This is a genomic window from Sphingobium subterraneum, from assembly GCF_014199435.1.
Classification (GTDB): Bacteria; Pseudomonadota; Alphaproteobacteria; order Sphingomonadales; family Sphingomonadaceae; genus Sphingobium; species Sphingobium subterraneum.
In genome coordinates this window covers 173,014-221,270 of the sequence record NZ_JACIJP010000006.1, presented here as the reverse complement: position 1 = coordinate 221,270, position 48,257 = coordinate 173,014, and the positions used below count along the sequence as shown (strand labels likewise).

General features: G+C 61.6%; 45 protein-coding genes and 1 tRNA gene (1 of these 46 running past the window's edge). 41 read left to right on the top strand and 5 right to left on the bottom strand.

What is annotated here, in order from left to right:
* The 6 genes from FHS92_RS15735 to FHS92_RS15710 all read left to right on the top strand — a co-directional run.
* Positions 1-312: zincin-like metallopeptidase domain-containing protein (locus FHS92_RS15735; protein WP_246352044.1), on the top strand; the 312-nt coding region annotated here is incomplete at its 5' end.
* A complete protein-coding gene (locus FHS92_RS15730) occupies positions 309-731 on the top strand; it encodes a DUF2958 domain-containing protein (protein WP_184081690.1) in 423 nt (140 codons plus the stop codon). The genes FHS92_RS15735 and FHS92_RS15730, both read left to right, overlap by 4 nt.
* Positions 732-851: 120 nt before the next feature.
* A complete protein-coding gene (locus FHS92_RS15725; RefSeq protein ID WP_184081689.1) occupies positions 852-2,612 on the top strand; it encodes a ParB/RepB/Spo0J family partition protein in 1,761 nt (586 codons plus the stop codon).
* A 62-nt stretch (positions 2,613-2,674) separates the two neighbouring features.
* On the top strand, positions 2,675-2,863 hold the full coding sequence (locus FHS92_RS15720; RefSeq protein ID WP_184081688.1) for a hypothetical protein: 189 nt from the start codon (positions 2,675-2,677) through the stop codon (positions 2,861-2,863).
* 37 nt (positions 2,864-2,900) lie between these two features.
* Complete coding sequence (locus tag FHS92_RS15715; RefSeq protein WP_184081687.1) at positions 2,901-3,368, top strand: hypothetical protein; 468 nt, start codon at positions 2,901-2,903, stop codon at positions 3,366-3,368.
* On the top strand, positions 3,361-3,861 hold the full coding sequence (locus FHS92_RS15710; RefSeq protein WP_184081686.1) for a hypothetical protein: 501 nt from the start codon (positions 3,361-3,363) through the stop codon (positions 3,859-3,861). Before FHS92_RS15715 ends, FHS92_RS15710 begins: the two co-directional genes overlap by 8 nt.
* A gap of 49 nt (positions 3,862-3,910) precedes the next feature.
* On the opposite strand, the gene FHS92_RS15705 is transcribed toward FHS92_RS15710, so the two are convergent.
* Complete coding sequence (locus FHS92_RS15705) at positions 3,911-4,123, bottom strand: hypothetical protein (RefSeq protein ID WP_184081685.1); 213 nt, start codon at positions 4,121-4,123, stop codon at positions 3,911-3,913.
* Between the two features lie 198 nt (positions 4,124-4,321).
* On the opposite strand from FHS92_RS15705, the gene FHS92_RS15700 reads away from it, so the two are divergent.
* The 25 genes from FHS92_RS15700 (at position 4,322) to FHS92_RS15580 (ending at position 29,708) form a co-directional block, all read left to right on the top strand.
* Positions 4,322-4,555, top strand: coding sequence for a helix-turn-helix domain-containing protein (locus tag FHS92_RS15700; RefSeq protein WP_184081684.1), 234 nt, complete (start codon positions 4,322-4,324; stop codon positions 4,553-4,555).
* Positions 4,552-5,133: a S26 family signal peptidase gene (locus FHS92_RS15695; RefSeq protein ID WP_184081683.1), complete on the top strand. Its 582-nt coding sequence runs from the start codon at positions 4,552-4,554 to the stop codon at positions 5,131-5,133. Before FHS92_RS15700 ends, FHS92_RS15695 begins: the two co-directional genes overlap by 4 nt.
* 8 nt (positions 5,134-5,141) lie before the next feature.
* Positions 5,142-5,741 (top strand): lytic transglycosylase domain-containing protein, encoded by a 600-nt coding sequence (locus FHS92_RS15690; protein ID WP_246352043.1) that lies wholly within the window; start codon positions 5,142-5,144, stop codon positions 5,739-5,741.
* On the top strand, positions 5,738-6,037 hold the full coding sequence (locus tag FHS92_RS15685) for a hypothetical protein (protein WP_184081681.1): 300 nt from the start codon (positions 5,738-5,740) through the stop codon (positions 6,035-6,037). The genes FHS92_RS15690 and FHS92_RS15685 overlap by 4 nt, the downstream gene beginning before the upstream one ends.
* On the top strand, positions 6,034-8,025 hold the full coding sequence (gene rlxS / locus FHS92_RS15680) for a relaxase/mobilization nuclease RlxS (RefSeq protein ID WP_184081680.1): 1,992 nt from the start codon (positions 6,034-6,036) through the stop codon (positions 8,023-8,025). The genes FHS92_RS15685 and rlxS overlap by 4 nt, the downstream gene beginning before the upstream one ends.
* Positions 8,026-8,367: 342 nt before the next feature.
* Positions 8,368-9,498 carry an AAA family ATPase gene (locus FHS92_RS15675; protein WP_184081679.1) on the top strand — a complete coding sequence of 377 codons (1,131 nt, stop codon included), beginning with the start codon at positions 8,368-8,370 and terminating at the stop codon, positions 9,496-9,498.
* A complete protein-coding gene (locus FHS92_RS15670) occupies positions 9,491-11,758 on the top strand; it encodes a S8 family peptidase (protein ID WP_184081678.1) in 2,268 nt (755 codons plus the stop codon). Before FHS92_RS15675 ends, FHS92_RS15670 begins: the two co-directional genes overlap by 8 nt.
* Positions 11,759-11,920: 162 nt before the next feature.
* Positions 11,921-12,046, top strand: coding sequence for a hypothetical protein (locus tag FHS92_RS18590; protein ID WP_281377832.1), 126 nt, complete (start codon positions 11,921-11,923; stop codon positions 12,044-12,046).
* A 236-nt stretch (positions 12,047-12,282) separates the two neighbouring features.
* The gene (locus FHS92_RS15660) at positions 12,283-14,322 is read left to right on the top strand and encodes a conjugal transfer protein TraG (protein WP_184081676.1); all 2,040 of its coding nucleotides are present in this window, start codon (positions 12,283-12,285) and stop codon (positions 14,320-14,322) included.
* Between the two features lie 2 nt (positions 14,323-14,324).
* On the top strand, positions 14,325-14,720 hold the full coding sequence (locus FHS92_RS15655) for a ribbon-helix-helix domain-containing protein (RefSeq protein ID WP_184081675.1): 396 nt from the start codon (positions 14,325-14,327) through the stop codon (positions 14,718-14,720).
* A gap of 59 nt (positions 14,721-14,779) precedes the next feature.
* The gene (trbB, locus tag FHS92_RS15650; protein ID WP_184081711.1) at positions 14,780-15,742 is read left to right on the top strand and encodes a P-type conjugative transfer ATPase TrbB; all 963 of its coding nucleotides are present in this window, start codon (positions 14,780-14,782) and stop codon (positions 15,740-15,742) included.
* A 12-nt stretch (positions 15,743-15,754) separates the two neighbouring features.
* On the top strand, positions 15,755-16,090 hold the full coding sequence (locus FHS92_RS15645; RefSeq protein ID WP_184081674.1) for a TrbC/VirB2 family type IV secretion system protein: 336 nt from the start codon (positions 15,755-15,757) through the stop codon (positions 16,088-16,090).
* Positions 16,087-16,371, top strand: coding sequence for a VirB3 family type IV secretion system protein (locus tag FHS92_RS15640; protein WP_184081673.1), 285 nt, complete (start codon positions 16,087-16,089; stop codon positions 16,369-16,371). The genes FHS92_RS15645 and FHS92_RS15640 overlap by 4 nt, the downstream gene beginning before the upstream one ends.
* Entirely contained in the window at positions 16,365-18,854 is a 2,490-nt protein-coding gene (trbE, locus tag FHS92_RS15635; RefSeq protein WP_184081672.1) for a conjugal transfer protein TrbE, read from the top strand. The genes FHS92_RS15640 and trbE overlap by 7 nt, the downstream gene beginning before the upstream one ends.
* Entirely contained in the window at positions 18,851-19,579 is a 729-nt protein-coding gene (gene trbJ, locus FHS92_RS15630) for a P-type conjugative transfer protein TrbJ (protein ID WP_184081671.1), read from the top strand. The genes trbE and trbJ overlap by 4 nt, the downstream gene beginning before the upstream one ends.
* A 141-nt stretch (positions 19,580-19,720) precedes the next feature.
* Positions 19,721-21,034 carry a P-type conjugative transfer protein TrbL gene (gene trbL, locus FHS92_RS15625; RefSeq protein ID WP_184081670.1) on the top strand — a complete coding sequence of 438 codons (1,314 nt, stop codon included), beginning with the start codon at positions 19,721-19,723 and terminating at the stop codon, positions 21,032-21,034.
* A gap of 1 nt (position 21,035) precedes the next feature.
* Positions 21,036-21,839, top strand: a complete 804-nt coding sequence (gene trbF / locus FHS92_RS15620; RefSeq protein WP_184081669.1) for a conjugal transfer protein TrbF — start codon at positions 21,036-21,038, stop codon at positions 21,837-21,839.
* The gene (gene trbG, locus FHS92_RS15615; protein WP_246352042.1) at positions 21,836-22,816 is read left to right on the top strand and encodes a P-type conjugative transfer protein TrbG; all 981 of its coding nucleotides are present in this window, start codon (positions 21,836-21,838) and stop codon (positions 22,814-22,816) included. Before trbF ends, trbG begins: the two co-directional genes overlap by 4 nt.
* Positions 22,813-24,030, top strand: coding sequence for a TraB/TrbI/VirB10 family type IV secretion system protein (locus FHS92_RS15610; protein WP_184081668.1), 1,218 nt, complete (start codon positions 22,813-22,815; stop codon positions 24,028-24,030). The genes trbG and FHS92_RS15610 overlap by 4 nt, the downstream gene beginning before the upstream one ends.
* A gap of 1 nt (position 24,031) precedes the next feature.
* Positions 24,032-24,265: a DUF2274 domain-containing protein gene (locus FHS92_RS15605; protein WP_184081667.1), complete on the top strand. Its 234-nt coding sequence runs from the start codon at positions 24,032-24,034 to the stop codon at positions 24,263-24,265.
* Entirely contained in the window at positions 24,262-24,483 is a 222-nt protein-coding gene (locus FHS92_RS15600) for an AlpA family phage regulatory protein (protein WP_184081666.1), read from the top strand. The genes FHS92_RS15605 and FHS92_RS15600 overlap by 4 nt, the downstream gene beginning before the upstream one ends.
* Before the next feature lie 496 nt (positions 24,484-24,979).
* The gene (locus FHS92_RS15595; protein ID WP_184081709.1) at positions 24,980-26,497 is read left to right on the top strand and encodes a recombinase family protein; all 1,518 of its coding nucleotides are present in this window, start codon (positions 24,980-24,982) and stop codon (positions 26,495-26,497) included.
* Positions 26,497-27,405, top strand: coding sequence for a plasmid partitioning protein RepB C-terminal domain-containing protein (locus FHS92_RS15590; protein WP_221231111.1), 909 nt, complete (start codon positions 26,497-26,499; stop codon positions 27,403-27,405). The genes FHS92_RS15595 and FHS92_RS15590 overlap by 1 nt, the downstream gene beginning before the upstream one ends.
* Positions 27,396-28,307 (top strand): plasmid partitioning protein RepB C-terminal domain-containing protein, encoded by a 912-nt coding sequence (locus tag FHS92_RS15585; protein ID WP_343056749.1) that lies wholly within the window; start codon positions 27,396-27,398, stop codon positions 28,305-28,307. Before FHS92_RS15590 ends, FHS92_RS15585 begins: the two co-directional genes overlap by 10 nt.
* Before the next feature lie 216 nt (positions 28,308-28,523).
* Positions 28,524-29,708: an ATP-binding protein gene (locus FHS92_RS15580; protein ID WP_184081664.1), complete on the top strand. Its 1,185-nt coding sequence runs from the start codon at positions 28,524-28,526 to the stop codon at positions 29,706-29,708.
* Between the two features lie 223 nt (positions 29,709-29,931).
* On the opposite strand, the gene FHS92_RS15575 is transcribed toward FHS92_RS15580, so the two are convergent.
* Positions 29,932-30,024, bottom strand: a tRNA-Ser gene (locus FHS92_RS15575).
* A gap of 144 nt (positions 30,025-30,168) precedes the next feature.
* Entirely contained in the window at positions 30,169-31,065 is an 897-nt protein-coding gene (locus FHS92_RS15570) for a prephenate dehydratase (protein WP_184081663.1), read from the bottom strand.
* Positions 31,066-31,237: 172 nt separating this feature from the next.
* Between FHS92_RS15570 and FHS92_RS15565 the strand changes: the two genes are divergently transcribed.
* A complete protein-coding gene (locus FHS92_RS15565) occupies positions 31,238-31,864 on the top strand; it encodes a c-type cytochrome (RefSeq protein WP_184081662.1) in 627 nt (208 codons plus the stop codon).
* Between the two features lie 78 nt (positions 31,865-31,942).
* On the opposite strand, the gene FHS92_RS15560 is transcribed toward FHS92_RS15565, so the two are convergent.
* Together FHS92_RS15560 and FHS92_RS15555 are read right to left on the bottom strand one after the other, a co-directional pair.
* Positions 31,943-32,821, bottom strand: a complete 879-nt coding sequence (locus FHS92_RS15560; protein ID WP_184081661.1) for an LOG family protein — start codon at positions 32,819-32,821, stop codon at positions 31,943-31,945.
* A 55-nt stretch (positions 32,822-32,876) separates the two neighbouring features.
* Positions 32,877-33,578 carry an extensin-like domain-containing protein gene (locus FHS92_RS15555; RefSeq protein WP_184081660.1) on the bottom strand — a complete coding sequence of 234 codons (702 nt, stop codon included), beginning with the start codon at positions 33,576-33,578 and terminating at the stop codon, positions 32,877-32,879.
* 228 nt (positions 33,579-33,806) lie between these two features.
* On the opposite strand from FHS92_RS15555, the gene FHS92_RS15550 reads away from it, so the two are divergent.
* The 9 genes from FHS92_RS15550 to FHS92_RS15510 form a co-directional block, all read left to right on the top strand.
* A complete protein-coding gene (locus FHS92_RS15550; RefSeq protein WP_184081659.1) occupies positions 33,807-34,937 on the top strand; it encodes a phosphoserine transaminase in 1,131 nt (376 codons plus the stop codon).
* A gap of 113 nt (positions 34,938-35,050) precedes the next feature.
* Positions 35,051-36,631 (top strand): phosphoglycerate dehydrogenase, encoded by a 1,581-nt coding sequence (gene serA / locus FHS92_RS15545; protein ID WP_184081658.1) that lies wholly within the window; start codon positions 35,051-35,053, stop codon positions 36,629-36,631.
* Between the two features lie 290 nt (positions 36,632-36,921).
* The gene (locus tag FHS92_RS15540; protein WP_246352041.1) at positions 36,922-39,216 is read left to right on the top strand and encodes a glycosyltransferase family 4 protein; all 2,295 of its coding nucleotides are present in this window, start codon (positions 36,922-36,924) and stop codon (positions 39,214-39,216) included.
* Between the two features lie 23 nt (positions 39,217-39,239).
* Positions 39,240-40,523 (top strand): glycoside hydrolase family 130 protein, encoded by a 1,284-nt coding sequence (locus FHS92_RS15535; protein WP_246352040.1) that lies wholly within the window; start codon positions 39,240-39,242, stop codon positions 40,521-40,523.
* A 146-nt stretch (positions 40,524-40,669) separates the two neighbouring features.
* The gene (locus FHS92_RS15530) at positions 40,670-41,167 is read left to right on the top strand and encodes a sterol desaturase family protein (RefSeq protein WP_184081705.1); all 498 of its coding nucleotides are present in this window, start codon (positions 40,670-40,672) and stop codon (positions 41,165-41,167) included.
* A 178-nt stretch (positions 41,168-41,345) separates the two neighbouring features.
* On the top strand, positions 41,346-43,265 hold the full coding sequence (locus FHS92_RS15525; protein WP_184081657.1) for a DEAD/DEAH box helicase: 1,920 nt from the start codon (positions 41,346-41,348) through the stop codon (positions 43,263-43,265).
* Positions 43,266-43,315: 50 nt separating this feature from the next.
* A complete protein-coding gene (gene recQ / locus FHS92_RS15520; protein WP_184081656.1) occupies positions 43,316-45,085 on the top strand; it encodes a DNA helicase RecQ in 1,770 nt (589 codons plus the stop codon).
* Positions 45,086-45,249: 164 nt separating this feature from the next.
* The gene (locus tag FHS92_RS15515; protein WP_246352039.1) at positions 45,250-47,415 is read left to right on the top strand and encodes a TonB-dependent receptor; all 2,166 of its coding nucleotides are present in this window, start codon (positions 45,250-45,252) and stop codon (positions 47,413-47,415) included.
* A protein-coding gene (locus tag FHS92_RS15510) for a PepSY domain-containing protein (RefSeq protein ID WP_246352038.1) crosses the window boundary here: on the top strand, positions 47,354-48,257 show its 5' portion. Its footprint extends 656 nt past the window's final position; 904 of the gene's 1,560 nt are visible here — the first part of the coding sequence; the start codon lies at positions 47,354-47,356; the stop codon falls past the right edge of the window. The genes FHS92_RS15515 and FHS92_RS15510 overlap by 62 nt, the downstream gene beginning before the upstream one ends.

Genomic DNA, 48,257 nt, shown 5'->3' with positions numbered 1-48,257 from the left:
GGGGAGGCCGATGCGGTTTTTGGGCAGTGCTGGAGGCAGCCGATGGTTTTCTTCCTCGAACCCCGGATTGGGGCTGGACTGTCAGGATATGTCGCTGAAATGGGTTCGGCCTTCCTCTGCGCTGCGCTGGGCATTGTGCCGACCGTGCGCCATGCGGATTATCTGGGCAGTTGGCTTGAAGTGCTGCGCGAGGATAATCGGGCGATATTCCGCGCGGCGAGCGCCGCCAGCAAAGCCGCCGACTGGCTGCTCACCCGCCATACCGAGGCGCGGGCCGCCGCGATGGACGAAGTTGGGAGGATCGCAGCATGATCCTGCTACCGGATGACCTTCGCGCAAAGTTGCTGGCGAATGGGCGGGATCGTGGTCCCGATCACGCGCCCGTCCTTAAACTGTTCAACCCTTGCGGCGCGGCAACATGGCTCTTCAGCGAACTGGATGAGGATGGCGATACATTGTTCGGCCTTGCCGATCTGGGCTTTGGCAGCCCGGAAATGGGGTATGCGAGCCTTTCAGAAATCGCCAGTGTGCGGCTTCCCTATGGCCTACGCATCGAGCGGGATTTGCATTTCAGCGCTTGCTTCGACCTGACCATCTATGCCGAGGCCGCGCGCATCGCTGGCCAGATCACCGAGAACCAACACGCGCTGATCGCGGCGGCGCGGGCCTGTGAGGCCCGCAGGGCCAAGCGGGAAAGCACCCAAAGCAACATGCCGCATCGGTACGAATGAACCAGTTCCGTGCCTCCATCGCGGGGCCGGGTAACGCGGGCGGGCGTTTCCCGCCGATAAAAAGCCGATCCGTATCGCGATCAAGAAACACGGACCGGCACCTCAAGAAAGGCTAAGCCCATGAAACTCGACTTTATCGACCTTGGCAAGCTCAGTGTCAGCAAAGCCAATATGCGTTATGCCAAAAAAGCCCCGGACGTGTCCGACATCCTGCCGACCGTGCGTAAGCGCGGCGTCATCGTGCCGGTGCTGGTGCGCCAGAATGGCAGCCCGGAAACTTTCGAGATTGTCGCCGGTGCGCGGCGTTTCACCGCCGCTTGTCAGGTCGCCGACGAACGGCGCGCGGAGGGCCAAGAGGTGAAACCGATGCCCTGCGCTATTCTCGACGAGAGCGACGATGCCGACGCCATAGAGGCATCGCTGATCGAAAATATCGCGCGGCTCGATGCCGACGAGGTGACCCGTTGGGAAACGTTCACCCGGCTGGTGAGGCAAGGGCGCGGCATGGAGGATATTTCCACGACCTTCGGCCTTCCCGAAATTGCCGTGAAACGCATCCTTGCGCTGGGCAATTTGATGCCGCGTATCCGCACCCTCTACCGCGATGAGGAAATCGATGCCGCCACCGTCCGCCATCTGACGATGGCGAGCAAGAGCCAGCAACGCGCGTGGCTGGCTCTTTATGACGACCCCGACGCCTATGTTCCGACCGGCCATCAGGTAAAGGCGTGGTTGCTCGGCGGACAGTCGATCCCGGTCAGATATGCGCTGTTCGATACGGCTGGTATAGCGGGTATCGTTGCCGATCTGTTCGGCGAGGATCGCTATTTTGCCGATAGCGATGCCTTTTGGACCGCGCAGAACGCCGCTATTGCAGCACGCCGTGAAGAGTATCTCGAAGCTGGCTGGCCCGATGTGGTGGTGGTTGGTCCCACTGAGCATTTCTCGACATGGGAATATCAAAAGGCGCCCAAGCGCAAGGGCGGGCGGGTCTATGTCGACGTGCGCGCCAATGGCGAAGTGACCTTCCATGAGGGCTATGTGACGGGGAAGGAGGCGCGCCGCCTCGACAAGGGCGAGGCGCTCGACACAGGACGCAAAGCGCCCCGGCCCGAAATTACCGGCACGTGCCAAACCTATCTTGACCTGCATCGTCATGCCGCCGTGCGCGCAGCGATGACCGGCCACCCCGGCATTGCGCTGCGTCTGATGGTGGCCCATGCCATCGTCGGTTCGCCTTTGTGGACCGTCCGGCCCGAACCGCAAACCACGCGCAATGACGCTATCCGCGAGAGCGTCGAAATCTGCCGGGGCGAAGCGGAATTCGATACCAAGCGGCGCGAGGTTTTGGCGCTGCTGGACTTTTCGGCCGAAGAACCGACCGTTACCGGCGGCAATGGCGATGCCTATGGGCTGGTAGGTCTGTTCCTCAAGCTGCTGGGACTTCCCGATGAAGCGGTGATGGCTATCATCGCCATTGTCATGGGCGAAAGTCTGGCGAGCGGCAGCGCCGCCGTGGAAGCGGTAGGGCAGGAGATTGGTATCGATATGGCCCGCTACTGGCAGGCCGATGATGCCTTCTTTGATCTGATCCGCGACCGCGAGGTTTTGACCACCATCGTTGCCGAAGTGGCAGGCCAGACCGTGGCAAGCGCCAATCAACAAGAAAAGTCAAAGACCTTGAAAGCGATCATCCGCAATCATCTGGCCGGGGCCGATGGCCGCATTAAGGTGGAGGGATGGGTGCCCAGATGGATGACCTTCCCGCCCGACGCCTACACCATGCGCGGCGGCGTCGGCACGGTGGACAAGGCGGCGCTGGTCGCGGCGGCGCTTGCCGCGACCGAATCCGACGCAGAACTGCAACCGCTGGCGGCATGAAGCAGCATGAAACCGGGGGGATGGCGGATACCGCCATCCCCATTTTTTGACAGAAGCGCGATATGATTCCCGATCGTCCGAGCTTCCTGCTGGAACAGCAATATCCACAACTCTCGCGGCGCGGCACATACTGGTCGCATTACGGCACCTATCGCAGCTTTGCCACGGCGCGCGCGAGGGCGGCCCTGCTCGATAAGCCCTCCCGGATCACCGAATGCCGCGTGGTCTGGCGATCCGTGCCGATCCGGTAGCGCCTGCATTATTCTCAAAATTGGAAAGGAATTTATCATGGCGGATCGCGTTTCCGCATCCATCACCATCGGCGGCACTCTGTCCGCCACCCTGCTCCCCGACCTGCTCGCAGCCATCGAAAATGAGGGGCTTTCCACACAATGGGACGGCGAACCCTTCGCCGCCGATCAGCTTGTCCCGAACGAACCGCTCGCGCTCATGGCGCACGAAGTGGCGTGGGGGCATTTCAGCGAACTCGAAGTCTTCTGCATTGAACAGGGTCTGCCTTTCGCGCGCTGGTCTGGGGCGTATCATGGGCAATGGGGCGCGCAGCGCGTGGTGTTCAGCGGTAACGGCGAGCCTTTATCCTTTGCCGCTGATGAGGACGATACGATCCTGATCGACCGCAGCACTGCCGAACGATTGGATAGCATCGAGGCGATTTTCGCGCATTTCGATGCGGCGGATTTTGCCATTCCCGCGCTGGTGATCGTCGCGCAAATGGAGGAGACGGCGCATGGCTGACACATGGATTCAAGGCAGCTTCGCTTTTCGGTGCAGCGCCGCCGAGGCGGCTCTGCTGGTGCAAGCCGTCGATGCCGCGCATGATATGTGCGCGGCGCTAGGGAATGAGCCGCCCGGCCCGGACTTGCTGGCGGTGTTCCCGCCGACCGATCCCGGCGATCTATGGAGCGGCTTTCGCGCTGCCTTTGCCGACCCGGAATTTCCCTGCGTCGGGGCAGACTTTTCCAGCGCTGGCTTGCCTGATGAGCCGGAAAATTGCGTCATATGTTTTTCCAGCATGGATGATTTCGATCCGGGCGCTATCGCCATGCTCATCCAGCGCTGTTGCCAGCAAACGCTACGCATCGCACCTGTCGGGTTCGAATGGGCGATGACCTGTTCCAAGCCCCGGATCGGGGAGATAGGCGGTGGATGGTGCGCGGTCTTTGCTGATCGTATCGCGTTCGAATCCACCGGGGAGGCGCTGTCCCGCGCACTTGACGGTATCCTCTGAAACCCATTTTTCTACGCCGCCGGGGTTCGATCCCCGGCGGCGCTTGATCCTATCTGATCTTTCGGATCGCCATGCCTTCCGTGTCGCACAGACTGCAACGGCTCCGTTCGCGCTGATAATCGCGCTCGCCAGCGAGTTCGCCGATCCCGGCACGGAGTGTGTCTGACACCCCGATTTCGAGGCGTTCGGCTACGCACGCATCGCAGATTGGCGCGGGTTTCAGCCGCTCGACCAATCGTCTGATATTTACCAGAATCACCATGCAAAAGCCCCCGCCCATGCCATCTTAACGGAGTGCGCGGTTCAGCGTAAGCGCGCTCGGTGCTGCCAAAAGCTGCAAAAATGTGGCGAGGGGGCACGAAAACGAGGGGGGCGATCTTCGAGCCTCTGCCAGAACCGGACGGCAGGGCATGTTCCGGCGTCAGATGCGGCCTTTCGCCGCCTGCCGGAGCACACATATATGGATGATGATACCGACCGCGCCAGCGCTGCGCGGCGTGGCAGCCCCTATCTTAACGCGCAACAGGCCGCCCATTTCCTGCACATGTCGCCGCGGACGCTTCAGCGTCTGCGCGTCAAGGGCGAAGGGCCAGAGGTGCGCCGCCACGCGCGCATGGTTCTCTATCATATTGACGATCTTCTCGCATGGTCACGTGCCCGTGCCGACCGCCCTGCAACGGGAGCCGACGCATGAGCCGCAGGGGCGCGGGCAGCGATCTGCCGCTGATCGCATGGGGCGAGGAGCTGCGCCGCCGCAAAATCGCACGCCACAGATTGCGTCGTAAAATCGTCGCGGTTGCGTTACTGATCGGGGCTGTCATCGGCTTGGCTTTCTTCCATCCTGCACCGCGTCTGGTGTTGAATGCCAGCGCCAGTGCGCCCATCGGATTATATGCTGTTAGCCCCGGAAATATCCCCCGGCGCGGCGAAATGGTGATCGCGCACTTGCCGATCAAATATCGCCGGATGGCGGCATCGCGGCGCTATATTCCTCTCAATGTGCCGCTGGTGAAACATGTCGGAGCGGTTCCGGGTGATCGCGTCTGTGCGCTTCACGGTGTCATCACCGTTGACGGAAAGCCCGTCGCGATTGTCCAAGCGTTCGACTCTATGCACCGCCCTTTGCCGTCATGGTCGGGTTGCCATGTGTTACAGCAGAATGAGCTGTTCCTGTTGTCGCTCGCTGTCCCCAATTCGTTCGACGGACGCTATTTCGGGATCAGCCGGAGCGCCGACATCATCGGCACCGCGAGGTTGATATGGGCGCGCTAAGAGGAAGGATGGCGCTTGCCCTTATCGCCATCGCTGTCCCCGCAACAGCCCATGCAAGGACCGATCCGAGTGCGCAATGGATGCCCCTTATTGCAGAAGCATCGGCAAGGTTCGGTGTTCCGGCAGACTGGATTGTGCGGGTCATGCGCGCTGAAAGCGGCGGGCGCACATGGCTCAATGGGCAACCGATCCGCTCGCGCGCAGGAGCGATAGGTCTGATGCAATTGATGCCCGCAACATGGGCGGCGATGCGGGACAAATACTTTCTTGGGAGCAATCCCGACGACCCGCACGACAATATCATCGCGGGCGCCGCCTATCTCCGGCTGATGGCAGATCGCTTCGGCTATCCTGGTTTGTTGGCCGCCTATAATGCTGGCCCCGCGCGATATGCCGACTATCTCGCCGGTAAATCGCGCCTTCCCGGCGAGACGATTGCCTATATTTCAGGCATCACAGGCAAGACCCAAACGGCGGCGCTAGCCATAGCCAGCACCCCGCGCGAATTGCTCTTTGCGCTGCGCCGCGACCTTGGCGAATTGCCACAATCTCCCTCGTTCCCAGTTTCGCGGGATACCTTGTTCGCGATCCGCAGGCCGGGTTTATGACGACGAATGCGAGCATTTTCCTGCCGCCAAAATCGCTATGGCAAGGCTTTCAGAAGACCATCTGGCAGCGGAATTATGGCGCGGAATGGCAGCATGAAATTGCTGAAATCTTGCGGGTTTTCGAGCGGAAACCTGGGAAACATCGTCGGAAGGAGCGTTTGCAAGATAAAGGCAGTGCCTCCGGGGCACTGCTAATCGCCTGTCTGCACATCCTTTTTTCAGGAGGCACTTGCGCCATGACCGGAGGCAAATGCTGTGGGCATAGTTATGCCGTCCAGTCAGGCCGCAAGCCATGAGCGATGAGGACGAGTTCACACCCCGGCTTGGTAAACCGCGCGCGCGGGGGCAGGCCAGAAGCCGCACATATTTGGGTGCGGTGGTCGGTGGCGCAGCGCGCGCGGGCATCACGACGGCCAAGCGCGCCGTGCGGTTCGACGGCAGCCGGATCGGACGTGGCGCGAGTATTGGGCGGGTGTTGTCCGGGCGCGACCGCCTGACCGGATTGCGCGGACGGCGCGCGGTGGTGAAGGCGAAGCTGGTTCGTCTGGGTGCCGCAAGGCTTTCCGCCGCGCGAACCCATTTGCGCTATATCCAGCGCGATGGCGTCACTCGCGAAGGCGGCTCCGGCCAGCTCTATTCCGCGACATCGGATGATGCTGATGGCCGAGCCTTTATCGAACGCGCTGGCGAGGACCGTCACCAGTTCCGTTTCATCGTTTCAGCCGAGGATGGCGATCACTATGCCGACCTCAAACCATTCACGCGCCGGTTGATGACGCAGATGGAGCAGGATCTGGGCACGAAACTCGATTGGGTGGCGGTCGATCATTTCAACACCGGCTTTCCCCATACCCATATCATCCTGCGCGGCCGCGATGATCGCGGTGACAATCTCGTCATCGCGCGTGAATATTTGAGCCATGGACTGCGCGAGCGTGCGGCCGAGCTGGTGACGCTCGATCTGGGACCGCGTACCACCCTCGAGATTGAGGAGCGGCTTCGACACGACATGGACGCCGAGCGGCTGACGCCGATTGATCGGCGCATGGTCCGCGACATGGATGAAATCCGCGAGATCGGCCAGTCGATGCGCGATCCTTTCCAACAATCGCTCCGCATGGGGCGCCTGCGCAAGCTTGAAGCAATGGGATTGGCAGAGCCGGTCGGCGGTGGCCGCTGGCAGCTTGCCGAAGGGATCGAGGAAACACTGCGCCACATGGGCGAACGTGGCGATATTATCCGTACTATGCAGCGGGCCATGGCCGCCCGCAATCGCGCTGGTGTCGAACAGCATATTTTCGATGCGGCAGATACCGACGCCGCACCCATCATCGGACGCGTGATCGGGCGTGGACTCGCCGATGAACTCAAGGACCGTCATTATCTGCTGGTCGATGGTGTCGATGGGCGCAGCCATTATGTCGATATCGGTACGCCGGTCCTGAGTGGGGTCGAAGGGGGAGAGGAAATCGGGCCGACACCTGAGGGCGCGATCGTCCGGATTGCACCTGCGCGCGGCGGTGTGCGCGCAGTCGATCGCACCGTCGCCGATATCGCTGTCGCAAATGGCGGGCGCTATTCGGTCGATATCCATCTGCGCCATGATCCGTCAGCGAGCGAGGCCTTTGCCGAAACACATGTGCGCCGATTGGAAGCAATCCGGCGTCTGACCAGCGGCGTCGAACGCTTGCCCGACGGAAGCTGGGACATCGCACCCGATCATTTGACGCGGGTAGACGCCTATGAGGCAAGGCTGTTACGTACCCGGCCGGTGACGATCGAGACCCTCTCGCCGGTGCCGATCGAGAAGCTCGGCATGGCCGATGCGGCGACCTGGCTTGACCAGCGGATTGCCGGCGAGGAAACGGCGTCGGTCCGCGATGCAGGATTTGGGCGCGAGGTACGGCAGGCCGAAACCCTGCGCCGTCAATGGCTGGTCGAACAGGGGCTGGCTGAGGAGCAGAATGCGGGTATCCGGCTTCGCGCTGATGCCCTTGCAGTGTTGCGACGGCGAGAGTTGCTGCGCGTCGCCGACCATCTGTCCAACGAGCTGGGGCTGGCGTTTGTCGAGACCAAGGCGGGGGAACGAATCGAAGGGGCGTTGCGGCGACAGGTGGAAACGCTCGGCGGGGGGTATGCGCTGGTCGAAAAATCCCGCGAGTTCACGCTGGTGCCTTGGCGGCCAGCACTCGAACGTCATATCGGACGGCCCCTATCCGGCATCATGCGGAGTGACGGCATAAGCTGGACGTTTGGACGTGGACGGGGTGGTCCGAGTCTTTGAGCGGGCACTGCACTGATAAGCTGGCTCGGACATATCAAATGACCGCGATTGCGGGCGATCCGGTTATGGGAGCGTGATCGGGGTAAGCCGCTGTAGGTTCGGAAGCAGGTTTTCGCCGGCTTAGCGCCTGAAATAAGGTGTTCAGATGGGTGTATCAGCGTCTTGTCGGCTGCACTTCTTCCAATCGGTGGATCGCTTACAAAGTGAGCGGTGCGCCACGCTCAACCTGGAAAACGCGACGAGCCGAGCGCTGCTATGAAGAAATATGTGGACTAGATATCTCATATATGTCAAATTGTAGTCCACATAAAATGAACGCTTTTATATAGAGAATGGGCAAAAATGGACTTGTCGAGTAAATTGTCTGAAAATATGGTCCAACTCGCAAGACTTGGCCTTCAAGGCCGCCCGCAAGATATTCAGGCATATCTTCGCCAGTCCATCCGTAGATTCCGTCAGCAAAATCCCAAGCTTGCTCACGATCTTTCCGAGCTTCTGGCGCTAGCGCCGACATCGCTCTCACCGTTGCGCGACATGGGCGGGGCTATCGTCCCCGTCGATGCGGATTCTCGTCTTGCTTTGGCGAAGACCGAATATCCGGTTGTACTCGTCAGTGAGCCCATCCTAAACGCCCAACTGGCATTGCGCCTTGAGCAAGTCGTCCAAGAAAGGGGGCATCTTTCGGCACTCGAACGCCAAGGCTTGGGTCCCACACGTTCGCTTATGTTCATAGGCCCTCCAGGTGTAGGTAAAACAATGAGCGCGCGATGGCTGGCGGAGCGGCTCGACCGTCCACTGATCACGCTTGATCTTGCGACGGTAATGAGCAGTTATCTCGGGAAAACTGGCTCGAACATTCGCTCAGTCTTGGAATATGCCAAAGCAGTGCCGTCCGTCTTGCTACTCGATGAGTTTGACTCAATAGCGAAGAGGCGGGATGACGAGGGCGATGTCGGTGAATTGAAACGCCTTGTGACAGTCCTTCTTCAGGAGGTCGATGATTGGCCATCGACCAGCCTCTTAATAGCTGCCACCAATCATGGTGAGCTGCTCGACTCGGCTGTGTGGCGGCGGTTCGACGACGTCCTTGAATTTGATCCACCTTCCAATGGTGAGCGAGCCGCTGTGCTTCAGCGTCTTTTTGCCGAAGATGTCGCGCAACTTGAGCCTTGGATGCCCCTGCTCGTGAATTTGTGGGATGGACAGTCCTTCAGCGATCTTACGAGGATGGTCCAATGGATTCGGCGTCGGGCTACGATCACAAACGTAAGCGTGTTGGACGTCCTACTCGAACGTATCGGTCATGACCTTCGATCTGGTTCAGCGCAGGATCGAAAGCGAGCGGCCGACCTGCTTGCCAAGGGCGGTTACAGTGACCGTGCGATCAGCGAGCTTGTGGGAATTTCGCGCGACACGATCCGCAAGAGCAGAACGAAGAATTCCGACGTCGAAATGGCGGTGACCAATGGCTAATCCCCGATATCTTATCGGTCAGGGTGAAAAGCTTTCCGAAGAGATCGCCCGTGCGCCTCGCGGGATGGGTGATAAGGCTCATCCGTATTCATTTACCGAAGCACGCCGCCGGCTTGCGCCGATGTGGAAAGGTGCCGCCGAAGCTATAGAAGACCTACCAGATTTGGCACTGCCCTGTGGCCAAGCTGCACTCGAAGTTACACTCCATCCGAGCTACCTCGCCAAGTCCTATTATCCGGGAAATTTGATTCGAGAACTTGGGCTGTCGCACCTTGGTAGCCGGGCGGTTCATATCGTACCAAACAAGGTAGTGGCCGCTAAGGCGGAAGAAAGTGGCAAGGCGCAGCCTGCTCCAGTATTATTTCTGGCAGGATCCGCGGATGCCCTTATCGAATTTGGCGAAGCGGCGGCATCATGGTCACCCGGAGACGAACGGATTGAGGACGATTTTCGGCGGATAGAAAGCATAAAGACACCCGGGAAAAACCGCCTGAAACGACTGACTGACCGGTTTGCGAGTCGTGATACGTTTCCGCTGGAAGTGGTGCTTCACAATCCTGATCAAAACACCAATAACGACATTGTAGGTGCCTTTGCGGATTTTATGCGATCTCTTGATGTCTGGTGTGACATCGATCGGCGACGTCAAGTCGGTGGTCTTGCTTTTTTGCCAATCATCGCGGGGCGCGAGCAGCTGAACGATGTACTCGATTTTGCTTTCCTTCGCGTCTTGCGGGAGGCGCCGAGGATCGTCCCTTTCGATCCAGTCACCCGCTCTATTGGTAGCGCGTTCCCTGTCACGCTCAGCGACGAAGACGCAGTTGCCCCTGATCTGTCGGTCGCCATCTTCGACGGCGGGCTCCCCGACGACCATGGGCTCGAAAAGTGGGTGACATTGCACGACGCGCCTGGTGTCGGTGCTCCCGACGCTGCAGGACAACGTCATGGACTTGCGGTAACGTCTGCCTTCCTATTTGGGCCACTCAAACAAGGTGAGGCTCTGGCTCGACCCTATGCCAATGTCGATCACTGGCGGGTATTCGGAAGAGGCGATGACGACTTTGAGGCGTTTGATTTGCTTGATCGTATCGAAGACGTCCTCTCCTCGCGTCGCTACGATTTCATCAATATCAGTCTGGGTCCCAGTTACGCCATCGACGATGACGACGTAAGTCCTTGGACCGCACGACTCGATCAGTTGCTCGCTGCCGGGGAAACCGTAGCCACCATTGCATGCGGTAATAACGGAGAGAATGATCGCATAGGTGGCTTGCACAGAATTCAGCCGCCGTCCGACGGGGTCAATATGCTCGGTGTCGGCGCTGCTGGCAGCTTTGGGGCGGGTTGGAAGCGCGCAGACTACAGCGCATGCGGACCCGGTCGCAGCCCAGGCTATGTAAAGCCAGACTTTGTTGCATTTGGTGGTTCCCACGGCGCTCCGTTCCTTGCGTTGAGCACGGTTAGTCCCCTCAAGGCGAACGGCACCATGGGTACGAGCTTTGCTGCACCGGTCGCCATGCGGTCGGGCGCTGGGATGCGCGCACAATTCACCGAACCACTCTGGGCACCGGCAGTCAAAGCGCTGTTGGTGCACCAAGCTGCAGGGGATGAGATGCTCAGGACCGAAATAGGTTGGGGCCTCGTTTCCCATGGCTTGGGCGACCTAATCCTGTGCGACGACTATGAAGCGCACATCGTATACCAAAGGCAGATGCCGACGACTGGGGCGGTGCGGCTCTATTTGCCAGTCCCGGACGGGTTGACGGGCAATGTTGAAATCAAGGCTACTTTCAGTTTCTATTGCGAAGTCGATCCCGAGGATGCGATAAACTATACGCGAGGGGGTCTCGATATCCAGTTCAGGCCAGATACGACGCGAATTCCGCCACCGTATTACAGCGGTAGTAAGCTGATTACGCCGACTGTTCCGGCATCCGATTCCTTCTTTTCAGCCAAGAACTTCTACGCGACTGAACATATGCAGCGCGACGATGCGCAAAAGTGGGAAACTACCCTGACTCGCACAAAGACTAAACGCGCGACATCGCTTGCGCAGCCAGCTTTTGATGTCAGCTACATCAACCGCGAGCATGGGCATAGCGGCCGACGGCCGGCGACTATGAAATTTGCGCTCGCGCTTACGATCAGGAACCGGTCCGCCAAAGATCTCTATGATCGCGTTATTGTTAGTTCAGGAAATCGTCTCCAACCTATGCGGCCACGCGCTGGCGTTCAGGTGCCGATCCGATTGCCCAAATAAGCCTTTCCCCATTCAGCTCACGCGAGATTCTGTGGCGACTACCGGCACCTAAATTACGCTATGTCCTTCTCGGGTGTAAGCGGTGTCATGACAGGCTTTCCAGATAGGGATGCATGACATATTCTACACCCGACAGATCGCAGCATAGTGCCATAGATCGGCATGGATCGCCTTGCGCTGGCGCAGACCGTCGCGCACCGCTTCAACGGCAACGTCGAGGCCAACCCGGCTGCGATATTTGAAGCAATCGACGATAGTTTTTTGCAGGATCGTAGATCGGTACCCTGATGCCTTCGATATGAGCGGTCATTCGTCCACTTCAAAAGCTTCGCCCGATGCATGCAATGCTTCGATGCCGAAAGGAAGCGTCTTTGGAATCCGCGCCTTTTGATGGAGCCACCAATCCATCTTGGCCATCTGTGTCTGTTTCTGGCGTCGTAACGACACTGCCGCGCAGAACAAAATAGCGGGAGTTTGTGGATCAAGGCCCACGGCGATTCTCATGCCGCGGGTGGAGAACCCGCATGACCCCTACCAAATTGCTGATCGGCCAGATCATCATCGTTTTTTCTATCGTGATTGCGGGCATTTGGTTCGCGACGGAGTGGGCGGCGTGGAAGCTCGCCTGGCAACCGGAACTGGGCAGCCCATGGTTCATCATCGGCAACTGGCCGGTCTATCGGCCCTGGTCGATCTTTCCGTGGTGGTATCATTTCAATGCCTATGCGCCGCATATTTTCGCGCGCGCCGGAGAGATCGCGGGCGCGAGCGGCTTTGTCGGCTGTGGTGCCGCCATTTTCGGTTCATTGTGGCGCGCGCGGCAGGCGCGCAACGTCACCACCTATGGCTCGGCGCGCTGGGCCACGCACAAGGATATCGCGCGCGCCGGTCTTCACCGCGATGCAGGTGTGTTCCTGGGGCGCTCAGAGGGCGCCTATCTTCGCCATGACGGCCCCGAACATGTCATGGCGTTCGCGCCCACGCGGAGCGGCAAGGGGGTGGGCCTCGTCGTGCCGACGCTGCTCGGCTGGACCGGATCGGCGGTCATCCACGACATCAAGGGCGAGAACTGGCAGTTGACTGCTGGCTGGCGGCAGCGCTTCTCCCATTGCCTGCTGTTCAACCCGACCGATCCTCATTCGGCACAATATAACCCGCTGCTCGAAGTCCGGCGCGGCGAACATGAAGTGCGCGACGTTCAGAACATCGCCGATATTCTCGTGGATCCCGAAGGCGCGCTCGAACGCCGCAACCACTGGGAGAAAACCTCCCACTCGCTGCTGGTCGGCGCGATCCTGCATGTCCTTTATGCCGAGGAAGAGAAAACCCTGGCGCGTGTCGCCACGTTCCTTTCCGATCCGCAGCGCCCGTTCACAGCGACATTGAGGCGGATGATGACCACCAACCATCTGGGGACGCAGCAAGCGCCGAAGGTCCATCCGGTGGTTGCGAGCGCGGCACGCGAGGTCTTGAACAAGAGCGAGAACGAACGTTCAGGCGTGCTCTCGACCGCGATGTCGTTCCTCGGCCTTTACCGCGATCCCACAGTTGCACATGTGACATCGCGCTGCGACTGGCGCATCGCCGATCTGATCGAGTCCAAACAGCCGGTCTCGCTCTATCTGGTGGTGCCGCCGTCCGACATCAGCCGCACCAAGCCGCTCATTCGCCTGATCCTCAACCAGATCGGACGCCGTCTGACCGAGCACCTGCATGCCGAAGGGAACATCGGTCGCCACAAGCTGCTGTTGATGCTCGACGAGTTTCCGGCACTGGGTCGCCTCGACTTTTTCGAAAACGCCCTCGCTTTCATGGCAGGCTATGGCATTCGCGCGTTCCTGATTGCGCAGTCGCTCAATCAGATCGAGAAAGCCTATGGCGAGCATAACGCCATTCTCGACAACTGCCATGTGCGCGTGGCGTTCGCGACCAATGACGAACGGACGGCGAAACGCATATCGGATGCGCTGGGCACCGCTACCGAACAGCGCGCGATGCGCAACTATGCCGGGCACAGGCTTGCGCCCTGGCTCGCCCATGTGATGGTGAGCCGCCAGGAGACGGCGCGCGCGCTCCTGACGCCTGGCGAAGTGATGCAGTTGCCGCCATCAGATGAGCTGGTGATGGTATCGGGGCAGGCGCCAGTCCGCGCGAAGAAACTGCGCTATTATGAGGATCGCACCTTCATGGCGCGCATCCTGCCGCCGCCTGCGCCCAGCGATGGTCTGTATGCTGATCGGCCACCGCAGCGGCCAAACGACTGGGGCGGCTTTGCCCGCCTGCCCGACGCGCGTCTCGCTGGCAGGCAAGCCGACACCGATGAAGCGGAACTGGTTGATGAAGGCGGCCTGCAACAGCAACGCCACCCCGGCCTGCCGCAGGAACAGCATCTCGCCGTCACCGAACCCGGAGCCCCCGATCCGCTCGGACTGGACGAGGGCGAGGGTGACAGCGCTGCCGATGCGCGGATAATGGAGCAGGCCCGTTCGGCAAGTGTCGCGCGCACCACTTATGGCCTTGACGTCAGCGCATCGCCCGCGTCCGACCTGCTGCCGGGCTTTTGATCATGGCACGGATCCGGCATCAGTTCATGCTCGATGGCGCCTTGAGCCGCCGACTGGACGAGCTGGCCGCGCGTCCCGGCGCGACCAAGTCGGCGATCGTCGCCGACGCGGTTGCAGCCTGGCTCAACCGGCGCGGAGGAAACGAGCTCGACGACCGCTTCGGTCACCGGCTCGACCGGCTGACGACGATGCTGGGCAGGATCGAACGCAACACACATATCCTCATCGAAACTCTGGCGCTGTTCGTCCGCTACGAACTCGCGATCCATGCGCCGCTGGCCGACAACGATCATGCGGGCCGCGCGATTGCGCGCGAACGCTTCAGCGCCTTCGTCGCGCAAGTCAGCCGCCAGATGGCGAGCGGTCGCCGCACGCTGGGACAGGAGGACGAGCAGTGAACGGCTCAACTGCTGCGGGCGAACACCCAACGGATACGTCGGCTGAACGCGGGCATGCCATGCTGCGCACCGCGATGGGTCCCGACATCGCGGCGGCACTGGCCGATAGTCTCGTTATCGAGATCATGGTCAATCCGGATGGCGTCCTTTGGCTCGATCGCCTCGGCGAAGGGCGGCGTAATACTGGCGTCAGGCTCGATGCGCCTCAAGTCGAGCGCATCATTCGTCTGGTCGCCAGCCATGTTCGCAGTGAAGCCACAGCTGAGCAGCCTATCGTCTCGGCCGAGCTGCCGCGACAGGGCAGCAGCGCCGGTGAGCGCTTTGAGGGCATCTTGCCCCCGGTTGCGCAAGGTCCCTGCTTCTCAATCCGCAAGGCCGCCGCGCGCATCTATACGCTCGCCGATTATGTGGAGAGCGGCATTCTCTCGATCTGGTCGGCGGAGTTGCTGTCGTGCGGTGTGGCCGATCGTAGCAACATCTTGATCGCCGGCGGCACCAGTTCGGGCAAAACCACGCTCGCCAATGCGCTTCTGGCTGAGATGGCGCAACGCGACGAACGCGTGATCCTGATCGAGGATACCCGCGAGCTGCAATGTGCCGCGCCCGATGTGGTGGCATTGAGAACACGTGCTGGTACTGCGGGTGGGACCGGTTCCGTCACCATGGCCGATCTCGTGCGTTCGACGCTCCGGCTGCGACCCGACCGGATCATCGTCGGCGAGGTGCGGGGCGCAGAAGCGCTCGATATGCTGAAAGCATGGAACACCGGCCATCCCGGCGGGATCGCGACCGTCCATGCCAATTCGGCGCTGTCCGCGCTCTATCGGATCGAGCAGCTTTGCCAGGAGGCTGTGACGAACGTACCGCGACCGCTCATCGCCGACGCGATTGACCTCATTGTTTTTATTGCCGGGCGCGGCCTTGCCCGCCGGGTTGAGACGATCGCGCGCGTTGCCGGGCTCGACGCGCACGGCGGCTATCAGCTCATCGACATTACCCCACCAGACCCAACCCCAAGCTGAAGGAGACTGAATATGCGTCTGCGCGCCCTCATATTATCCAACCTGCGTACCTTAACTGTTACCAGTGCCATCATCAGTGTTGGCATAGCCGGCCCCGCTCACGCCACCGGCACCGGCATGCCGTGGGAAGCGCCGCTCCAGTCGATCCTCTCATCGGTGGAAGGGCCGGTCGCCAAGATCATCGCGGTGATCATCATCATCACGACCGGGCTGACGCTGGCATTCGGCGAGACGGCAGGCGGGTTCCGGCGGTTGATCCAGATTGTCTTCGGCCTCTCGATCGCATTTGCCGCCTCGTCCTTCTTCCTGAGCTTCTTCAGCTTTGGCGGCGGAGCGCTGATTGGATGAGCGAGAAATCCCCCATAGACAATGGCCATATTGCCGGCTTCGAGGTTCCCATTCATGGGAGCCTCGGTAGCCCGATCCTGATGGGCGGCGCACCGCGCGGGCTCGCCATCGTCAACGGCACGTGCGCGGCCGCGATCGGTCTTGGGCTCCAGCAATGGATCCCCGGCATCATCGTCTGGGCGGTCGGACATAGTATCGCCGTTTTTGCCGCGCGGCGCGATCCCGCCTTCGCCTCCGTGCTCATCCGTCATCTCAGACAGCGGAGCTATCTTACATGCTGAACTTGCGCGAATATCGCCACAAGGCCGATCGCCTGGCCGACCATCTGCCCTGGGCGGCGCTGGTCGCGGACGGCGTCATTCTCAACAAGGATGGCAGCTTCCAGCGCAGCTTCGCCTTTCGTGGTCCCGATCTCGAAAGCGCGACCGAGGCCGAACTGGTCTCGGCCAGTGCGCGCGCCAATAATGTGCTCAAACGCTTAGGGACGGGCTGGGCCTTGTTCTTCGAGGCCGAACGGCGCGAAGCACTGGGCTATCCTGACAGCAGTTTTCCCGATGCAGCGAGCTGGCTCGTCGATCGCGAACGCGCTGCACGGTTCGAAGCCGAAGGGGCGCATTATGAAAGCCGCTATTATCTGACCCTGGTCTGGCTTCCTGCCGCCGACAGCATGGACGCGGCCGGACGTTCGCTCGTTGATCGACCGGACGCGAATGCCGGTTCCGTTCGCGGTCGTGACTGGCGCGGGGCCCTTGCCAATTTTGTCGCCGAAACGGACAGGACGTTGGATCTCTTCGCCACCTTCATGCCCGAGATACGCGCGCTCTCCTCGGCCGAAATGCTTGCCTATCTGCATGGCACGATTTCCAACCGGCATCACCCGGTGGCCGTCCCCGATACACCGATCTATCTGGACGGCCTGCTTGGCGATACTCCGCTCACCGGCGGGCTCGAACCGATGCTGGGTACACGGCATCTGCGCACGCTTACGGTCTGCGGTTTCCCCAATATGAGCCGACCAGCAATATTGGATGCCTTGAACGAGGCTGATTTCCCCTATCGCTGGGTTACGCGCTTCATCGCGCTCGACAAGGCGGATGCGACCAGGCTGCTCACCAAATTGCGCCGCCAATGGTTCAACAAGCGAAAATCGGTGACTGCACTCTTGCGCGAGGTCATGTATAATAGCCCCGCGCAATTGCTCGATTCAGATGCCGACAACAAGGTCGCTGATGCCGATCTCGCGCTGCAGGCGCTGGGCGGTGATCATGTAACCTTCGGATATTTGACGACCACGATAACGGTGGCGGATGAGGATCGGGCCAGGCTCGAGGACAGGATCCGGGCCATTGAGCGGATCACCGGCGGGCTGGGTTTTGTCACGATCCGCGAGGGCGTCAACGCGGTCGAGGCGTGGTTGTCGTCGCTCCCCGGTCAGACTTACGCCAATGTCCGCCAGCCCATCGTTCATACGCTCAACCTTGCGCATCTGATGCCATTGTCGAGCGTGTGGGCGGGACAGGATGGCAATGCGCATCTCGCCAAAATCACCAAGACGAAATGCCCGCCGCTGCTCGTAGTACAAACCGCCGGATCAACGCCGTTTAGGCTCTCCACCCATGTCGGCGATGTTGGCCATATGATGGTGGTCGGTCCAACGGGCGCCGGTAAATCGGTGCTGCTGAGCCTGATCGCACTCCAGTTCCGGCGCTACGCACGTGCGCAGGTCATTATCTTCGATATGGGGTTTTCTGCGCGCGCGGCGGTGCTGGCAATGGGCGGCAGCCATCATTCGCTGGGGCCGCAGCCCGAACATGGCGAGAATGGGGGGCTGAGCTTCCAGCCCTTGCGCAACATCGATGACGATGCCGAGCGTGGGTGGGCCGCCGATTGGGTCACTGCCCTGCTGGCGCATGAAAAAATCACGGTGACACCTGAGCTCAAGGACAAGATCTGGCTGGCGCTGTGCAGCCTTGCCACGGCGCCGGTCGAACAACGGACATTGACCGGGCTCCAGTTGCTGCTCCAGTCCAATACCCTGAGAACCGCGCTCGCGCCCTACACGCTCGACGGCGCCTATGGCGGTTTGCTCGATGCGGCGGACGAACATCTCGCCGAGGCGCAGGTGCAGTGCTTCGAAACCGAGGCGCTGATGCTGCGAAAGGGCATCGTCGCACCGGTTCTCACCTATCTGTTCCACCGGATCGAACGGCGCTTCGATGGGCGTCCGACGCTGCTCATTCTTGATGAAGCCTGGAGCCTGCTCGACGATCCGCTGTTTGCGGCACGCATCCGCGAGTGGCTGAAAACGCTCCGCAAGAAGAACGTCGCCGTGCTGTTCGCCACCCAGTCTCTGGCCGACATCACGACCAGCACGATTGCGCCTGCGATTGTCGAAAGCTGCCCGCAGCGCATCCTGCTGCCCAATGATCGCGCCATCGAACCGCTGAGCCGCGAAGCCTATGCGCGCTTCGGCCTTAATGACCGGCAGATAGAATTGATCAGCCGGGCCAGCCCCAAGCGCCATTATTATCTGCAATCGGCACGCGGCAACCGGTTGTTCGAGCTCGGCCTGGGGCCGATCGCGTTGGCGCTATGCGGGGCGTCCGATCCCGCCAGCCAGCAACAGATCGACGCAATCCTCTTCGAGCAGGGCGGCGATGATTTCGCGGCGAACTGGCTGCGATCCATCGATCTCGGCTGGGCCGCCGACCTGCTTGGCGATTTCCCTGCCCCGCAATCCCAGAAGAAGGAGCTTCACCCATGAAACGCACAATCCTGCCCGCCATGTTCGCGCTTGCAACATCTGTCTCACTGATCGCCGCCGTCATACTGCCCGTGGCACCGGCGCAGGCGATCATCGTGTTCGATCCCTCGAACTACAGCCAGAATATCCTCACCGCAGCCCGCACGCTCGCGCAGATCAACAACCAGATCCGCATGCTTCAGAATCAGGCGCAGAGCCTCATCAATGAGGCGAAGAATCTCACCACCATCAGCTTCCCCGAATTGCAGGCGCTGCGGCAGACCATCAGCCAAATCGATGCGCTGATGGCCCAGGCCAAGGGCATCCAGTTCCAGGTCGCGACCCTCGACCAGCAGTTTCGCGCGCAATTTCCTGCCGTTTTCAATCAGGCGCTTAATCTCAACGGTCAGGTGACGGCGGCGAAAGGCCGGTTCGATCTGTCGATGGAGGCCTATAAGCAGACCATGACGGTGCAGGCACAGGTGGTAGAGAACATTACCGCTGATGCCGTCAATCTGAATGGCATCGTTACACGCAGCCAAGGCGCGCAAGGGGCACTGCAGGTTGCCCAAGCCAGCAATCAGCTGCTCGCTCTCGTCGCCAAGCAACAGTTCCAGATCCAGCAGTTGATGGCGGCACAATATCGTGCCGATGCGATCGAACGCGCCAACCGCATCCAGCAGCACAGCGATGCGCAAGGCGCGACCGCCAAATTTCTCGGCTCCGGCAATGCTTACACCCCCTGATAGGCATGAGGATAGAGGGGGCCGGAACAGACGGCGCGCGGTTTTTGGGTATCCCCGCCGCGCTCGCAGCAGGGTTCGTTCGCCTTGCAGCGCCCCCGACAACCCCCGCAGCACCACGCGCTCAAGTTCAGGAAAACCGCTTTGAACAACCTCAACATCATCGATCAGTTCCTGGCTGCCTTCATTGCCTATATCGACAGCGGGTTCGGGCTATTGGGCGGTGATGTCAGCTTCCTCTCGCGCACCCTGATCGCGCTCGACATCACATTGGCGGGCCTGTTCTGGACGCTGGGCGGCGATGATCATGTGCTCGGGCGTTTTGTGCGCAAAATTCTCTATATCGGTGCCTTCGCGTTCATATTGAACAATTTCAATGTTCTTGCCGACATCATCTTCCGCTCCTTCGCACAGGCGGGTCTTACTGCAGGCGGCGGCACGATCACGGCTGCCGATCTCCTGAAACCCGGACGGTTGGCTGGCACCGGGTTTTCCGCCGCCTGGCCATTGCTGAATCAGGTAAACCAGTATCTCGGCTTCACCACTTTCTTCGATAATTTCCTGACCATCATCGTGCTGCTGATAGCGTGGCTGATCGTCATCCTCGCCTTCTTCATCCTTGCCGTGCAAATGTTCGTTTGCCTAATCGAGTTCAAGCTGACGAGCCTTGCAGGCTTTATTCTTGTGCCCTTCGCGCTCTGGAACCGGACCAGCTTCCTTGCCGAACGGGTGCTCGGCAATGTGGTGTCGTCCGGCATCAAGGTGATGGTTCTCGCCGTCATCGTCGGCATCGGTTCCAATTATTTCACGCAGTTCACTACGGCCCTGCAGGGGCAGCAGCCCGATATCGGTCAGGCGATGAGCCTGGTGCTCGCCAGCCTCGCGCTGTTCGGGCTCGGTATTTTCGGTCCCGGCATTGCATCGGGCCTCGTCGCGGGCGCGCCGCAGCTTGGCGCGGGTGCAGCGTTCGGCACAGCCCTGGGTGCGGGCGGCATCATATATCTCGGCGGCGCCAGCGCCATCGGCGCGGGGCGCGGCCTTGCCGCCGCCGGTCTCGGCGCGATCCGTGCCGGAACGGCGATGGGATCAGCGGCATCGACCGCCTACACGCTGGGCCAGGAAGCCGCCGGCTCGTCAAGCGTCAGTGCAGGCGTTGGCGGCCTCGCGAGCGCAGCCTCCGGGGCGGCAAACGCGGCGGGATCGCGCATGTCGGCGGCGTTGGGGCTGAGCGAAGCCGCTGCATCGGGCCGTAAGTTAGCGTTCGATGCGATGACCGGTCGTACCGCCACTGGAGCAGGTGAAGCTGAGGCCGGATCATCCGCCATGCCCGGCTGGGCGCGCGCGATGAAAGCGCAGGCGAGCAATCGTCATCACAGCCAGGCCGCCCTGCATGTGCTCGGCCAAGGGACAAGCGGCGGCCATGGCGCCAACCCCGATTTGCAGCAAAAGGAGGACTGATATGATCTTCAAACGCGCGGTCCAGCGCTATGGCATAACCCCGGAGCCTGAAACCCCTTACCAGCGCGCGGGCCAGCTCTGGGACGAGCGCATCGGCGCGGCCCGTGTACAGGCGAAGAATTGGCGTCTGATGGCATTCGGCTGTTTAGGATTGACCGCTGCCTTGTCGGGCGGACTGCTTTGGCAGTCGCTCCAGAGTCGGGTCGTCCCCTATGTGGTCGCGGTCGATCGCCTGGGCGAAGCGCGTGCGGTCGACCCTGCCGTCAAGGACTATCAGCCGACAGATCCCCAGATAGCCTGGTTTTTGAGCCACTTCATTCAACAGGTGCGATCGATCTCGCTCGACCCGGTGATAATGCGTGACGCCTGGCTTTCAGCCTATGACTTCACGACCAAGCGCGGCGCGCTCACTTTGAACGAGTATGCCCGCGCCACCGATCCGTTCGGCCAGCTGGGGACAAGGACCGTGTCGGTGCAGGTCACCAGCGTTGTGCGCGCATCCGCCACATCCTTTCAGGTCAAATGGGTCGAGACCGCCTATGAACGCGGCAATCAGGCGGGAACGTCGCACTGGACCGCGATCCTGACCGTGACGATGGCGCCCCCGTCTAACGCCGATACGCTCCGCAAAAATCCGCTTGGACTCTATGTCGATGCGATCGACTGGAGCCGCGAACTCGACCCCGCGAGCGCGGCGCCAGCGACAGCAACTGCAGCAGCGACCCTTCGCGCATCCGTTCCCGCTCCGTTGGTGGCCGCGGCCCCAGCGAGCAATTCAATCCCCACGATGGAGACCAATCCATGAGAACCTTACTTCTCGCAGCGACGACGCTCGTTTTCGCCCTGCCAGCATTGGCCCAAGGCGTTCCTGGCCCAAAAGCCCAACCACAAACCGCCGCCGTTGCCGCACCAGTGGCGCCCAACAGACCGCCAGTGACTCAAGATGTTGCGGCATCAGTCACTGATGTGCAACCGCATCCGATAAAGCTCAAGCGCCATCGCGCTCACCCGCCGTCGCTTGCCGAGCTGCGTGTGCGCGCCGCCAATCGCGCTGCAACGCTGGAGCCTGCGAGTGGCGGCTATCTCAACGCGGTTCAGGTCTACCCCTGGAGTGACGGCACCATCTATCATGTGTTTACGGCGCCGGGTCAGGTGACCGATATTGCATTGCAGCCGGGCGAAACATTGGGCGCGGTCGCCGCCGGTGACACCGTCCGATGGGTCGTCGGTGACACGTCCAGCGGTAGCGGTGAGGGGAAGCAGACCCATGTATTGGTGAAGCCGTTCACAGCCGGGCTCGCCACTAATATCATCATCACCACCGACCGGCGCACCTATCATCTCGCGCTCACCAGCACCGGGCATAGCGCCATGGCGGGGCTGTCATGGACCTATCCCCAGGATCAGCTTCTGGCATTGAAAGCGGCGGCCGAGCAAGCGCGCGCCGCAGCGCCGGTCGCCTCAGGTCTGGCGGTCGAGCAGCTTCATTTCGACTATGTGATCTCGGGCGACCGGCCGGCATGGCGACCCTTGCGCGCGTTCGATGATGGCCGACAGACATTCATCGAGTGCCCCGAGAGCTTAAGCGTCGTGGAAGCGCCGCCGTTGTTCCTGGTCGACGCGAAGGGCATAGCGAGTCTCGTCAATTACCGCGTGCAGGGTCGCTATTATGTAGTCGACCGATTGTTCGACACTGCAGAATTGCGCCTCGGCCTCAAGCATCAGGATATCGTGCGGATAACGCGCGGAAGCGAAAATCTCAAGCGGCGGAGGGGCGCATGAGCTACGTTGACATAAAAGCTGATGCCGCATCGGGGTCCGTCAAGCTCGACCCCGAAAGCCTCGCGATCCGTAGCCGCCCGCCGCGCGCGATCCGGTTCAAGCGCGGCGCAATCATCGCGATATCAGCCTGCCTGTCGGTCAGCCTGATGGCGGTGACCTGGATGGCGCTGAAACCGCGACTGTTTCAGCGCATCGACGAGGGCCAAGAACTCTCGCAGCCCAATGTGCGCCCCGCCAGTGACGCGCTCGCCGGCGCACCCGCCACCTATGGCGATGTCCCAAAACTCGGCCCACCGCTCCCTGGCGATCTCGGTGCACCGATTCTCGATCATCAGTTGGGACAGGTCAATTCTGGCAACACCGCAGACCGGCAGATCGAGCAATCTCAGGCTCAGGACCGTGAACAACGCTTCGCCGAACTGAAAGCCGCGCGTGAATCCGGCCTGCTGGTGCAGGGGCGGCAAACGAGTGGTAGTGACAACATCCCCTCGTTCGCGCCGTCGTCGGTGGCGAGCGCCGATCCGTCGCCAACCCCGAAACCGGCACTCGATCCTTCCAATAATCCCAATGCGCAAGGGCGCAAAGAAGCCTTTGTCGGCACGCTTGATCCCAGGGGCGACGTTAATCCGCACATGATGAGCCCGCCGCCATCTCCCTATACTCTGTCCGCAGGCAGTGTGATTGCCGCGAGTCTCATTACCGGTCTGCGTTCCGATCTGCCCGGCCTTGTCACCGCGCAGATCACCGAGAATATATATGACAGCGCGACGGGGCGCTTATTGCTGATCCCACAGGGATCGCGCCTGATCGGCAGTTATGACAGCGTGGTAGCGTTCGGGCAGAGCCGCGCGCTGATTGTCTGGCAGCGGATCATCATGCCCGATGGCAGCAGCTTGCGCATCGACAATGTGCCCGCCACCGACGCCTCCGGCTATGCAGGGTTGCAGGACAAGGTGGATTTTCACACATGGCGGCTTTTGAAGGGCATCGCGCTCTCGACCCTGCTTGGTGTCGGCTCGGAGCTGGCTCTCTCGGGGCAGAGTGACCTCATCCAGGCGATCCGCAGATCGAGCGAGGACAATGTCGCGCGTGCCAGCGACCAGATCACGCAGCGGAATTTGGGCGTCCAGCCGACGATCACCATCCGCCCCGGCGCGCCGGTCATGTTGGTCGTGCACAAGGATCTGGTGTTAACCCCCATCGGGAGCCACTGACATGGCTGGAATCAAGCTCGCCAAACTGCCCGACCGCACGCCGGTCAAACTGACGATCAGCCTGTCTCCTGACATGAAGCGCGCGCTCGACGATTACGCCGCGCTCTATGCCGAAACTTATGGCCATGAGGAACCGCTGGCGGAGCTGATCCCGCAAATGCTCGCTGCGTTTCTGGAAAGCGATCGCGTTTTTCAGAAGGCGCGCGGGACGCAAAGCCGTGAGAATGTGCGGTGACCTTCTCGTCGGACGATGCCGACCGGTTGATCCGGATCGGCGAGGTGAAGCGCCGGGTCGGTCTTGGGAAGACCATGATCTACCAGAAAATCAAGGAAGGCACCTTCCCGGAACCCTATAAGCTGTCGCCTTTCGCTGCCCGCTGGAGTGATCGTGAAATTACCGCCTGGATTGAAACCACGAAAAACAGCCTGGGAGGCAAGAGACATAAGATATGAGAATGGTGTGCGAAGAAGTCGGCGTCATCACCATATGGTCGGCGTGCCGACTTGCGCCCTATCCGGCACGCCACGAACTGGTCCGCTGGACGCGAACGAACCGGTCGGTCCTATGACTGCCGACCTGGCAGGCTTCAGCGGGGTCGCCGCCCTTCCTGCCACCGCACTTGATCCACCCCATAGTGTGGCTTCTCCTGCGGTCCCCGCGCTTGATGGGTCCGGGTCCCCAATCCAATAGAATTGATCCTCGGGGGTGCGTAACATTTGGAGGTGACATCATGGTGACAGCTCCAGTCGGCAAAGCCAGCTTTGATCTGTTGCACCAAATTTACGGCGAATGGCGCCTCGTCACTTGCATGACCATGGTCAGTGTCAGAAAAACGCAATCGCCGTGTCACGATTGCCGGATAGCTTGATGCGAATCCAAGAGCCTGGAGTAACGTAGGTGGGAGTAAAGCACTCCGACGGCAAACGTCCTTTCCAGGTGGAAACATCGATGCGGGCGGCTTCGTATGTACGCATGTCCACCGATCATCAACGCTATTCGACCGAAAACCAGGCTGACGCTATCAAGGTCTATGCCGAAAAGCATGGGATGGTCATTGTTCGTGAATATGCCGATGAAGGCAAAAGCGGTCTCAACATTGGCGGGCGCGATGCGTTTGGACGAATGATCGATGACGTTCGCAACGGTGTTGCCGATTTCGAAGTCATTATTGCTTATGATATTACCCGTTGGGGACGCTTTCAGGATGCCGATGAAAGTGCTTCCTACGAGTATATTTGCCGTCGTGCGGGTATTCCGGTCCTCTATTGTGCCGAGCCATTCGAAAACGACGGGACCCCGACCGCTACCATCATGAAAAATGTAAAGCGGGCGATGGCGGCGCTCTATAGCCGCGACCTGTCCAACAAAGTCTTTGTCGGACAGTGTCGCTTGATCGGGCTTGGCTATCGGCAAGGCGGTGCAGCAGGTTTCGGGTTACGCCGTCTGATGGTCGATGATCGTGGGGACCCCAAGGCCGAGTTGGCGGCTGGAGAACGCAAAAGCCTGCAAACAGATCGAGTTATTCTTGTGCCAGGACCGCCGGAAGAGCGAGCGGCGGTGGAGCGTATTTTCAGATCCTTCGTAGAGCTGGGCCGCAATGAACGCGAGATTGCCACCGCGCTCAATAGAGATGGCATTGTTACCGATCTGGGCAGGCCATGGACCCGTGGAACTGTCCATCAGATACTGACCAATGAAAAATATGTCGGTAACAACGTATTCAACAAGGTCTCGTTCAAACTGAAAGAACGACGGGTACGCAATCCGCCGGAAGAATGGGTTCGGGCCAAGGGTGCGTTCAAGCCATTGGTGGAGCAAAGCCTGTTTGAGCGCGCGGGAGCCATTATCGCTGCCCGGTCGCAGCGCCTGAGTGATGATGAAATGCTCGCCTTACTGCAAACATTGTTCGGCGAACTCGGAATGCTGTCCGGTCTGGTGATTGATGAGCAGGACGGCCTTCCGTCGAGTAGCGCTTATCGCAGTCGATTTGGCAGTTTGTTGAGGGTCTATGCTCTGGTGGGTTATCGCCCGCGACGCGACTACCGTTACGTTGAAATCAACCGCGCCTTGCGCCGCCTCTATCCGGCGATGGTTGGCGCGGTTCTCGATGGATTGGCGGCAGCAGGTGGATCCGTTCGACAGGTGCCTGACACGGACCTGATCTGGGTTAACGATGAATTTTCCGTATCGGTCGTCATCGCGCGCTGCAAACCGACGATTGCGGGTTCCTATCGATGGCGACTGCGCTTTGATACGGCCCTTTTGCCCGACGTTACAGTCGTGGTGCGCATGGACGTCCGAAACGAGCGGGCGTTGGACTATTATTTGCTGCCGCGTATCGACGTGTTGTCCGATCATGTTCGTTTGGCCGAGGATAACGGCTTGGCATTGGATGGGTATCGGTTTGCTGACCTCGATACTCTCTATTCACTGGCAACGCGGGTAACGATCCGGGAGGCGGCGTGATGGCCGAGGACAGCAGCGAGGATGTGGTGATGGTTCCACTGGATCGTGTGACAGTCCTCAATCCCCGCACCCGTGATCAGCGTCAGCACGCTGACATCGTTGAAAATATCAACACCATCGGATTGAAGCGACCAATCACCGTGCGGCAGCGCCAAGGCGCCGATGGTCTACCCTGTTATGACGTGATCTGTGGCGAGGGAAGATTGGAGGCCTTTCGTCAGCTCAAGCAAGAGCTCGTGCCGGTTATCATCCGCGATGCCTCCGAAGAAGATTGTCTGATCATGGGGCTGGTCGAGAATCTCGCGCGGCCTCACCATCGCCCGATTGACTTGATGGCGGAAATCGGAAGTCTGCAACAGCGCGGCTATAGTGATACTGAGATTGCGGCAAAAATTGGCGTAACCGTGTCATGGATCAATATGATCAGCCAGCTGCTCAGCAAAGGCGAGGAGAGGCTGGTATCCGCGGTAGAAACAGGGCTTATTCCGATTAGTCTGGCGACGGACATCGCTCGCTCAAGTGATGCCGAGATACAAAATGTACTGGCGGACGCGTATGAGCAGGGAAAAATCAGGGGCAAGAAGCTCGGTAAGATACGGCGGATGCTGGAACAGCGACAACTGCGCAGCAAGAGGTTGCCGGATGGCGGCTTAGGCGTGCGTAAAAAATCGCACAAACTGACACCGGATGAATTGCTGCGCCTCTATCAGCGCGAGGCTGAAAAGCAGCAACTGGTCGTCAAGCGTTCCGACTTCACGCGCAGTCGCCTGTCGTTCGTGGTGGAAGCCTTGCGCGACATGACGGCAGATGAGGGGTTCGTGACCTTGTTGCGTGCGGAAAATCTCAACACGCTGCCCAAATGGCTCGACGATAAACTATGCGAGCATCAGGTGGCCTCGTGGAGGTGACGCAGCCGCCGATCCGACTGGCGTTTGAGCGCAAATTGCTTCTTCTCTCGATAGACGGCCTGTTCCCGCTGAAGCCGCTGCGGGCAAAAGTCAAAGAAAGCAAAAAATATCTTCAGATATTGGCGTCGGTCCGGACCATTGGTGTCGTGGAGCCACCCGCTGTCATTCCCGACCCACAAAACGCCGGTAGTTATTTGTTGCTTGACGGCCATTTGCGGATCGAAGCTCTCAAGGAGCTCAGCATAACAGAGGTGTTGTGCCTGGTGGCTACCGAGGATGAGACATACACGTACAACAAGCGCACAAACCGCATGAGCGCAGCCCAGGAACATAAGATGGTTGTGCGCGCCATGGATCGGGGCGTTTCGGTTGATAAGATGGCGCGGGCGCTTGGTCTTGATCCCGCATCGATCCGCCGGCGATCCCGTCTGCTGGAGGGCATTTGCCCAGAGGCCGAGAACCTGTTGAAGGACACATCCTGTGCAATGGCAGTCTTTGATGTCTTGCGGATGATGAAACCTATACGCCAAATCGTCGCCGCCGAGATCATGACAGGGCAAGGCAATTATACGGCGGCGTTTGCCCGCACGATATTGGTAGCGACACCGGCCGACCAATTGGTTGCCCCGAGTGCTCCATCAAAAGCCAAAACCAATACAGTGGAACACATGGCGCGACTGGAAAAGGAGTTGATAGGCTTGCAGTCGCAGGTCAAGGCGGTTGAAGATAGCTATGGTATCGATAATCTGCATCTGACCGTCTCACAGGGATATCTCAGGAAGCTGCTGAGCAATGGACCCGTGGTACGGTGGCTGAGCCGGAACCGTCCTGAATATCTGGAACAGTTCCAGTCCATCGCTGAAATCACCGCTTTGCCGACAATTACGCCTGCCGACGCCTAGTTATGCTCAACGGAGAAAACCCTTTGTGATGATATTCTGGTCGACGTGTCTAACGTGTTTTCCTGCTACACAGGGGGCGATAATGTGTCCTAAAATTCCGGTTGCATATCGTCAAGATTGCACTCGTGGCAACCATCCTCACCCAGACGCATATCAAATATAACCATTTAATGAGCATATAGACAAATACCTTATACGACCATTATATACCTATACATGGATCGTCGTCATAACCCCTACGCCCCCGGCGCTGGCACGCCACCGCCACACGAACTGTTCGGCCGCGCAGAAATCATCGAAGAAATCGACATTGCGCTGGATCGCCTGCGGCTTGGACGGCCATCGCAGCATCATATGCTGGTGGGCCTGCGCGGCGTCGGCAAAACCGTGCTGCTCGACCATATCGAGCGCCGGTGTGAGGATCGGGGCTTTATCTGTTTGAAGCTCGAAGCGCCTGAAAGCCGCTCACTCCCCGCGCTGCTGGTTCCCGGCTTGCGCGCCGCGCTGTTGCAGCTTGACCGCGGGCAGGCGGCAATGTCGCTGGCAAAGCGCGCGCTGGGCGGCTTGCGGAACTTCGCCAGCGCCTTCAAGCTCAGCTATGGAGAACTGGAAGCCTCAATCTCGCCCGCCGCACCCGGCGTAGCCGATAGCGGCGATCTGGACTCCGATCTTTCCGACATATTGACGATGGTAGGCGAAGCGGCGGCTGAGCGGAAAACAGCCTTCATCCTGTTTATCGACGAACTGCAATATGTACCGGAAGCCGACTTGGGCGCACTGGTGACAGCGCTTCACCGTGTCAACCAGCGCAAGTATCCGTTGGGGATCGTCGGTGCGGGCCTTCCGCAACTCGTTGGCCTCTTCGGTCGGGCAAAGTCCTATGCCGAAAGGATGTTCCTGTTCAACGAAATCGGTCAGCTTGGCGAGGTGTTCGCCCGCGAAGCGGTCAGCGTCCCTGCGCGCGACGAAGGGGTGGCGTTCACCGAGGATGCCATTGATGCAATCCTTTCTGTCACCGAGCGCTATCCCTATTTCCTCCAGCAATGGGGTTTTCAGACGTGGAACGTGGCAGAACAGTCTCCGATCACCAAGGCAGACGTCGAAGCGGCAACGCCAGCAGCAATTGCCGCGCTCGATGCCAGTTTCTTCCGAATGCGCTTTGACCGGCTCACCCCCAAGGAACGCCAATATCTTCGCGCGATGGCCGCCCTTGGTGACGAACCTCAGCGTTCGGCTGATGTGGCAGCACGGTTGGCGCGATCAACCAACGCCGCTGGTCCCGCCCGCGATAGCCTGATTCGTAAGGGCATGATCTACAGCCCCGAACATAGCATCGTCGCATTCACCGTGCCGTTGTTCGGCGATTTTATGCGGCGAGCGATGGCTGAAGGCGGAGAGTAGGAGGCAACGGATGCTTGGGTGTCATCGCGCTGACATTCGGACTGCAAGAGGTACGTCTTCGAGGCTTCAGATGTGCGCAACCTGCACGATGAGCGCCTGTCGATCTGACGCAAAACCAGCACTGCTGGCCGCAACAGTTCGCAATAATCCACATTAAAAACCCGGATGCAGACCCGGACGCAACAGATTTTCTGACAATTTATCCAATGAAATCAATGGGTAGTGGCGGAGACGGAGGGATTCGAACCCTCGGTACCGGATTTACCAGTACGACGGTTTAGCAAACCGTTGGTTTCAGCCACTCACCCACGTCTCCGCACGCGTTGAGGACGGAATTTCCGTCCGGCAACTGCTGAGCGACGGGCTATAGCGAGCGCTCCGGTGGTTGGCAACGGTCCCTTTAAGGCCCCGTGCGTTTTCCTCACCGTGCATCAGGCAGGCCGGGCCGCGCTCCGCCGGTTCAGGCCGGTGCGCGGGTCCTCGCCTGGGGATAGCTGCCGAGCAGCCGCAGCCACTTCGTGTGGAAGCGCAATTCATCGAGCGCCCGGTCGACGGCCGGATCGCCGGGCATGCCTTCGATGTCGGCATAAAACTCGGTGGCGGAGAAGCTGGCGCCGCGTTGGTAGCTCTCCAGCTTGGTCATGTTGACGCCGTTGGTCGCGAATCCCCCCATCGCCTTGTAGAGAGCGGCGGGGATATTCTTCACCTCGAACAGGAAGGTGGTCATCGTCGCGACATCCGGTTGGGGCAACCGGGCCTCGCGCGCGAGAATCACGAAGCGGGTCATGTTGTCGTGGCTGTCCTCGATATCCCGCGCAGCGATGGTGAGGCCATAGAGTTCGGCGGCGAGCGCGGGCGCGATCGCGGCGGCACCGGTTTCGCGCGTTTCCGCGACAAGCGCGGCGGCGGCGGCGGTGTCCGCATAGACGACCGGGCGGATGTCATGCGCGCGCAGATATTTGCGACACTGGCCCAGCGCCTGCACATGGCTGATCGCGGTGGCAATCGGCGCCCCGCCGTTCGCCGTCATCAGGCAGTGATGAATCGGCAGGAAATATTCCGCGACGATCGACAGGCCGGATTCGGGCAGCAGGAAGTGCATGTCGGCAACCCGGCCGTGCAGCGAATTTTCGATCGGAATAATCGCCTGGTCGGCGCGTCCTTCCTTCACCGCGTCCAGCGCATCCTCGAACGAGAAACAGGGCAGCGGCAGGCTGTCCGCGCGCCAGCTCATCGCGGCCAGATGGGAATTGGCGCCGGGAGCGCCCTGAAACGCGACCGCACGCGCCGGATCGGCAAGCGCTTGCGCGCTCATCTGTTCGACGAGGGTTTGGGCGGGAAGAGGGTAATTTTCCATAGAATTGCGGCTCGGTCGGCGGGTGTGACACGGTTCTGGCGCCGCTTATGCGCTATGTGGCGCGGGCGCAAGCTTCGGCTTGCACCTTCGCGCTTGCGCCATTAAGGCAGCGCGAATATGGGGGGCGCAATTTTCTGCGGCGCCAACAGTCATTTCGGAGGATAGCGGACGCATGGACGATCGTTTCAATACCATTGCCGGCTGGACCTTGTTCGCCGGTATCGTCGCACTCGGCGGTGCGATCGTCAGCGGCAAGCTGTTCCATGACGAGCGCCCGGAAAAGATGGGCTATGTGATCGAGGGTGTCGAGGCCGAAGCGGGCGCGGGCGCGGAAGCCGGTCCTTCGCTCAATACGTTGCTGTCCAAGGCGGATGTCGCGGCCGGTGAGAAGGTATTCGCCAAGTGCGCGGCGTGCCACACCATTAACGCGGGCGGCGCGAATGGTATCGGTCCAAACCTGCACGAGATTGTGGGCGACGCGGTGGCGGCCGGCCGTGGCGGCTTTGCCTTCTCCGACGCGCTCAAGAAGAAGGGCGGCAAGTGGGATTTCGCGGCAATGGACGCGTGGTTGACGAGCCCGCGCGATTATGCGCCGGGGACGAAGATGACCTTTGCCGGTCTGGGCAACCCCGTCGACCGCGCCAACCTCATCGCCTATCTGAATACCCAAGGGTCGAACTTGCCGCTGCCAGCTGCTGACGCCGCTCCGGCTCCGGCGGGTGATGCGGCGGCTAACGCGACCGCTCCGGCAGACAATGCTGCCAATGCTGCGGCGCCTGCGGAACCCGCAGCCAAGTAATTTTCGAGGTGGAGAGGAGGGGCGGCGCCGCGCAGCGCCGCCCTTTTTTGTGTCCGTTCCGGTTAGGCGATCAGCCGGTCAGTCACATCCCGGCGCGGCGGCGTCGGCGTAAAAGGCCTCCACAGCATCCCATGCTTCCTGCGCTGTTTCGACCCAGGTGATCAGATGGACGTCGGTCGGCGCGATCACGCCCTCGTCGACCAGCGCGTCGAAATCGACCACGCGGTTCCAGAATTCCCGCCCGAACAGCAGGATCGGGATCGGCTTCATCTTGCCGGTCTGCACCAGCGTCAGCAGCTCGAAAAATTCGTCGAACGTGCCGAATCCGCCCGGGAAGATCGCCAGCGCGCGGGCACGCAGCAGAAAGTGCATCTTGCGCAGCGCGAAATAGTGAAACTGGAAGCTCAGCTCCGGCGTGACGTAGGGGTTGGGGCATTGCTCGTGCGGCAGTACGATGTTCATGCCGATGCTCTGCGCGCCGACATCGGCCGCGCCGCGATTGGCGGCCTCCATGATGGAAGGGCCACCGCCCGAGCACACGACGAAATGGCGGCATCCGGCCTCATTGGGCGGCACCTGTGCCGCGATCCGGGCAAGGGCGCGTGCTTCCTCATAATAGCGCGCTTTTTTGGCCAGGTTCTGGGCGATGCGTCGTTCCTGATCCGTGGTTGCGGCATCGATGCGCGCCTGCGCGTCTTCGGGGGAGGGGATACGCGCCGAGCCGTAGAACACGAAGGTCGACACGATCTGCGCTTCGTCCAGAAACACCTCCGGCTTCATCAGCTCCAGCTGGAAACGCACCGGGCGGAGATCCTCGCGCAGCAGGAAATCCTTGTCCTGAAACGCAAGACGGTAGGCGACGCTCTGCGTCTGCGGGACGGCGATATTGGTTTCGGCATCCTGCGCCTCTTGGGAGGCGGGGCGAAAGATCCGCTGTTCGACTTTCTTCTTGGCCATGGTGCGCCGCTAGCCTGTTTTTGTCAGGAACGGAAGCCGGGGAGGCGGGACGGGGTTAGCGGCAAATGCCGCCCGTGCCGCCCATGTCGAAATGCAGATGGTCATGATGGGCCGCGTTATAGTCGGGGCTGAGGACGGTGCGGAACCGCTTGCAGGCGCTGGCACGCACAGTGCGCAGGAAGCGCTGGCTGTCCGGGTCGCCGCGCCATCCGTCCTGCACCGTGATGCGTCGCCCGTCGGACAGCACGAATGCGGCGATATCGACGGCGTTGCTGCGGGCATGCTCCGACAGGCGACCGGATCCGGCGACCACACGGCAGTTATAGGTTCCGAAGGTTTCGATCCGCACCAGCTCCGCGCCGAGCAGGACGCGCGCGGCGGGTTGCACGCCATATTGGGTCCAGGCCGCGAAATTGGAGGCGAGCGGGCAGGTCATGGCGCCGAGGTTGGTCGTGGGCACGCCGACGTCGATCAGCTTTACCGCACCCAGCGCGTTGCATCCCCCACCGAAATTCTGGTCGGGCAGGGGCGTGTAGCGGGCGTTGATGCTCGCTAGCTTGGCGGTGCATTGGCGATAGGCTTCGCTGTCGTGGCGGATCACCGGCGCACGCGCGGGGCGGGACTTCACGCGCTGCGGCGCCTTGTGCGAAGAACGGCCAGCGGGGATCATGTCGCCCGCGCAGGCCGACAGCAGCGAGACGAGCGCGAGCGCCGCAATCCTTGCCCGGCACGAATCAAAAAGGGATAAGCCCGCCATCGCCGTCCACTGCGCCAGAACATGGTTAACAAAAGATTAAAAGTCGTCCGAAGCGCGGGGAGATGCGGCGAACGCCTTGCGGTTTTCGACAGGCGGAGCGGGCAGGTTGATTCACCGCATTTTTCGCTTCTCCAGCATTCGTCATTGACAATTAACCCATGGCCTGTAGGTGCGGCGACGGGCCACGCGGTCCCAACGCCGCGCGTGCTCTCTGTGAGGAGAGACTACATGACTGAGACTACCCGTCCGGGCTCCAAGCCTGCGCGTCCTTTCTTTTCTTCCGGTCCCTGCGCGAAGCCGCCGGGCTGGGACGCTTCCAAACTCGCTACGCAATCGCTGGGCCGCTCGCATCGTGCGAAGATCGGCAAGACGCGCCTTGGCCTCGCCATCGACCTGATGCGCGAAGTGTTGCGTGTGCCCGATACGCACCGCATCGGCATCGTGCCCGGATCGGACACCGGCGCGTTCGAAATGGCGATGTGGACCATGCTGGGCGCCCGCCCGGTCACCACGCTGGCATGGGAAAGCTTCGGCGAGGGCTGGGTCACGGACGCCGCCAAGCAGCTGAAGCTCGACCCGACGATCATTCGCGCCGATTATGGCCAAGTGCCGGATCTGAACGCGGTCGACTGGTCGAACGATGTGCTCTTCACCTGGAACGGCACCACGTCGGGCGCACGGGTCCCCAATGGCGACTGGATCGCGGATGACCGCGAAGGCCTGTCCTTTGCGGACGCCACATCGGCCGTGTTCGCGTATGACATGCCTTGGGACAAGCTCGACGTCACAACATTCAGCTGGCAGAAGGTTCTGGGCGGCGAAGGTGGCCACGGCGTCATCATCCTCGGCCCGCGCGCGGTCGAACGGCTGGAAAGCTACACTCCCGCCTGGCCGCTGCCCAAGGTGTTCCGCCTTGTGTCCAAGGGCAAGCTAGCCGAGGGGGTTTTCAAGGGCGAGACGATCAACACGCCCTCCATGCTCGCGGTCGAAGATGTGATCTTCGCGCTCGAATGGGCGAAGTCGGTAGGCGGTCTGGAGGGACTGATGGCCCGATCCAATGCCAACGCCGCGGCTTTGGGCAAGATCGTCGATCAGCGCGACTGGCTCGGCCATCTCGCGCCTGATCTGACGACCCGCTCGACCACCAGCGTCTGTCTGACGGTCGAGGGTGCGGACGAAGCCTTCATCAAGAAGATGGCGTCCCTGCTCGAAGCCGAAGACGCGGCCTACGACGTCGCGGGATATCGCGACGCTCCGGCCGGTCTGCGGATCTGGTGCGGCGCGACCGTGGAAACCGCTGACGTCGAAGCGCTCGGTCCGTGGCTCGACTGGGCCTACGCCAGCGCGAAGGCTGCCTAATCTGTAACCGTTCGGGCTGAGCCTGTCGAAGCCCCGTTCTTCTGCTCAGGAAGTGCGGCCCTTCGACAAGCGCAGGGCGAACGGGTTTCTCCAAGATCAAAAGGAGCATTGTCATGCCCAAGGTACTTATTTCCGACAAGATGGACCCCCAGGCCGCGCAGATTTTTCGGGATCGCGGTGTGGAAGTGGACGAAATCACCGGCAAGACCCCGGACGAGTTGAAGGCGATGATTGGCGAGTATGATGGCCTCGCCATCCGCAGCTCGACCAAGGTGACGAAGGAAATCCTCGACGCGGCGACCAACCTCAAGGTCATCGGCCGTGCAGGGATCGGCGTCGATAACGTCGACATTCCCTATGCGTCGTCCAAGGGTGTGGTGGTGATGAACACCCCGTTCGGCAACTCGATCACGACCGCCGAACACGCCATCGCGCTGATGTTCGCGCTCGCGCGCCAGTTGCCCGAGGCCGATGCCTCGACGCAGGCGGGCAAGTGGGAAAAGAACCGCTTCATGGGCGTCGAAGTGACCGGCAAGACGCTGGGCTTGATCGGCGCGGGCAATATCGGCTCGATCGTCGCCAGCCGCGCGCTCGGCCTGAAAATGAAGGTCGTCGCCTTCGATCCGTTCCTGACCCCGGAACGTGCGGTGGAAATGGGCGTGGAGAAGGCGACGCTGGAGGAACTGCTGGCCAAGGCGGATTTCATCACGCTGCACACGCCGCTGACCGACCAGACCCGCAACATCTTGAGCCGCGAGAACATTGCCAAGTGCAAGAAGGGCGTGCGGATCATCAACTGCGCGCGCGGCGGCCTGATCGACGAGGCGGCATTGAAGGACGCGCTCGACAGCGGCCATGTCGCGGGTGCGGCGCTCGACGTGTTCGCCGAGGAGCCAGCCAAGGCCAGCCCGCTGTTCGGCACGCCGAACTTCATCTCGACCCCGCATCTGGGCGCATCGACCAACGAAGCGCAGGTCAACGTCGCGCTGCAGGTCGCCGAGCAACTGTCGGATTATCTGATGACCGGCGGCGTCACCAACGCGCTCAACATGCCCAGCCTGTCGGCGGAGGAAGCTCCGAAGCTCAAGCCCTATATGGCGCTTGCCGAAAAGCTCGGCAGCCTGATCGGTCAGCTGGAGGGCGAGGGCATTCAGGGCGTATCGATCGAAGTCGAGGGCCATGCCGCCGAACTCAACCAGAAGCCGATCACCGCTGCGGTGCTCGCCGGGCTGATGCGCGTCTACTCCGACACGGTCAACATGGTCAATGCGCCCTATCTCGCCAAGGAACGCGGCCTCGACGTGCGCGAAGTGCGTCACGATCGCGAGGGTGACTATCAGACGCTGGTGCGCGTCACAGTGAAGGGCAAGCAGGGCGAGCGTTCGGTGGCCGGATCGCTGTTCGGCCACGCCCAGCCGCGCCTGGTGGAGCTGTATGGCATCAAGGTCGAAGCCGATCTCGATGACACAATGCTCTACATCGTCAACCAGGACGCGCCCGGCTTCATCGGCCGCCTTGGCACCGCATTGGGAGCGGCCGACGTCAATATCGGCACCTTCCATCTGGGGCGCCGCGATCAGGGCGGCGAAGCCGTGCTGTTGCTGTCGGTGGACGGAACGGTCGACAAAGCCGTCGTCGACGATATCTGCAAGCTGAGCGGCGTGAAGGACGTGAAGCTGCTCCGCTTCGCCTGATCCTTCCATCAGAATAGCCGGAAAGATGCCCTGTCCTCCACCACCAGAGGGCGGGGCTTTTTCTGGCCAGATGGTTATGTTGCGGTGCAAAATTTTAACTATACTTGATCCAGGATTGCTGTACCCTAGCTTGTTGAAAGACTCGTCACGTTGCGAAAACCGTTCCGCCCCGTAACACGGCCAGACGACCGCAAGGCAAGGCAACTTTTTGCACGGGATGGCGTTAGACTAAGCAATTCCGTTTTTTCGGGAGTTTTTCCGGAAACGGGCCATCTGAACAGAGAGAGCCCATGAACGACATGCGATTCACGCCCGATGCCATCAGCCGCAATTTGGGGCATATTGCCCTGATCGGCAACAGCGTACCGCGCCGCTGTGGCATCGCAACATTCACGACCCATTGCTACGACGCGATGCGTGGGCAGTTTCCCGAAATGCAGATCGATCTTTACGCGATGGACGATGAGGTGGAGGATCTGGAGTATCCGGCCGACGTCAGCCTCATTTCCCAGCATGATCGCACTTCCTATTCGCTGGCCGCCAAGGACATCGACGAGAGCGGCGCGCAGGCAATCTGGCTCCAGCACGAGTTCGGTATTTTCGGCGGGCCTGCCGGTGATTACATCCTGCACCTGCTGGCGCGTACAAGAACGCCGCTGATCACGACCCTGCACACTATTCTTGAACGCCCAAGCATCGACGAGCGGCGGGTCATGGATGCGCTGATCGCCCGTTCGAGCCAGCTTATCGTCATGGCGGAGCGGGGACGGGACATCCTGCGCATGGTCTATGGCGTGTCGGATGCCAGCATTCATGTGATTCCCCACGGCGTGCCAGACCGGGCCTATGTCGAGCCCGACAGCATGAAGGCGCCGTTTGGCTGGGAAGGACGCAAGGTTATACTGACCTTCGGCCTGCTGGCACCGGACAAGGGCATCGAAAACATGGTTCGGGCCATGCCGACCATCGTGCGGGATCATCCTGACGCGCTGTATGTCATTCTTGGCGCGACGCACCCGAACATCGTGCGCGAGCAGGGCGAGACGCTCCGTCACCGCCTCAAGGATATGGCGGTTGAGCTCGGCGTTGAGCATAATGTGGAATTCGTGAACCGCTATGTCGAACAGGAAGACCTGCTCGATTATCTTCAGGCGGCCGACATTTATGTGACGCCTTATGTCAATCCCGCGCAGATCACGTCGGGTACGCTCAGCTATGCCGTCGCCATGGGCAAACCGGTGGTGTCGACTCCCTACGTCCACGCGGCGGAGATCCTGGCCGACGAGCGCGGCAAGCTCGTACCCTTTGCCGACAGCGATGCGCTGGCTCGGGAAGTGAAAAGCCTGCTTGACGATGACGGGCTGCGGCAAGGTTATGCGGAGCGGGCCTATGCATGTGGTCGGCAGATGCTCTGGGTGGAACTGGCCCGCCGGGTCGGTCGCCTGCTGATCCGTGCGCGCGATGGCCAGCCCACCAAATTGCCCGCGCGCCGCAGCTATGGCGCTCTCGATCCCAACCTCTCTGCGGTCCTGCGGATGAGCGACAGCACGGGCATGCTCCAACACAGCATTCTGTCCGTGCCCGACCGGGATCATGGCTATTGCATCGATGATAATTGCCGTGCGCTGATGCTGATTAACCGGGTGGAAGATCTGGATGTTGAGCTGCGCGACAAGTGGACCACCATCTACGCCAGCTTCGTGCAGCATGCCTGGAACGGCGGGGCCGGGCGTTTCCGTAACTTCATGGCGTTCGACCGGAGTTGGTGCGAGGACGTGGGGTCTGAGGACAGCAATGGCCGTGCTCTCTGGTCGCTTGGCAGCACCGCACGGGATGCACCGCTCGCAAAGCACGCCGAATGGGCGCGCATGATGTTCGACCGGTGCCTTCCCGCCCTGAGCGGATTGCAGCCGCTGCGTGCGCGCGCCTTTGCGATGCTGGGTGCGTCCGCGATGCTCGAGGCGGTCCCGGAGCATGAACGCGCGCGGGCCTTGCTGCGCGAATTTGGTGAGCATCTGATCGCGCATTACCATGCCGAGCGCCGGACCGGATGGGAATGGTTCGAATCATCGCTGTCTTATGACAACGTGCGGCTGAGCGAGGCTCTGCTGCGCGCGGGCGTGCGTCTGGGGGACGAGCGGTTCATCGCCTGTGGCCTCACCACGCTGGAATGGATCACCGAGCTGCAGCAGGCCCCCGATGGCCATTTCCGCTCCGTGGGGACGGAAAGCTTCGGACGCACCTATGCTGATCCCCTGCCGTTCGACCAGCAGCCTCTGGAAGCGCAGGCGATGATCGAGGCCGCCGAAGCCGCGTTCGCGGTCGATCCGTCGGCACGCTGGGTGGAAGCGGGCGAGGCGGCGTATGGCTGGTTTCTGGGCCGCAACGACCTCGATCGTCCGCTGGCAACGCGTGAGGATGGCGGCTGTTTCGACGGTCTGAACCCGCAGGGTGTGAACCGCAACCAGGGCGCAGAGTCCATATTGGCGCTGCAATTTGCATCCTGCGCGATAAAGCGGCTTTCCACCGCAGCGCAAAGCGTGCCAAAGACTGTTGTGGCGGGCACGGAAAACCTGCCGGCTTGACACAATAATTTGCGGGGAACGCTTTGCTGGGAATAGATACGTTGCCGTTGAGGCTGTACGCCGATGCGCGCCGGGTCGTCGTGCGTCCATTCCATCTGGGCTGGCAAGCGAATGGAAATGCGCCGAGCCGCACGCATCGCATCGTCGACGCGGTCCTTGCGCTGGACGAGAAAGCGGTCGAGGATCAGCTTGCTCATGTGCTAACCGATTTCGAGGCGCGGCACTGGCAAACGCGCCGGGTGTTCATGACCCGCTACGAACAGATTGCGCGGCTCGTGCAACTGGACGGTCGGTCGATCAGCGATGCGCGCTGTCAGCTCATCGGAGCGTATTTCTGCCACGAATACAGCTATGCCGCCGCCGCGCTGATGAACCCCAGCGTCGTGCCCCATTTCGACCAGAGCGGCATGCCGAAAGGCTGCGCGCGGATCATTATCTCGCTGCGCGCGGTCGGCGAAGGGCATATCAGCTCTATTGCGTTTCGCGAGGGCATCATCACGAGCGATGGTGAATTGCAGCTTGCTTCCGAGCCGCCTTTCGCGACGGCCACGGACGCGCAGGACGGCGACGATGTGATCCAGTCCGGCACGGTAGAGATTTTCCGTCACAACGACAGCACCCTGTCCGGCACGGTGATCTTCCCGATCACCGCGGCGCAGGCCAACGGTCTGGAAGACCTGCGACTGGTCCATTTCGAGCATGACGATGGCAGCTACGAATGGATCGGCACCTACACCGCCTACAACGGCCACCAGATCCAGTCGGAAATGCTGCGAACCCGCGATTTCCGGCAGTTCGAGATGGTACCGATGACGGGAAGCGCTGCGCGTAACAAGGGCATGGCGCTGTTTCCGCGCAAGGTGAACGACCAGTATATGATGATTGGTCGGCAGGATGGCGAGAATCTCTATCTCATCACATCGGACACGCTCACGGATTGGGGCGAGGGCCAACGCATTCTTACCCCGCTGTTCGACTGGGAACTGGTGCAGATCGGGAATTGCGGTGCGCCCATTGAACTGGACGAAGGCTGGCTGCTGCTGACTCACGGCGTGGGTGCGATGCGGGAATATTCGATCGGTGCGGCCTTGCTCGACAAGAACGATCCTTCGAAGGTCATCGGCCGGACGCGCGAGCCGATCCTGGCGGCTTCGGATGACGAGCGCGAGGGCTATGTGCCTAACGTCGTCTATACCTGTGGCGCGATGAAGCATGGTGATCAGCTGTTCATGCCCTATGGCGTGGCGGACAGTTCCGTGGCGTTCTCTTTCGTCCCGATCAAGGAACTGCTTGCGTTGATGGATTGATTAGAACGGTTTCCGAGCTGATGGGGTTAGATTGGCCGCTCTTATTCCTTGTTTTACCGCGATTTCTGAATCGTCAGATTACGGCATCTGACTGGAAATCGCTCTAACGCATTTCCACGATGCCCTCTCGGGCGTATAGCGAGATCATGACCCTCACCCATGTCCTTATCTTCCTTGCCACTGTCGCGGCGATGGAGGGCTTCGCCTATGTCATGCACCGCTGGGTGATGCACGGGCCGGGCTGGTTTCTGCACGCAAGCCATCATCGCCCGCGCACGGGCAACTGGGAAGCGAACGACTGGTATTTCGTTATCTTCGCGCTGCCGTCGATCCTGCTGCTGCTGGGCGGCGTGCAATGGGGCTGGGGCGGCTGGGCCACGGCGATGGGCGCGGGGATCGCGGGTTATGGCGCGATCTATCTCGGCTTTCACGACATCATCGTGCATCAGCGTGTTTCTCACCGTTATGTCGCGCGCAGCCGTTACATGAAGCGGATCGTGCAGGCCCACCGGCTGCATCATGTCGTCGAAACGCGGGAGGGCAATGTCAGCTTCGGCTTTCTGGTTGCGCCTGCGCCCGATGTGCTGAAGGCCCAGCTCGCCGCGCGACAGGGGCAGGGCATGCGCGCGCCGCGCGGAATATAACGGTCTCTTCCGCGCCGCAGCATCGGCTCTTGGCCCGGTCGCGCTTTTGGTCTATGGCCGCCGCCTGTCCTGCCCAGTCGAGCCGTAACGCTAAGCGACGCCGCCGGGTAGGTTGTTGCGTGCAGCGCTTTCGCCGCGCGCCGATCATCTGAATGGAACTGTTTTGTCGGACGAAATCATGACCGAGGCGCCGCTCGAAGCCGCCTCTGATACCCTGCCCGCGACGCTCGTGCCGGTGCTGGCCAAGGCGCTGCGTGACCGGGGCTATACTGCGCTCACGCCCGTGCAGGCTGCGGTGCTGGAGGAAGAAGCCTTCGGGCGCGACCTAGTGGTGTCGGCGCAAACCGGATCAGGGAAAACGGTTGCGTTCGGCCTCGCCATGGGTTCGGAACTGCTGGATGCGGAGGGCCGCACGGGTCCGGCGGCATTGCCCCAGGCGCTCATCATCGCACCCACGCGCGAACTGGCGTTGCAGGTGAGCCGCGAACTGATCTGGCTGTACGGCCCGGCTGGCGCGCGCATCGCCACTTGCGTCGGCGGGATGGATGCCTCGAAGGAGCGGCGCTCGCTTTCGCATGGCGCGCAGATTGTCGTCGGCACGCCGGGGCGCTTGCGCGACCATCTCGAACGCGGCGCCCTCAATCTGTCCGATCTGAAGGCGGCGGTGCTGGATGAAGCGGACGAGATGCTCGACATGGGGTTCCGCGACGATCTGGAGGCAATTCTCGACGCCACGCCCGATGGCCGCCGGACCCTGCTCTTCTCCGCGACCATGCCCAAGCCGATCGTCGCGCTCGCCCGGCGTTACCAGAAGGATGCGCTGCGCATTTCGACCGTGGGCGAGGATCGCGGCCATGGCGACATCGTCTATCAGGCGGTGACCGTCGCCCCTTCGGACATCGAGCATGCGGTGGTGAATCTCCTGCGCCTCCACGAAGCGCCCACGGCGATGCTGTTCTGCGCGACACGCGACAATGTGCGGCATCTCCACGCCAGCCTGACCGAGCGGGGTTTTGCCGCCGTGGCGCTTTCGGGCGAGCACAGCCAGAACGAGCGCAATCAGGCGTTGCAGGCGCTGCGCGACCGCCGTGCGCGAGTTTGCGTTGCCACCGATGTCGCCGCGCGCGGTATCGACCTGCCCAGCCTGTCGCTTGTCGTGCATGTGGAACTGCCGCGTGATGCCGAAACGCTCCAGCACCGTTCGGGCCGCACCGGGCGCGCGGGCAAGAAGGGTGTTGCCGTCCTGCTCGTGCCTTACCCCCGTCGCAAGCGTGTCGAATCGATGCTGCGCGGCGCGAAGATCAACGCCGAATGGATGACCGCGCCGACACCGGACGACATCCGCCGTGCCGATCACGAACGGCTGCTCGAAACGCTTCTCGCGCCGGTCGAAGTCGACGACGAGGACCGTGCGCTGGCTGAGCGCCTTCTTGCCGAACGGTCGCCGGACGAGATTGCGGCGATGCTGGTGCAGGCGCACCGTGCGAAGATGCCCACGCCCGAGGATCTGGTCGATGCCAGTTCCGGGCCGGTCCGTCCCGAGGGCCCGCGCCCCGGCTTCGAGGGCAGCGTGTGGTTCCGTATCGATATCGGCCGGACGCATAATGCCGACCCGCGCTGGCTGCTTCCGCTGCTATGCCGCCGGGGGCATATTACCCGCACGGAAATCGGCGCGATCCGCATCACCGCGGCGGAGAGCATGTTCGAAGTCGCAGGACCTGCAGCGGCGCGTTTCGCCGCCGCCGTCAAGCGCACCGCCAGCCCCGACACGGACGAGGGCAGCGTTGCCATCGTCCAGGTCGACGGTAAACCGCGCGAGGCGGCGCGCGAGAACCGCCGCGAAGGACGTGGAAACAACGATCGCGGCAATGAAGGCCGTGCTGCCCCGCGCCACACTGCCAAGCCGTTTCAGGCGGCTGCCGATCGGGCAACGCTCAAGCCGCGCACCGGCGGTCGCCCAGGCGGCGGCGCGGGTGGACCCCGGCCGGGCGGTAGCAATGCGGGTGCCCCGCGCCCCGGTGGCGGGGGACGTCCCGCCGGTCCACGCGGTGCCGGCGGTGGTGGCCGTCCCGGTGGAAAAGGGCCGCGTCGGGGCTGATCCACGGATAAGCCGTTGCGCCGCCTGCCGAACCGATTACAGCCGCGATCATGACTCGCGATCCCGCCACGCTGCTGCACGAAGTCTTCGGCTTTCCGGCGTTTCGCGGGGTTCAGAAGCAGGTCATCGACCGGGTGCTGGACGGAAAGAACACGCTGGCGATCATGCCGACGGGTGCGGGGAAATCGCTGTGCTACCAGCTCCCCGCTCTCGCCCGCGACGGGTGCTGCGTCGTCATATCTCCGCTCATCGCGCTGATGCATGATCAGCTGCGTGCCGCCCACGCGGTCGGCATTCGCGCGGCGAGCCTGACGTCGGTGGACAGCGACTGGCGCGAGACGCAGGATCGGCTGCGGCGGGGCGATCTTGACCTGCTCTATGTCGCACCCGAGCGAGCGAGCGGCGAAGGCTTCCGCGCGCTGCTGCGGGAGGCGGATCTGGCGTTGTTTGCCATAGACGAGGCGCATTGCGTGTCCGAATGGGGGCATGATTTTCGCCCCGATTATCGTCTGCTGCGCCCCTTGCTGGACGAGTTCGGGTGGGTACCCCGCCTTGCCCTGACGGCGACGGCGGACGCGCATACGCGGGAGGACATCCTCGTCCAGCTCGGCATTCCGCATGACGGGATGATCATTTCGGGGTTCGACCGCCCCAACATCCGCTACGCGGTGCATCCGCGCGATGGGCTGTCGCGGCAGATCGGCGATCTGGTGGCGAGCCAGCCGGGCCCCGGCATCATCTATGCGCAGACCCGCGCCGCGACCGAGAAGATGGCGGAAATGCTCGGCAAGGACGGACGGCGGGAAGTACGCGCCTATCATGCCGGAATGCCGCCCGAGATGCGCAGCGCCAACCAGTCGGCCTTCATCGCCAGCGAGGATATGGTCATGGTCGCCACGGTGGCGTTCGGCATGGGTATCGACAAGCCGGACGTGCGGTTCGTCGCACATGCCGGGCTGCCCAAATCGATCGAAAGCTATTATCAGGAAAGCGGCCGCGCGGGCCGCGATGGCGAACCGGCCGAGGCGCATCTGTTCTGGGGCGCGGAAGATTTCGCACGCGCCCGCATGCGCATTACCGAGCTCGAGGACGCGCGGCAGGCAGGGGAACGCGCGCGGATCGCGGCGCTCGGCGCACTGGTCGAGACCGGCGGGTGTCGCAGGGCGATCCTGCTGCGGCATTTCGGGGAAAGCCCGCCCGCGACGTGCGGCAACTGCGATAACTGCCTCAACCCGCCGCCGCGCATCGACGTCACGCAGGTCGCGCGGAAGTTTCTGTCAGCGGTGTATCGCACGGGGCAAAGCTTCGGGCTGGGACATCTCGAAGCGGTGTTGACCGGCACTCGCAACGACAAGGTAGCACAGCGCGGGCATGACCGGCTGTCGGTGTTCGGCATTGTCGAGGGCGAGGAAGCGGCGCTACTGCGTCCCGTGTCGCGCGCGCTGCTGTTGCGCGATGCGCTGACGACCAACGAGCATGGCGGACTGGTGCTCGGGCCGGGCGCGCGCTCGATCCTGCGAGGCGAGGATGAGGTCGCGCTGGTCCTGCCCCCCAAGCGCAAGCCGCGCGCGAAAAAGGGACAGGAAGCCAACCCGGTCGACGATCCGCTGTTCGATGCGCTGCGTACCTGCCGCCGCGATCTGGCGCGCGAGGCGGGCGTGCCGCCCTATGTCATCTTCCACGACAGCACGTTGCGCGAAATGGCGCAGGTTCGTCCGATCAATCTGGCGGCGCTCGGGCGGATTACGGGGGTCGGCGCGCGTAAGCTCGAAACTTATGGGCAGGCGTTTCTGGACACGATCCTGCGTTTCGACCGCTGACGGCTGGCGATTAGGTAAGCCCTCCTGAAACCCATGCAAATGCCGGGCAATGCCTCCCTGTAACGTGGGTTGAACATGTTCCGTTACCGTCAATTACGGTTCTTAACTGGCGCACGATACCGGGGCCGGGCCATGCTTCTCCCTCAACACATAAGGGGAGACATATGAGGCTTTTGAAACCCGCTTTCTGGCGCACAGGCGCGAGCCTTGGCATCATGCTGGCTACGGCCGGGACGGCGTGCGCGGCACCGTCTGACGCGGCACCGGACGCGTCCGGATCCGAAGATATTTTGGTAATCGGCGAACATGTCTCGCTCACGACCCCGGTCAGCACGGGCAGCCGCCTCGGCCTGTCGTCGCTGCAAACCCCGGCGAGCATTGCGGTCGTGAATGGCGACGACATTCGCCTGCGTGGTGACATGAGCGTCGTGGAAGCTGTGACACGCGCGCCCGGCATCACCACCGGTGCCAACCCCGGCAACGGCGGGACGGCTCTCTCGGCGCGCGGCTTCTCGGGCCAGGGCTCGGTCCTCCAGCTGGTCGATGGCGTCCGGCTCTTTCCCGTGGCGAGCACGATCACCTTTCCGGCCGACCCTTGGAATATCGACCGGATCGAGGTTCTGAGCGGTCCGGCTTCCGTGCTGTACGGCCAGGGTGCGCTGGGCGGCGCGGTCAACGTCGTCACCAAGGCGCCCAATGCGGATCATACCGTGGTCGAGGGGGAAGCGGGCTATGGTTCGCAGAATACCGCGCATGTCGCCGCTGGCGTGGGTGGACCGATCAACCCGATGCTCTCCTATCGGGCTGACGCCAGCTACCGCCGCTCGGACGGCTATGTCGATCGCGGCGACTCCCACAGCCTCGCCCTGTCGGGCGCATTGCGGTTCGCGCCGAGCGAGACGCTGAAAATCACGCTGCGCGACGATTATGGCGATATCCATCCCAGCAAATATTTTGGTACGCCGCTAATCGCCGGACGGCTGGACACGCGGATCCGTGAGCGCAATTACAATGTAAGTGACGCGCAGATGTGGTCGAAGGACAACCGCCTCACGCTCACGGTCGACTGGGCGGTGAGCGATGCCATAACGCTGAGCAATGTCGGCTATTATCTGACGAGCGAGCGGCGCTGGCGTAATCTGGAGACCTATCGCTGGGTTCCGGACGGCACCATCTTCCGCACCGACAATTTCGGTATCGTCCACGACCAGAAGCAATGGGGCGATCAGAGTTCGGTGCGGCTGAGCACACCGTTGGGCGGCGGAATATCGAACGATCTCGTCGTCGGGTTCGACGTCAACCTGATCCGGCTGGTCTATTCCCATGATTTCGATACGGACACGCAGGAGGACGTGGTCGATCCGTTCACCTTTGGCCCGGGGTTGTTCCTGGACACGCAGGGGATTGCGCCGCGTTATCGGTCGCGCACGCTGGAGTGGAGCCTGTTCGCGGAAGACCGCCTGAAGATCAGCGATGCGCTGTCGATCGTGGGTGGCGTGCGGTGGGAGCGCGACCGCGTGTCCCGCTACAATTTCGTGTACACCGGCAATCAGATCACGGGCGAGACGCCCGCGCTCAATGGCGGCACTTCGCCCACCAAGCGGCTGCGCAACACGACATGGCGCGTCGGCGCGGTGTATCAGCCCAACCCCAATGTGTCGCTCTATGCCCAATATGCGACGGGCGTCGATCCGCTAGGGACTCTCACAAACTATTCGACCTCGGCGAGCCAGTATCTTTTCACCAATGCGACCGGTGACCAGTTCGAGGGCGGAGTGAAAGCGAGCTTCCTGGGTGGGAAGGGATCGGCCACTCTGTCGGCATATAAGATCGTGAAGCATAATCTGGTGACGCAGCGCACGGTCACCAGTCCACTGCAACAGATTGGTCAACGGTCATCCAAGGGGATCGAGGCGTCGCTGCGGCTGCAATTGCCCGAAGGCTTTGCGGTCGACGCCAACGGCACCGTCCTCAAGGCCCGGTATGATGACTTCCCCAATGGCGGGACCAGCTATACCGGCAACGTTCCGGCTGGTGTTCCGCAGGAAAGCGCGAATCTCTGGCTGAGCTGGACCGGCGGAAAGATGGGCGCGCGGGCGGGCATCCGCTATGTCGGGCACAGTTTCTCCGACGACGCGAACCAGTACCGCGTCCCCGGTTATACGGTGGTGGATGCGGGGCTGAGCTATGCGCTAACGCCCAACGTTGCGCTTGACGTTCGCCTCTACAATCTGTTCGACAAGGATTATGCGCTGAACGCCTATGGCGATGAACAATGGATCCTCGGTCGACCGCGTTCGGTGGATGTCTCTGTCCGCGCCCGTTTCTGACGCCCGCGCGGTTCCGGTGGGTCATCGCCTGAAGCGCTGGCTCTATATCGGTCATCGCTGGCTCGGCATAGGAAGCTGCATCCTCTTCGCGATGTGGTTCCTGTCCGGGCTGGTGATGATCTACATGCCCTTTCCGGCCCTCACCCAGAGCGAACGGCTGGCCGATCTTCCCGCCATCGACTGGCGGCTGGTCCGGCGTTTTCCGGCCACGGATCTGCAAGCGGCGGGTGTCGAAAGCCTGCCGCGCCGCGCCGTACTGGAGATGCGTGGCGCGCTCCCCGTATGGCGGGTGCGGGCCGACAGGGGGGATGAACGCACCATTTCGGCTCTGGACGGCACGATGCAGCTCCCGCCGACGGAGGGGCAGGCACGCGACATCGCGGAACGCTTCGGTCATGCTCCGGCACTGGGTGTTACCCGGGTGGAGCGCGATCAGTGGACGGTGGCGGGCAGTTTCGACGGTCATCGTCCGCTGTGGAAAGTGGCGCTGGCGGGGCCGGGCCAGCGCATTCTCTATGTGTCCGGAGAGACCGGCGCGGTGATGCTCGATACCAACCGGACCGAACGGTTCTGGAACTGGCTCGGCTCGGTACCGCACTGGCTCTATTTCACGGTGGTCAGACAGGACAATGCGCTCTGGCGACAGGTGGTGATGTGGGTCGCCGCGCCGTGCATCGTCGTCGGGGTGACCGGTTTCTGGATCGGCATTCTGCGCGCGCGGCTGGGCCGCCGCCGGTACCGGGACGGGCGGATGTCGCCTTATCGAGGCTGGATGCTGTGGCATCACTGGGCGGGGTTCCTGGGGGGCCTGTTCCTGATAACGTGGATTTTCAGCGGCTGGC

Excerpts from the sequence above, each read along its gene's own strand:
- FHS92_RS15730 (WP_184081690.1), top strand. The coding sequence starts at position 309 with ATGATCCTGCTACCGGATGACCTTCGCGCAAAGTTGCTGGCGAATGGG.
- FHS92_RS15725 (WP_184081689.1), top strand. The coding sequence starts at position 852 with ATGAAACTCGACTTTATCGACCTTGGCAAGCTCAGTGTCAGCAAAGCC.
- FHS92_RS15720 (WP_184081688.1), top strand. The coding sequence starts at position 2,675 with ATGATTCCCGATCGTCCGAGCTTCCTGCTGGAACAGCAATATCCACAA.
- FHS92_RS15715 (WP_184081687.1), top strand. The coding sequence starts at position 2,901 with ATGGCGGATCGCGTTTCCGCATCCATCACCATCGGCGGCACTCTGTCC.
- FHS92_RS15710 (WP_184081686.1), top strand. The coding sequence starts at position 3,361 with ATGGCTGACACATGGATTCAAGGCAGCTTCGCTTTTCGGTGCAGCGCC.
- FHS92_RS15705 (WP_184081685.1), bottom strand. The coding sequence starts at position 4,123 with ATGGTGATTCTGGTAAATATCAGACGATTGGTCGAGCGGCTGAAACCC.
- FHS92_RS15700 (WP_184081684.1), top strand. The coding sequence starts at position 4,322 with ATGGATGATGATACCGACCGCGCCAGCGCTGCGCGGCGTGGCAGCCCC.
- FHS92_RS15695 (WP_184081683.1), top strand. The coding sequence starts at position 4,552 with ATGAGCCGCAGGGGCGCGGGCAGCGATCTGCCGCTGATCGCATGGGGC.
- FHS92_RS15690 (WP_246352043.1), top strand. The coding sequence starts at position 5,142 with ATGGCGCTTGCCCTTATCGCCATCGCTGTCCCCGCAACAGCCCATGCA.
- FHS92_RS15685 (WP_184081681.1), top strand. The coding sequence starts at position 5,738 with ATGACGACGAATGCGAGCATTTTCCTGCCGCCAAAATCGCTATGGCAA.
- rlxS (WP_184081680.1), top strand. The coding sequence starts at position 6,034 with ATGAGCGATGAGGACGAGTTCACACCCCGGCTTGGTAAACCGCGCGCG.
- FHS92_RS15675 (WP_184081679.1), top strand. The coding sequence starts at position 8,368 with ATGGACTTGTCGAGTAAATTGTCTGAAAATATGGTCCAACTCGCAAGA.
- FHS92_RS15670 (WP_184081678.1), top strand. The coding sequence starts at position 9,491 with ATGGCTAATCCCCGATATCTTATCGGTCAGGGTGAAAAGCTTTCCGAA.
- FHS92_RS18590 (WP_281377832.1), top strand. The coding sequence starts at position 11,921 with ATGGATCGCCTTGCGCTGGCGCAGACCGTCGCGCACCGCTTCAACGGC.
- FHS92_RS15660 (WP_184081676.1), top strand. The coding sequence starts at position 12,283 with ATGACCCCTACCAAATTGCTGATCGGCCAGATCATCATCGTTTTTTCT.
- FHS92_RS15655 (WP_184081675.1), top strand. The coding sequence starts at position 14,325 with ATGGCACGGATCCGGCATCAGTTCATGCTCGATGGCGCCTTGAGCCGC.
- trbB (WP_184081711.1), top strand. The coding sequence starts at position 14,780 with ATGCTGCGCACCGCGATGGGTCCCGACATCGCGGCGGCACTGGCCGAT.
- FHS92_RS15645 (WP_184081674.1), top strand. The coding sequence starts at position 15,755 with ATGCGTCTGCGCGCCCTCATATTATCCAACCTGCGTACCTTAACTGTT.
- FHS92_RS15640 (WP_184081673.1), top strand. The coding sequence starts at position 16,087 with ATGAGCGAGAAATCCCCCATAGACAATGGCCATATTGCCGGCTTCGAG.
- trbE (WP_184081672.1), top strand. The coding sequence starts at position 16,365 with ATGCTGAACTTGCGCGAATATCGCCACAAGGCCGATCGCCTGGCCGAC.
- trbJ (WP_184081671.1), top strand. The coding sequence starts at position 18,851 with ATGAAACGCACAATCCTGCCCGCCATGTTCGCGCTTGCAACATCTGTC.
- trbF (WP_184081669.1), top strand. The coding sequence starts at position 21,036 with ATGATCTTCAAACGCGCGGTCCAGCGCTATGGCATAACCCCGGAGCCT.
- trbG (WP_246352042.1), top strand. The coding sequence starts at position 21,836 with ATGAGAACCTTACTTCTCGCAGCGACGACGCTCGTTTTCGCCCTGCCA.
- FHS92_RS15610 (WP_184081668.1), top strand. The coding sequence starts at position 22,813 with ATGAGCTACGTTGACATAAAAGCTGATGCCGCATCGGGGTCCGTCAAG.
- FHS92_RS15605 (WP_184081667.1), top strand. The coding sequence starts at position 24,032 with ATGGCTGGAATCAAGCTCGCCAAACTGCCCGACCGCACGCCGGTCAAA.
- FHS92_RS15595 (WP_184081709.1), top strand. The coding sequence starts at position 24,980 with ATGCGGGCGGCTTCGTATGTACGCATGTCCACCGATCATCAACGCTAT.
- FHS92_RS15590 (WP_221231111.1), top strand. The coding sequence starts at position 26,497 with ATGGCCGAGGACAGCAGCGAGGATGTGGTGATGGTTCCACTGGATCGT.
- FHS92_RS15580 (WP_184081664.1), top strand. The coding sequence starts at position 28,524 with ATGGATCGTCGTCATAACCCCTACGCCCCCGGCGCTGGCACGCCACCG.
- FHS92_RS15570 (WP_184081663.1), bottom strand. The coding sequence starts at position 31,065 with ATGGAAAATTACCCTCTTCCCGCCCAAACCCTCGTCGAACAGATGAGC.
- FHS92_RS15565 (WP_184081662.1), top strand. The coding sequence starts at position 31,238 with ATGGACGATCGTTTCAATACCATTGCCGGCTGGACCTTGTTCGCCGGT.
- FHS92_RS15560 (WP_184081661.1), bottom strand. The coding sequence starts at position 32,821 with ATGGCCAAGAAGAAAGTCGAACAGCGGATCTTTCGCCCCGCCTCCCAA.
- FHS92_RS15555 (WP_184081660.1), bottom strand. The coding sequence starts at position 33,578 with ATGGCGGGCTTATCCCTTTTTGATTCGTGCCGGGCAAGGATTGCGGCG.
- FHS92_RS15550 (WP_184081659.1), top strand. The coding sequence starts at position 33,807 with ATGACTGAGACTACCCGTCCGGGCTCCAAGCCTGCGCGTCCTTTCTTT.
- serA (WP_184081658.1), top strand. The coding sequence starts at position 35,051 with ATGCCCAAGGTACTTATTTCCGACAAGATGGACCCCCAGGCCGCGCAG.
- FHS92_RS15540 (WP_246352041.1), top strand. The coding sequence starts at position 36,922 with ATGAACGACATGCGATTCACGCCCGATGCCATCAGCCGCAATTTGGGG.
- FHS92_RS15530 (WP_184081705.1), top strand. The coding sequence starts at position 40,670 with ATGACCCTCACCCATGTCCTTATCTTCCTTGCCACTGTCGCGGCGATG.
- FHS92_RS15525 (WP_184081657.1), top strand. The coding sequence starts at position 41,346 with ATGACCGAGGCGCCGCTCGAAGCCGCCTCTGATACCCTGCCCGCGACG.
- recQ (WP_184081656.1), top strand. The coding sequence starts at position 43,316 with ATGACTCGCGATCCCGCCACGCTGCTGCACGAAGTCTTCGGCTTTCCG.
- FHS92_RS15515 (WP_246352039.1), top strand. The coding sequence starts at position 45,250 with ATGAGGCTTTTGAAACCCGCTTTCTGGCGCACAGGCGCGAGCCTTGGC.